Genomic DNA, 57671 nt, shown 5'->3' with positions numbered 1-57671 from the left:
CCCTTTCACGCGGATCACCCCGCGATTGGGCGTCTCCAAAAAGTTCAGGCATCGCAGCAGGGTGGTCTTACCGCTGCCGGAGGAGCCGATGATGGCCAGGACCTGTCCCTCCTCCAGGGAGAAGTTGATATCCTCCAGCACTCGGACCTGTCCAAAGTGCTTTTCAATGTGGTTGACTTCTAAGATTGCCATGGTCACACCGCCCCCTTATCTAAAGTAGCTCAGCTTCCGTTCAATGAAATTGAACAGGATGGTCAGGATGCCCACGAAGAGCAGGTAGAACACACCGGTGTATAACAGAGGCCATACCAGGCCGCTGCTCTTCATGAAGGAGTAACCAGTGAAGGTCAGCTCATAGACTGCGATCACCCGGGCCAGAGAGGTGTCCTTGACCAGGGTAATGATCTCGTTGGACATGGGCGGGACGATCCGCTTGATCATCTGGAGCAGGGTAACTTTAAAGAAGATCTGCCCTTTGGTCATGCCCAGCACCTGGGCCGCCTCCCGCTGTCCCACGGGAACGCCCTGGATGCCGCCCCGGTAGATAACGGAGAAGTAGCAGGCATAGTTAATGGAGAAAGCCACCACCGTCGCCATCATTCGTCCCGCATCTCCAGCAGGCCAGAGGTTCATCTTCAGAATACCAGGGACATACATAAAGGCGATGAGCTGGAGCATCAAGGGGGTGCCCCGGACGATCCAGACGATCAGGTTGCATAAAACGCTGATGGGCCGGAAGGCTGCCAGCGCTTTTGCCACTTTGGACGGCTTTTTTGGAGCATGAGCCGAAGGCGTCTCGGATTTATTCTTCCGCTTTTTCTTTAAAAGGAAGCGGAAGGGACGCCACTTGCTCATAGAGCCAAAGGCGACCACCAGGCCCAAAGGCAGGGAGATCAATAAAGTGAGAAAGAAAATTTGTACCGTTGTGCCCAATCCGCTGAGCAGGGTCAGTGTTACATTCCAAAGCATAGGTGAACCTCTTGTCTCTTTTGGTTTCTATAGGCCGCTCAAAGGCAGAGAGCCAAAGCTCTCTGCCTTTGGTGTTCCTTGTTTTATCGCAGGGGTGGGAGAACGATCACTCCGCAGGAACCACCACGACCTGTGCGTTCTTGCAGTAGGCGCGGGTGCAGTTCATGGCGTTGGTGACCTCGTCGGTCAGGGTCATGCCGTTCCAGAGAACGTCAACGTTGCCGGAGTCCAGCTCCATGATCTTGTTGTCCCAGTCAATGACAGTGAAGGTGATCTTCACGCCCAGCTTCTCTGCCACCAGCTTTGCCATGTCTGCGTCAAAGCCGATCCATTCGCCGTTCTTGTCCTTGTAGTCCATGGGAGCGAACTCGGTGATACCAACCACCAGGGTGCCCTTCTTCTGGATGGCGGCCACGTCGCCGTCAGCAGCGGGAGTATAGTCCTCGGCTGCGGGCTGCTCCAGGATGGCGTCCTGCACGCCGTAGGTCTCTGCCAGCTTCTGCATGGTGCCGTCTGCATAAGTCTCGGACAGCACGTTGTTGATGAAGTCGGTCAGGTCAGAGTCCTTGCGGCAGCCGATGCCGTACTCCTCGGTGGTGAGCTCTTCGGTGTGCTTCAGGTTGGGATAGCTGGTGCCCTCGCCGATCATAGCGCCGGCCATGAGCAGGTCGATGATGGCGGCGTCGGAGGTGCCGGAGGCCACTTCCATAAGGGTGTCAGCCTGCGCAGCCACAGAATTATAGGTCAGGCCCTTTTCCTTGGCGATCTTCTCGCCGGCGCTGCCAGCTTCCACAGCATAGGTCTTGGTGTCGGTGGTCTCAGTCTTGTCACCGGTGTCGGCGGCAGGCTTTTCCTGGCCGCAGGCGGCCAGCAGGGTGCAGCTCATGACGGCTGCCAGCAAGATTGCAAGTACTTTTTTCATTTTCAACTCTCCTGTCTCACTTTGTGTCGTTTAACACTCTGTCGTGATAAAGTACTAACATAATACCACACTGGCCAGGGAATGCAAGCCCCTTTTTCGATTTTTTTGTACTCTGTCCTCTTTTTGTCATTTTAAACAAAAAAAGAAGCCAGCTGCTCTGGTTTCCCGGCGGCTCCCTCTTAGGAAACCGCAGCCTGGCGGCCAGGCTGCGGTTTTACACAGGGGGATCTCTCCTTTTTAATACTTGGTCTCCTTCGGACGCAGGAAGGTATCTCCATCCTTTGCCAGCTGACGCAGGGTCCCCGTCAGGCTGGCAGAAGGGGTCTGTCCACTGAACAGTACACGGACAGGGTCTTTGACTGCCTGATCATCCGGCACGATGGCCTGGTACAAGGTAGTCGCATCCCTGGAGGCCGGAGCAGTCACCCCCGCCGTACAGCAAAGGTACCCCGCTTCGGAAAGGGCGGCATTCTCCCCCAGCACGAACCAGGTCTCCTGCCGAAGAATGGCCGCCAGCTGATGGCTGCCCTCCCGCACACTCTTTAACTGTTCCTCTGCCGTTTCTCCCTGGGGAATCAGCCCCACCTTGTGTCCCCGGCCCGCAGCCTGGCGCACCATATTCCCGCAGTCAGACACCTGATCAGCAGGAAAGAAAACCACTGCATAGGCCCCAACCTCTGCCAGAGCATCCAGCACAGAGGTAAGGTCAGTACCCTTCTGGGCGCTCACGCCCAGATACAGGGAAAACGTTGGGGCAGGTTCTGTGACCTCAGGAACCGTAGGATCGGTGGGAAGGTTAGGCACTCCAGGTTGGCTCTCTCCTCCCCCGTCTCCCGGGTCTACGGGTCGATTTGCCTCCTGCAAGCGGCTCTGCATCAGAGACGCTGCAGAGCTGATGAACACTGCGTCGCTCAGCCAGGCGTTGCTGTCTTTGATGCGAAGCAGTGGGCCATACTGGGTGGTATGGTAGGAATAGGTCATGCCAAAATAGTGGCAGACCGCATAGGCAGGCACATAGTAGATCCCGTTCCGGTACAGCACCTTTCCCGGGATGGGGGGCGAATCGCCCTCTGCCGTGGCGGTGCCGCTTTGCAGATCAAAGGTCATCATTTTCCCCGAAAGATTATACAGGACCAGGCGGGTGTTATTATCAGTAAAGCCATTATACACCCCGAAGTTGACCCCAGCGGCTCCACCGTTAAAGATATTGACGGGCGCATAGATCCAGCCATTGTACTGCACAGGTGTCGTCTGAGGCGTGTTCACCGGAAGGGTGTCATTCAATGAAAGAAAAAACAGACTGTTTGCCGCAGAAGCCGGAACGGCCAGCAGCGTGATGAACAGCGCAGCGGCGCAGAGAAAAGAGAGCATCTTCTTCCTCATTGCTTTCCCCTCCTTGTATCAAAATCTCGGTTTTAAAGCATACCTACTATATCACAGGATTTTCTCACTTTCAACGAAAAGAAAAAAGCAGCCCAATCGGGATTGCAATTCTCCCCGCCCTCCAGTATGATAACAGCAACGGATGAAAACAGGAGGTCCTCGTTATGCTCGTACTCTGCTATTCCCGCTGCTCCACCTGCAAAAAGGCCCTGAAATGGTTGGATGACCATCAGATCCCCTATACCCTCCGGGACATCAAAGAGGAGAATCCCACCCTGGAAGAGCTCCAGTCCTGGTACAAAAACAGCGGCCTGCCCCTGAAAAAATTCTTCAATACCAGCGGACAGCTTTACCGTTCTATGGAACTGTCCAAAAAACTCAAAGACATGCCCGAAGAAGCACAGCTTGCTCTGCTGGCCTCGGATGGTATGTTGGTCAAACGTCCTTTGGTGGTCACCGAAAACGAAATCCTGGTGGGCTTCAAAGAGGAACAGTGGCAAGCTGCGTTCTCCCCCAATAAGGAGGCGTAATCCCATGCGAATTCTGGTCAGCGCCTGCCTGATGGGGGTGGGCTGCCGATACGACGGCAACAGCAATCTCCTCCCTCAGCTGGAGGAACTCATGAAGAAACACACCTGTATCCCTGTCTGCGCCGAACTTTTCGGCGGGCTCCCCACCCCGAGGATCCCCGCTGAACGGCTGGGGAATCGGGTGGTCACCAAAGATGGTCGGGATGTCACCGATGCCTTCGTCCGGGGAACCGCCGAGGTCCTTCGGCTGGCCGACCTGTACGGCTGCAAAGCTGCCCTCTTAAAGGAACGCAGCCCTTCCTGCGGCAGCGGACAAATCTATGACGGCACCTTCTCCCACACCCTCACGGAAGGAGACGGCCTCACCGCACAGCTGTTAAAAAAGAAGGGCATCAAAGTATACGGAGAGTCCCAAATCGGGGAACTCATCGGAGAGCGGCCTTTCTTCTTCAGCATTTGATCCCTCTATAAAAAATCATCCCGTCCTTTTGGAGAGGACGGGATGGTTTTTTCTTCTGTATCTTCTGCGTTGTCTTTCTGCAACAGCGGGACTCTTTCACTCCCCCTTGCGAAGCAGGAAGATACCAACTGCAGCCCCAGCCAGAACCACAGGCGCTGCCCGGACAAAGAGCCACTCTGCCCCATGGACCAACGTTCCTAAAACGGCGGTCTCAGGGTCTTGGTAGTCCCAGGCCAAATAAGAGCCATCCATGACGATGAACACGGCAGAGAGGACCGCCACTATTACGCACACCGCCAGCAGGAATCCGCAAAGCAGGCGTCTTCTGGCGGTCTTTCTCCGGGCCAGCTGTAAATTGATGACCTCCAGCTTTTCCGAGATCGCCGTAATATCGTCGGCTTTTGGCATCGTCAGCGTCTCGCCCAACAGCGTGCTCACCGGGGTCTCCAAGACCTCTGACAGAGAGAGCAGCAGATCTGCGTCGGGAACCGACAACCCCTGCTCCCACTTGGAAACAGTCTGGCGCACCACGTGGAGCTTAACGGCAAGTTCTTCCTGAGAGAGTCCTTTGGCCCGCCTCAGGTTTTTAATGTTTTCCGATAACATGAAGGGAACCTCCTTTTTCTTTCCGGTGTCACCACCATGATAGGAAACAATCCCCGTTGCGGCAAGCAACGCGCCATAACATCCGGCATTTTCCAGGCGTAACCCAAAAAATCATTCCGATTTTAAGGAATACCCTTGGAGGAGTAAGTCCAGGGAAAATTGGCCTAAAAAACAGGCTGTTTCCTCGCTCTTGGCATTGTGTTAGAATGAAAAAGCAGAACGAAAAACAAAAATTGGGGAGTGCATACCAATATGGAAATCATAGAAATCAAAGAGAATAAAAAACAGTTTCTTCCCTTGCTTTTGTTCGCCGACGAGCAAGAAAATATGATAGACCGATACATTGATAGAGGAACGATGTACGTATTAGACGATAATGGGATTAAATGCGAGTGTGTAGTAACCGACGAGGGGAATGGGATTCTTGAAATTAAAAACATTGCAACGGAACCAGAATACCAGGGGAAAGGTTACGGTAAAGCGCTCATTGACTTTGTCGCTACGAAATATAAAGGGACGTATTCTATACTGCAAGTTGGTACAGGGGATAGTCCGTTGACCATTCCTTTTTATGAAAAATGCGGGTTTGCTCTCTCTCACAGCATAAAAGATTTTTTTATAGATAACTATGACCACCCTATTTATGAATGTGGCGTGCAGCTAATCGATATGATTTATTTGCAGAAAGAACTGTAACGCCCCATTGATCGAGCAGACAAGGCAATATAGTATGGAATGATCTATGCAAAAACACTTGAAAGACCTGACAATAAACCGCAGCTTGACGCTGGAGCAGCGGAAAGCATCCCAATTTTACGGCTGGGTGGAGAGCTCCTTCCCGTTGAGCACCGCCTGGACCAACGTATCCCCTTCATACGCCAGCTTGAGGGAAAAGAAAGGAATATCCTGGGTAAGTAAGTCCAGGAAAATTTTGTCGCCGGTCCAAATGGGCAGATCCTTGACCTGGTCCTTGGGCACCCACTCCAGGTCTCCCTCATCACAGGGTATCATGGTCCCAGTAAACCCGGTGGCTGTAAACAGGTGCATATACTCCGTTGTCCAGACATCTGACACAAAGGTCACCAGTCCCCGATAAGCATACTCTGTGAGGGTAAGGCCCGTCTCCTCTTTCACCTCCCGCAGCAGGCACTCCTCAGGGCTCTCTTTCTCCTCGAATTTTCCCCCGATGCCGATCCACTTGTCGTGGTTGATGTCGTTCTCCTTCTTGACCCGGTGAAGCATCAAATACTTTCCGTCCTGCTCAATATAGCATAGTGTCGTGTTCCACATGGCTCCTCCTTAATACTGTCGGATAAACCGGTCGAAAATGTTCCGCACTTCTCCGTCGATGAAGGGCATTGCCTCGTCCCGAATCGCCTTGGGCACCCCGTAAAACGCAGCCGCCACCGCACCGGCCATGGCCGCAATGGTGTCGCTGTCCCCTCCGATGGAAACAGCATTCCGGATGGTATCTTCAAAGTCCTCCCCTTCCAGGAAGGCTTCCATGGCCTGGGGCACACTTCCTGCGCAGGACACATCAAATTGATACCCCTCCCTGATCTCATCCAGGGTGAAATCAAGGGGATAGTACCGGGTCACGTAGGCGCGGATCTCCTCCTTGCTCTTCCCCTCCCGGGCCAGGTAAACAGCGCCCGCCACCGTCAGCGCCCCGGCGATGCCATCCGGGTGGTCGTGAGTCACCTCTGCGGACACCTTCGCCAAAGCCAGGCACTCTTCCATGGTATCTGCCGCCCACGCCACGGGAGAAACCCGCATCCCGCTGCCGTTGCCCAAACTGTGATAGGGCACAGGCTCCTCCGATGCGATCCACTTCTCAAACCGAAGACCATACCCCACGTTGGGATACATCCGTCCCAACCGCTGCATCTCTCCGATCAGGTTTTTCCGAAATCCTTCCAGATCCTTGCCCTCTTCCATCAGCAGCGCTGAAGCCACCGCAGCGGTCATGACGCTGTCATCGGTCATACGACAGTTGGGCTGGAAGAAGGGAAAGCCCTTGTCCTTCCGGTTTTTCCACTCGTAAACCGAACCCACGATATCTCCAATCAATGCTCCCAGCATAGCCGGTCACTCCTCTCCTTTTGAAACGTATTCCTATCATACCACACCGCAAAGCCCCTGTCACCCATGCATCAAAAGTGCGAGGATCCCCTGTCCGGAGGGAAATACGGACAGGGGATCCTCTATTTTGTAAGTCAAGATAAAGACAAGGTGTCACGGTTCTTTTTTCCCGCCAAGAACCCCACCGCCATCACAACAAAGCACACCGCCATGCCAAGGAAGAGGGGATCGAACGGAAGGGAGAGGAGACTGCCCGCCAGCACGGCAACAGGTCCGGCAATGATGGCGGCCAGAGCATACCGTCCCGCAATCTTTCCTTTGAACCAGAGTCCGCCGCACATAGGAAAGAACACCACAGCCCCGCGCAGGCCCATGGAAAGGAAGCCAAGGTCATTGATCATGGCACCAGGTACCAGGATCGCTACCACGACCGCCAGCACCAAAATCACCATAATGGTTCCTCTGGTCACGATCAAGTTGGTATGTGAGTCCTTCATCCGGGGATTCTTCCGAGCGAAAATGTCCGTTACAAGGATGGAGGACATGCCAAGGGCCAGGCCGGAACCACCGCCTACCACGGTAATAAACAGGGTGCCCAGGACCACGCCGCCCAGCAGCTTCGGCATAAAGTCTACCACAAACACCGGAAATACCTGTGCGGAACTCTCGATCTGAATGAGACCAGCGGGGATGGACTGCCCCATGGCCTGAAGAGCAGAGACCTCATCGGCCGTGATGCAATGTCCCCGCATGTACAGGCCGATCAGGATACACGCCACACCAATGGGCGGGATCAGCAGGGCGCTGAGCAGCGCTCCCTTTCTCGCTGCGCTGTCACTCTTGCCCGACCAGATCGCCTGGGCGTAGGTCTGGGTGGCCAGCACACCGAGAACAAGGGACAGACCAGACCCAATATCTTTGGAGGGGCCGCGGGCCACCAGAGAGGTAAAGTGCTGAGATACGGTCCCTGCATCTGCCAAGTCATTGACCCCACCCAGAGGGGTGTTTGCCAAGAGGCTTTGGAGGGTCTCCATAAGGCCCCCAAATCCGTTGGCCAAACCATAGACCAGGATGCCGCCCACGATGGAGGAAACATAAAGCAGGATGAGTTTGGCAACACCGCCCATCCCAGCGCCCCAAACGCCGCCGAAGATGACGTAGAATGCCATAAGGACAATCGAAATCAGCGCCGCTGTCAAGTGATTTAACGGGAAAATGGTGCTGAGCAATGCCGTGGCTGACAAAATCTGCGCCACCACACTAATGAAAATACCAATGGAGCAGAAAATACTGCCTAGGGACTCGGCTCTGGGTCCATATTCTCTGGAAACCACCTGGAGCAGGGTGGAACATCCACTGCGGCGCAGAGGGGCCACAAACCCAATGGCCAAAATCAGACATCCAATGCCCGAACCCAGGGTGAACCACCAGGCCGACATACCATAGGAAAACGCCAGCTGGGCCGTACCGATGGTGGCCTGGCCACTGACCAGCGTCCCCATAATGGCCCCGGCCACGATCCAGGCACCCGCCCGGCTGCCGCCGCTGGAAAAGTCATCCGCTGACTTGACGTGTCGACCGGAGTAAACACCGATCCCGATGATGAGCGCAATGGTGGCCAGAAGGCCTACCACATGGAGTGGAGTTAAGTGCAGCATACCATCCCTCTTTTCTCTCTCAAGACGCAAAAAAGCCGGCAAGAAGAGTATAAGAAACCTAACTCTCCATTGGCCGGCTTTCAAACAGATCACAAGGGCAAGGGTCATTGCCCTCCTCCGCTTAAAACAGCGTAATCTTTTGCAATTTTTCTTTCATATTACTCTCCCACTCCTTGTTTGTCAAGAGGGATTCCGGGATTTCTCTGTCATTCCATTTTTCCCTTCCCCGCCGACTTTTCCTTGCCTTTTTTCCAAAAGTATGATGAAATAAAACAAAAAAGATGAACAGCAACAGGAGGGTCCCAACCATGAGATTCTGGAAGATGAATGGTGCCGGAAATGACTTTATCATACTCAACAACCTGGAGGAACAGTTCCCCGCCTCTGTGTTCCCCGGACTGGCAAAAACCCTGTGCACGCCCCACCTCTCTCTGGGCGCAGACGGCTTCATGGTCGTAGACAAAGCGGATGACCCGAAGGCCGACTTTAAAATGCTCTTCTATAACAGCGACGGCTCTGTGGGAGAAATGTGCGGAAACGGTGCCCGGTGCATCTGCCGCTACGGCTATGAGACCGGCCTCTCCAAAGAGACACAGGTAGTGGAGACCACCGCCGGTCTGGTCACCGGGAAGAGGATCACCAAACGGGAGTATCAGGTCCGCTTAAACGACCCCACCGTGATCCGGCTGGAGGAATCCGTCACCGTAGAGGGAACCCCCTATCCCTGCGCCTATGTGGAGCTGGGCAACCCCGGTCTGCCCCACGCCGTGGTCCCCTATCCTGGTCTGGCCCAGGCCGACCCCGATCAGCTCCGCTTACTGGGCCGGGCCCTGCGGTTTCACCCCCAGTTCCCCAAGGGTGCCAACGTAAACTTCTATGAGATCACCGGGCCCGATCAGGTGCTGGAAAAAACCTATGAGCGCGGCGTGGAGGACTTTACCCTGGCCTGCGGGACCGGGACCGGAAGTCTGGTCACCGTCCTGACCCTTTTGGGAAAAGTCAGCGGCAAAGGCGTGAAGGTCACCATGGGAGGCGGTGTGCTCACCATTGACGTAGACCGGGATGAGGACCGGGTCACCGACCTCTGGCTCACCGGCCCCACCAACATCGTGGCCAAAGGCGAGATCTTCGACGAAGAACTCACCCTGTAACCCTCCCCGTTCCCGTCAGCAAAAAACGGCTTTTCGGGATCTCCGAAAAGCCGTTTTTCTGGTATTTTTTTAGCCTTACAGTTCCCGCAGAGCATCCACCAGAGCGGTCTTCTCCGCTGCCTTGCCGTCCTTGTCCTTCAGGACCTTGGCGGGCACCCCGGCTACCACAGTATTGGGAGCTACGTCGCTGACCACCACAGCGCCAGCGGCCACCACGGCACCCTTGCCGATCCGGCAGCCTTCCAGGACCACGGCATTGGCGCCGATCATCACATCGTCCTCCACCACAACGGGGATTGCGCTGGCAGGCTCGATGACCCCAGCCAGCACGGCGCCGGCACCCACATGGCAGTTCTTACCCACGGTAGCCCGGCCGCCCAGCACAGCGCCCATGTCGATCATGGTCCCTGCGCCAATGACCGCACCGATGTTGATCACTGCACCCATCATGATGACTGCATTGTCCCCGATCTCCACTTTTTCCCGGATGATCGCACCGGGCTCGATCCGGGCGTTGATCTCCCGTTTGTCCAAAAGAGGAATGGCAGAGTTCCGGCTGTCGTTCTCCACGACCACCTCTGCAATGTCATCCTTATGTGCCTCTAAAACAGGACCGATGGCTTTCCAGTCGCCAAAAACGATCTTGGTCTCCCCGCAGGGAAACACGGTGGCTTCGGGGAACTCAATGGGGGTCTTCTCCTTGAGAAAAACCCGAACCGGGGTTTTCTTTTCCGCTGTGCGGATGCGCTCAATAATCTCCTGTGCATTCATCAGCAATTCCTCCTCTGGAGCATAATAATGGAACAGTATACCACTTATCACATCTTAATGCAAGGAAGTTGAAGTTTTATGCAAATTATTGAATATCGCCGGGCCCTGCACCGCATTCCCGAGCTGGACCGGGACCTCCCCGAGACCATGGCCTACCTCCGCTCCGTGCTGGAGCCTCTGGGCTGCGCCCTCTCCTCCCCCATCCCCGGGTCGCTCTGCGCTTTCTTTGACTTTGGGCAGGACAGCGCCATTGCCTTTCGCAGCGACGCCGACGCCCTTCCCATCCAGGAAAAAACCGACGCCCCCTATGCCTCCATCCATCCTGGGAACATGCACGCCTGCGGCCACGACGGCCACATGGCCATGCTGCTGGACCTGGCGGTCTGGCTGAGCCAACAGAAGGCCCTGGGGCACAACGTCCTGCTTGTCTTTCAGCCGGCAGAGGAGACCACCGGGGGTGCCCGAGACCTGTGCGAAAGCGGGGTTTTTTCCCAGTACAAGGTCCAGTGTATCTTCGGTATGCATCTGTGGCCCGACCTGCCCTCCGGCGTCATCGCCTCTCGAAAGAACGAAATGATGAGCCGCTCCTGTGAGGTCACCGTTGAGATCACTGGCCGTTCCAGTCACATCGCCAAGGCAGACGAGGGGATCGACGCCATGGCGGCGGGGGTGGAGTTCTACCGCCGGGCAGCAGCCATGGAGCAGGCCCTTCCCCCTCACCTCTTCCGCCTTCTGAAGTTCGGGCGGATGGAAAGCGGCACCGTCCGAAATGCCGTCAGCGGCAAGACTACCCTTCTGGGCAGTCTGCGTGCTTTCCAGGACGATGTCTTCTTTTCTCTTCGAGACGGGTTATCTGCCATCGCCAGAGAGATCGAGGCAGAGACCGGCTGCACCGTTTCGGTCCACACCAACGACGGCTATCCCCCTGTGTGGAATCCTCCCGCCCTCTTTGAGGCCGTGGAGGCTTGCGGTCTCTCCTTCCATGTTCTGGAGAAACCCGTGATGATCACCGAGGACTTTTCCTGGTATCAGAAAAGCCTGCCTGGTCTCTTCTTCTTCCTGGGGACCGGTCCCTCCCCTGCCCTTCACGCCGATACCTTCCACTTTGATGAGTCCATCCTCCAAAAAGGTGCAGACTTCTGGAAGGCTCTGGCGCAAGCCTTTTAACCTTATATTACACAGAAAACCGGGAGATGCACGTTGCATCTCCCGGTTTTTCTCATATGTGTTTGCCCGGTTCTCAGCCGTAGCAGAAGTAGCTGGTGCTTGCAAACCAGCCGCTGTTGAAGTACACGGACTGCCACACGCCCTTACCCTGAGAAAAGTTTGCCTGATAAAGGACGTTGGAGGGCATATCCACGTTGCCCATCATGGCCTGTTTGACAGAGGCTTCACACACAGCATAGTAGCTGTCGGGAATCGCCTGGGTCGCAGACACGGTAGCATATCTGGTGGAATACTGACCGCGCTGGGTGATCACACCCTTCACCGTATCGGGGAAGCGGCTGTCTGCCACCCGGTTCAGCGCCACCTGCGCCACATACTGCCGCAGCTGCTCGGTAGTCTGACCGGACTCATAGTAAACCATGGTGGTCAGGATGCGGATGTCTTCATCGGTATACTGGGCCAGATTCCAATGGTCCTCGATCACATCCTGGGCGCCATGCCAGATCTTCTTCTCGGCCTGGATGCCGGCGCTGCTGTCCTGGTATCCCTGGGCACGCAGTGCCTCTGCCCGCTGATGGGCTTGGTCCTGAAGAACTTTCTGGTACTGGATCGCAGCCATACAGGCATCATAGTTCGTGCCTGCGGCGAAGGCCATGGGGACCATGGTCACCGTCATCACAGCACAGAGTAAGGTTGCGACTAAAAATTTCTTCATCATAAACTCCTATTATCTCGTCATGGAAGGCCTGCCCCTCTCTCCCCAAGCGCCCCAGGACAGCGGAACCGGAACCCCTTCCAAGGCGGTTTCCTTGCTTCTGGTATCTCTCTCAAAGATCCGTTGCGCTTGCAGGGCGGATTATACACGAAAAGTAATTTGATTTCAAATCGGTAACAAATCGTAAAATTTGGTATCAAGTTCAATTTCTTCAGCAATTATCCACAGGCATTCTGCGGTGCTCCGTAAGAAATTTGTTAGATTTGTATTCCTTTTGTACGTGTTTGTTTCCAATTTGTTAGCTTTGAGACATTTTTTCGTTACCATCCACAAAAATACAGGCCGGTCCACCTGGGACCGGCCTGTTAACACCGAGATTTTCCTTGATCCTCAAGGATTTTTCTGTTGGGCAACCTTACAAAAGAGGGTTCAAAAATCTTTAAATTCAGGCTTCCGACGGGCCAAAAAGGCCTCCATCCCCTCCTGTTTATCATGGGTCGCAAAGACCAGACCCAGCAGATTCCTCTCTCGAAGGCATCCATTGGGCAGGTCTGTACTCTGGCTGGTGTAGATCGCACTCTTGGCCAAAGACACGGCATAGCTGGCCTTGGACCCGATTTTCTCCGCCATGGCCAGGGCATAGGGCATCAGCTCTTTTGCGTCCTCCAGGCAGGCAATGATCTCTTCATATACACCATTGTTCAGCGCATTCATGCAATGAGGCCGGTTGATGGTGAGGATCAACGTACTTCCCTGCTGTTCTGCCTTGATATACTCCATGAAATCCCCCTCCTGTCGTCTATCTCTCTTATCCCCGGAACGCCTGATAGACTTCCCGTCGGGTAAGAGACCGAACCGGATCAAAATACCCTTCCGGCAAACTCTTCGAGGCTTCATCGGGATTCATTGCGTACTTCAAAATCCCCTGCTCGGCACACCAGTCCATGGCGCCCCAGTGGATATGCTGATAGGCTCCTGTGGCCTTCATCTGTTTCACCCGACGCTGGACCGCCTCCTTGCGGGGTGCAAGGAGCATGGCGATCTCGCCCCAGGTAATGGGCTGATCCAGGCGCAAACGGTTGTCAGAGTATACGATCCCCCGGCTCTTCTGCAGGCGAACCAGCTTCTCAAAGCCGGGCTCCTCCCGGCCCACATCGGCGAAGGGGCTCTCTGCCATCAGTTCTTCCACCGTTACCACCCGGTATCCATATTTCCGCAGCAGCTCCAGCTGCTTGGCCAGGCCGAAGGCCACCGGGGTCCGCCGGGCCATGTTGTACCCGTCCTTCTGGAAGATGATCTGGCCGCACAGGGCATTCGGATCCTCCTCCAGAGCCTTTCGCATGGGCTCCACCATGGCACCGATCTCCGCGTTCATGGTCTCCCGGGCAGAGCCATGGGTGATGGGGAGCCATCCCGCGCCGTCAAAGGAAGCCGCCAGATACAGATATTCCATCTGATCGTAGACATCGTAGCTGCTGAATCCCCCCGCCATCTTGTCCACATAATGAGGCGGCCGGCCCATGGTCATCTCATAGCCATACTTCTCCCGCAGCAGCCGGTGCAGGCGGGTGAGATCCTCCACGGCCTCATCCACGCTTTTGAGATACTCCCGCTTCCCATAGACGAAGGGCTTCTTACCAAAAATGATATGACGGTATCCATGGTTGGTGACCTGGTGCCCTTCGTCGATGATCCGGTGCATGAGCCGCTCGTTATGAACGACGCCGCCCCGCTCATCCTGGTTAATGTCCGGGTAATGGTCGTACCGGACCCCACCCCAATCGGCCTGCCCGCTTCTGCCTGCGGTGTCCGGATAATTTTCTCCGGTATCACCAATCACGTCAAAGGTGCCCTTGGCGTCATACTCCTGTAAGGTATCCAGCAAGATATCGGTCAAAGAACGTCCGCTGAACTTATCCGGGACCGCCGGAAGATCCATCGGGCCATCATCAAAGGTCATGGCGACCACCCGCTGAGACGTCTTCACGCACTCGATTCGACGGGTATAACTCACGTGGCGGGGCTGTTCCGGCATGAACTTCTTCAACACGCGCTTCCCCGCTTTTCCTGCTTTCACGATCAGCGACATAGTTTTTCTCCTCTTATTGATGATCCACGCTTACTTCTTCTTATGGCGCGCACGCCACTCCGCAACAAATGCCTTAACCGCAGAATAATGCAGCAATACGATGCCCACAAAATACACAGCACAGCCGGCAAACAGTTTGCAGGCCGTACGAACGAGCACGCTGGAGATCCTCAACTCTGCCACCGCCAGTACTGCCCCTACCGCCAGGGCGGTACTTACGGCACACTTCCCATAGCTCTTCCACTGGGCAAGGAGACGGAACTGAGGCAGCAGCTTTTTTACGTCCCTGTTCAGAAGGATCACGGACAGCACCGCAGAAAGGCTGGTGGCCAGCGTGACCCCCAGCACCCCCATGAACAGGCTGAGCACAATGCTCATGACAATATTAAACACCACCGACACCATGCTGATCACCATGGGCCCCCGGGTCCTCTGATAGGCAAAGTGCACCCGGATCAGAAGCTCCCGCAGCGCAATGACCGGGAACCCAAGAGCAAATCCCACCAGCGCCAGGGTGGTGCTGTGCACACTCTCCAGGGTAAACTCCCCTCGATAGTACACAAGAGACACAATATCTCCTGCGCTGAACACCGTGATGATCGCCACCGGCGCCAAAATCAGCACCATCAGCGTCGCAGCCCTGGTAAGGGTCCGATTCATCTTCTCCTGATCGCCCTCCGTGGCGATCTCCGCAAACCGGCTGAGCAGGATCAGGTTGATGGTGGCGGTGAAGGTCCCTGTGACAAACTGCTCCAGCGTATTGGCATAGGTATAGGAAGAAGCCATTCCTGCGCCAAGATAGGAGCAGATGGCTTTATCCACCACACCATTGAGCTGGATGACCACATTGCTCAGCAGGACAGGCAGCGCCAGGCGCCAGACCTGCCGCACCCGCTCATCCCGGAAATTCAGCGCAGGGGTAAAGGTATACAGTCCCCGGCAGCGCACATGGAGCAGCACGACCTGGATGACATTGGCCACATAGTAGGCGTAAACCAGAGCCGACAGCCCCAGCTTTTCCCCAAAGGCCAGCATGAAAAAGATGGTGATGGGGTTATAGATCACCCCATATAACTTCCCAGGAATAAAGATGTCATTGGCGTTTTGCACCGCAGCATAAATAGACTGGAAGGCAGAAAACAAAAACGCCGCAGAAAACAACCGCAGGTAATGGGCCAGCACCTGGATCTCCTGGGCCGTATAGGCCGGGGCCAGAATACGCCCCACCTCGGCAGAAAAGACATCCAGTAAGATCACCAGCACGGCTGCGCCCAGCAGGAACAGGCTGAGCACCCGGGAGGCTACCTTGCCTGCGGCCTGCTTGCTCTCCCGCATGGCAATGGAAATATATACCGTCACCAGCGCCGTGGTCAGCGCCGTGGTAAAGGCTGCCGACAGGTTGATCATGAATTCGCTGGAAATAAAATAGGTGTCCGTGGCAATGTTGGAGCCATAGACATTGGCAATGATGCTCTGTCTGAAAAAGCCGAGCACCTTGGACAGCAGCATCACAGCCGCCACTGCGGAGGTCGATTTCAGTAGATTCCTGCCCATCATGACCCTCCAAGCAGGTTGCGCAGATGCCGCCGCCCTGGCGCCTTATCCCCCAGCAGGTTCCCGTCCTGGGGGACCGCCGGGTTCAAGATCACCTTCATATCGCGGCAAAAGTCACGGACCCTTCCCCTGGCCAGTGCTTTCCCCGCCGCCAGCACACAGTGGGGAAAGACCTTCATGGCCTGCCCTACCTGATAGCGGGGTTCACAGCTGGAAAGGTCCAGTGGGTCCGCCTGGCCCAGAGTAGCCTTGACCCAGCTCTCATAAAGGGTAGAACCGGCCGCCGTCGCCAGGCAGGCGCTGCCCCAAAGCCGGGGATTCACTTCCAACAGGAAGGGCTGGTCCGGTGTGCCTTTAAAGTCCAGCATGGCAAGGCCGCGGAATCCCAACGCCCCCAGCAGCCGGGCACCATACTCCACCAAAGGACGGCTGAAGACCGTCCGGCACAGACAGGTGGGCCCCCCGGACAGAGGATACTCCCGTTGGCTCACATAACAAAAAAAATCCACCGGACGGCTCTGTTCGTCCATTATCATGGCCAGGCCCACGTCCTGTCCGGACAAATAGTCCTGGACGACCGGAGCGTTCTGGACTTCCTCCATGGCCCGATACTGGGTCTGAAACCGGGAGGGGCCTTCCGCGATCCGGTACCGCTCCCAGGATTTCAAGCCCAAAGACTCGCCGTCACGGTACTTTAAAATAACAGGATATCTCACCCGAAGGGAGAGTTCCTCCACCGTCTCTTCCCGACGGCGCACGTAGGTCTCCGGGGTGGGGATCCCCAGAGAAGCAGCCAACCGCTGTACCTCAGCTTTGTCATCCGCCCGGTCCAAAACCTCCGGCGGAGAGACCAGCACCTTGACCTGGTCCCTCCACCCGGCGCTCCGGGAGAAGGAACGGAGGGTCTCCCGTCCCACCGGCAAAACCACGCTCCCGGTTGGGCTGGCCCCGGCGATCGCCAGGGCCGGCTCTTCCTGCGGGGACCAGCGAATGGTTTGCTGACAATACTTGCTGTAAAATCCCAGGCACTTTTCCCGGGAAACTCCATCTGCCTCTCCACAAACCACCTGATATCCCGCCTGGGACAGGCTCCACAGCGGTGCCAGCGCCATTTTATATCGAATATCCGTAATTACTATATTCATTGTGTTGCTCTAATGATCCTTTTTCCTTTATCGAAATCCACGGGTATACTTCTCAAAGGACTCCTTGAGCCGGTATCCATAGGTGGCGACCAAATCGCCCGGAACCTCTTCGCCTCCCATCGGCAGCATTGCGCTGCGGGACGGCGCAGCCAACAGCCGGTCCAGAAGTTCATCAAAGAACTCTCCGTCGCACAGATGCGCCACACCCCCGGCAATGTTCTCCAGCCAGAACAGGTCGGTCACATCCAGTCCTGTCTGATCTTCGAATCGACTTAAAATATAGACGCCACGGCGCAGCTCTCTGCTGGGGGCCTCATAGAATACCGTAAAGTATACATCCCCCTGCCACCGGTGAAAGACATCCCATGCGACCGCAGGCGCGCACTGGTGGTACAGCTTCCGCAGCAGTTTTTGCCCGGTCCTCCCCCCCAGACGCAGCCAGCGGACCTGGCCTCGCTCGGTTTGCTCTGCAAGCCACCGTCCGGTGTTCCGGCTCAGGAAGGGGGTCTTCGCAGGTTCAAAGCAGAAACTCTCTGCCAGCTGGCGGAAGAGCAGGGCCAGCTCTCCCATCCTGTCTTCGTCGATGCGATCCAGCATCCGGTTCAAGATCCGCAAGAATTCATCTGTATGCAGGTAATGGACTGCGTTTTCTCCGCCGTCCCGCTCCACCATACTGTAGATGAGCTCTTTCATATACTGGATGCCGCAGAAATAGGAGGCGACGGTGGCGCACTGCGCCCGCTTCTCCCCGTCACACCGAAGCCCCAGATACCCGTCAAAGGTCTCCAGCTCCCGCCGACGGCTATCCTGCAAAACCATCAGGATCCGTTCAATGCTGCTGCATTCAAAGTTGTTATCGCCGAAAAAATACACGGCGTTGTCGCTGACTTTATTCCCGAAACTCTGACACCAGAGCTGTCCCTGCCGGCTCAGCTTTTTCTGAAAATCTGTGTTGAAAAAACGGACCCGAACTTCTCCCTCCGCGCCGTAGTCTCGCTCAACAAAGTAGAGGTCACTGCGCTCCGGGGGACCATAAAAGTCCTCATACCACTTAAACAGCAGATAAAAGCTGTTTTCCTGCTGGCCCGAAGCCACCCAGGCCATGGTTGTCCAGGCTTCGCAAGCGGGTGTCCCTTTTCCGGCATATTTGTCAAACATCCGCGCGATTTGCGGATCGGACAGTATGTCGTGGTACATCCAACATATTTTGTGCTGTTCTGTATCTTCCATGAGCTGCTCAAAGGCCTCACGGTGCAAATATATGGGTTCGTCGAAGCACATAGCGCAGACCTCATCCTTCATCCATTCTATCGGGTATATTCGTTATTATAACAGCCCTCTCCCCCCACTTCAATCAGCAAGATGCCCATTCTTGCAAAAAACTTCTCCCTGCAACGAACAAAGGGAGACAGCCCATGCTGTCTCCCTTTGGTTGCTTCGTTTGCCAAAGCCTCACAGGGGATCCCGTTCCTGAGGGATGGGATCAAAGGTGAGGATCTCTTCCTCCACAGGAGGCGGCGCTCCCTGCAAGGGTGCCTCCCCCGTTTCCGTTCCTCCCTGCTGCATCTGGAGCCACTGCTCCTTGGTGATCAGCAGCTGGCGGGGCTTCGATCCCTCAAAGGGTCCCACGATGCCCCGCTCCTCCATCTGATCCACCAGACGGGCCGCACGGGCATAGCCCAGCTTCAGTCTGCGCTGCAGCATGGAGACCGAGGCCTGTCCCAGTTCCAGGATCACATCCACCGCCGCCGGGAACACCTCGTCCAGATCATCATCGGTCCCCTCTCCGGCTGCAAAGGACCCGCCATGGGTTTTTCCTTTCTTCTCCGCTTCGGTCACGTGCTGCTCGATCTGCTCCATGACATCATCGTCATACTCTGCCGTGCTGTTCTGCTTGACGCAGTCCACCACCGCTGCCACTTCTTCATCCGAAATGAAGCAGCCCTGGACACGCAGAGGCTTCCCAGAACCCAGAGGGAACCAGAGCATATCGCCCTTACCCACCAGCTTCTCTGCCCCCGTGTTGTCCAAAATAATGCGGGACTCCAGGGAAGAGGCCACAGCAAAGGCGATCCGGGAGGGAATGTTGGCCTTCATAAGGCCGGTGATCACATCCGCAGAAGGACGCTGGGTGGCAATCACCAGATGCATCCCCGCTGCACGGCCCATCTGTGCCACCCGGCAAATGGATTCCTCCACTTCCTTGGCGGCCACCAGCATCAGGTCGGCCAGCTCATCGATCACAATTACGATTTTTGGCATGGGCGTCGCGTTTTCCTGTCCCTTGGCCCATACATTATAGGAGGACAACTCCCGGACCCCTGCCTCGGCAAAGAGGCGATACCGCTTCATCATCTCGGTCACCGCCCACTGCAGAGCGCCGGCGGCCTTCTTGGGATCGGTCACCACCGGGATGAGAAGATGGGGAATCCCGTTATACCCTCCCAACTCTACCATCTTGGGGTCCACCATGATAAGCCGCAGCTCTTCCGGCGTGGACTTATAGAGCATACTGACAATAAGAGAGTTAATACACACAGATTTACCGGAACCCGTGGTACCTGCAATGAGCATATGGGGCAGTTTGGCACAGTCGCCCACAATATAGTTGCCCCCAATGTCTTTGCCCACGGAAAACGCTGCGCTGGACTTATGACGGCGGAACGCCGGAGAATCCAGCACTTCACGGATGGGTACCGGGATCACCACGCTGTTGGGGACCTCAATACCCACTACGGAGATCTTTCCGGGGACCGGTGCGATCCGGACGCTGGACACACCCAGTGCCAGTGCCACATCGTCAGAGAGATTGGTAAGCTTATTGAGCCGTACCCCCTGTTCCAAAGCCACCTCATACCGCGTCACCGAAGGGCCCTGTACTGCGCCGGTGACGTGTCCGTCGATCCCGAAGGAGGCCAGCACACTGGAGAGCCGGCTCAGGGTCCCTTCCAGCTCCTCGTGGGCGGCTTTGGCACTCTCGCCGCTGGGTTCCGTCAGAAGGGTCAGGGGTGGGTACACATACGACTTTCGTTCCTCTTCCAGGGACTGTTCAATGGTGCGGCTCACCGCCTCCGCCTCCCGGCGGATGGCGTCCCGCTGCTGGGCCCGGGTGGGTTCTGCCGGTTCCGGCGGGGCGATGGGCTCCTCCGGCCACGGGGGAGCAGGTTCTTCCTTACGGGGTTCCGGTTCTATCCCTGCGGTTTCCTGCCGCTGCTGTTCCTGCAGCACCTCATCCGGTCGTTTTACTTTGGGATTCCGGTCGAAAAAGGACGGTTTCTTCTCTCGGGGTCCCTCAGCGCCGTCCCGTGGGGTGTGCCCATGGGGTTGAGACGGCCCCTCATCCAGAGGAATGTCCGCCGGACGGCGGTGGCCCAATCCCCATTTCCGCCGGAGGGGCCAGAAGGGCTCAGCGGAACGAGGGGGAGGCGGCAGTTCCTCCTCCGGATAGGGCGCCTCATAGCCCCCCTCCTCATAGGGTTCATCATAGCCGTCATATCCCTCGTATCCATCGTCCTCCGGGCGCATCACTTTTCTGATATAAGCAAGCACCCGAGCAGGTGTAATACGGAAGGCCACCCCAAGCAGAAGCAGGATCCCCACGCAAAACAGCAGACCCGCTCCGATCTTGCTGAACAGAGTAACGAAACCGATGCTCAGCAGACCACTCAACACGCCGCCGCTGTGCAATGCCGTTCCGCTGCTCCATAGCCCGGCCACGTCCAGGCCCTGTTCCGGCACCGGACCCATGGCCAAAATCATATGGAACAGCGCACCAAACAGCACCGGCAACAGGCCCATGCACCACAGTCGGAGGCAGACCGACCGCTCCCGCTGAAGAAAGAGCAGGAGCGCTGCGCCCACCAGGACCGCTGCTACGGTCCAAAAACCGTATCCCACCAGTCCCTTGATCCCTCTGCAAAGCAGATCCGGGACCAGCGCATGTATGCCGCACATGCCCAAAAGAACCAGCAGCGCGAAAAACAGACACACGATGCCCCCAACGGTACGGGCCAGGAGGTTGGGCATATAGACCGGCGCCCGCTTTTTCCGGGTATTCCCGGTTTTTTTCTGCCCGGACTTCTGTTTTCCTTTTGTGGTTTTCTTCTGCGTAGACGCCATATCCTCGCTCCTTGCTATGGGTTAAATCATCAGTGGAAAATAAGGGTTGCCACAATGGCGGCTGCGCCGATGCCCCAGCAGTAGTAGGCAAAGTTCCCGAACTTCCCCTTGTCTGCCAGGAGATTGACCAGACGAATGGCAAAATAACCGGAAACCGCAGCCACAATGGTGCCAACGATGTAAGCCGGTAAGAGAGAGACATCGATCCCCTCTTTCACGGCGTCGCCAATGCTCACAATGTTTGCGCCCAGCACCGCAGGGATGGAGAGCAGGAAAGAAAAGCGAACCGCAAACTTCCGCTTCAGTCCCCGCATCATACCCACAGAAATACTGGTACCGGACCGGGAGAGGCCGGGGACCACCGCCACTGCCTGACCCACGCCGATGAGAAGGGCGTCCACCATGGTGGTGGAACGGGCCGCCTTCTTTCCCTTGGCGATCCGGTCGGAAAAGAAGAGCAGGGTACCGGTCACCAGCAGGGCAAAGCCCACAAAGACAGTGTTGCCATAAAGCTTTTCTACCTGATCCTTAATGGGATACACGACGAACAAAGGCAGGGTCGCCACGATGATCATCACGATCATCCGCCCCCTGGGAGACAGCCGCTGGGGCTTCTCCCCCTTTTCCTTCTTGGAGAAGAGGTTCTTGATGATCAGGATGAGTTCCTTGAACAGGGCTACAATGTCCTTCCAGTAATACACAAAAATCGCGATCAAGGTACCCAGGTGGAGCAGCACGTTAAAAAACATACTGCTCTCAGGATCACTCATACCAAAAAAATGCTGGAAGAGGGATAAGTGGCCAGAACTGGAAATGGGAAGAAACTCCGCAATTCCCTGGACCAGGCCAAGAAAAATAGATGATAAGAAATTCAAGGTAATCTAACTCTCCTCAGGCAGTGTACAAGGCCTTCATAGCCTTATAGGTCATATAACAATCCAGTTTTGCCGTGGTCTCAAAGGGAGCGTGCATAGAGAGCACCGGCACCCCGGCATCGATGGTGTCGATGTTCCGGTTTGCCATGTAGCAGGCCACCGTGCCGCCGCCGCCCTGGTCGGTCTTTCCCAGCTCTGCCAGCTGCCAGACGACCTGGTTCTCCGCAAAGATACGGCGAACCTTGCCCACCAGCTCCGCAGACGCATCCGAAGCCCCGGATTTTCCCCGGACGCCGGTGTACTTGCTGATGCATACGCCATAGTTAAAGAAGGCGCTGTTGCGCACCTCATAGGCTTCTGCAAAATTGGGATCGTAGGCAGCGGTCACGTCAGCCGACAGGCAGAAGGAGGTCTCATAGCAGGACTTGAGGGGAACTCCCTGTCCCTGGCACAGGTCACTCATAAAGGTGTCGAAGGCAGCGGACTGCATTCCCGTCACACCCAGAGAACCGATCTCTTCCTTGTCTGCCAGCACGCAGACGCCCGTGGTCTCCGGGGTCTCCAGCTCCAGCAGGGCCTTCAGGCAGGCATAGCTGCACACCCGGTCATCCTGACCATAGGCGCCAATCACAGATCGGTCCAGGCCAATGTCCACCGCTTTTACTGCGGGGACCGCCATGAGCTCTGCAGACAGGAAGTCTTCCTCCACCATGCCATACTTCTCATGGAGAAGGTCCAAAATCGCCAGCTTCACCCGGTCGCTTTCCTTCTCCTCCCCAAAGGGGCGGCTGCCCAGGAACACATTCAGCTGCTCAGCCGTTACAATGGCGCCCATGGTCTTTTTGGCCTGATCCCCTGCCAGGTGGGGCAGCAGATCACCCACCGTAAACTGCGGATCACCAGGGTCTTCCCCGATCCGCACGGAAACGGTCTTGCCGTCCTGCAGGACCACCACACCATGGAGGGCCAGAGGAATGGTGGTCCACTGGTATTTCTTGATGCCGCCGTAGTAATGGGTCTTGGCGTAAGCCAGTTCCCGCTCCTCATAGAGAGGGTTCTGCTTTAAGTCCAGGCGGGGGGAATCAATATGGGCTGCACCGATGACGGTACCCTCGCTCAGAGGCTTCTTGCCGATGACCGCCAGCATGAGGGCTTTTCCCCGGTTGTTCCGGTATACCTTGTCCCCCGGGCGGAGGGTTTCTCCCCGGACCAGAGGCCGGAAGCCGGCTGCTTCCGCCAGCTTCACCGCGTAGTCCACGCACTCCCGCTCGGTCTTTCCTTCGTCCAGAAAGGTTTTATACCCCTCACAATAGGTATGCATGGCCTCCAGGTCTCCCTGGGCCAGGCGGTCATACCCATTGGTCCGGTTCAAAAACAATGCTTTCTTCTTCTGCTGTGCCAGCGTCAGTTCCTTGTTCTCTTCCATGGTTCATTCCACCTCCAAAATCTCGCGGAACAGCGCCTGCGCCCGCTGGGCAAAGATCTCAACTGTATCCTGCTCGGTGCTCTCCAGCGTATAGTCACAGTGCTCCTGAAACCAGGCGCTGCTCTTCTGGGCAGAAACCCGCAGCCGGGCGTACGCCTCGGAGATCCCCTCCCGGGCCATGATCCGCTTGACCCGCAGGTCCTCCGGAGCTGTGACTGCTACAGTGCAGTCACAGTACCGCAGCAGGCTGCTCTCCAGCAGCGCAATGGCATCAATGGCCGCCGCGGGATACTCCTCTGCCTTCGCCTGGGCAATGCGCTTTCCGGTCTCTTCATCTACGTATTTATGAGTGATCTCATTTAACTCTGCCAGGGCCGCTTTGTCCTGAAAGACAATGGCCCCCAGCTTTTTCCGGTCTAACACCGTTCCCTCATACACATCGCCAAAGCGGGCGATCAGTTCCTCCCGCATGGATGCACTGCTCACCGTCAGATCATGGTACACCGCATCTGCATCGATGACGAGCCCGCCCAGAGAAACCAGTGCATTGAGCGCCGTGGTTTTCCCCGCGCCGGTGGGGCCGGTAATTCCAATCACTTTCATCGTTCTGTCGTCTCCTTTATCCATGCCAGAATCTCCTGGGCCGGGATGCCACCCTCCCGGAGGATCTTCGGCGCAGGGCCCGTCAGATCCACAATGGTAGACTCCACACCCACTTCGCAGGGGCCGCCATCCACGATCCCTTCGATCTCCCCGTCAAAGTAGGCCCACACCTCTTCCGCGCGCTTGGGACTGGGCAGATCCGAAGGATTGGCAGACGGGGCAGCCAGGGGCGTCTCCGCTTTCTCGATGAGTTCCAATGTCAAAGGATGGTCCGGGCAGCGTACACCAAGGGTATCTCCCCCTGCCGTCACTACGGAAGGCACCACACCCCCATCTTTTAACACCATTGTCAGGGGCCCGGGCCAGTATTTCTCCGCCAGCTCATAGGCCACCGGAGGAATTTCCCGGCAATAGCTCTCTGCCATCTTCATCCCTGTCACCAAAATACTCAGGGGCTTCCCGGGATTTCGTTTCTTCACGGTGAAAATGGTTTCCACCGCTTCTTCCTTCTCTGCGCTGGCCGCCAGGCCATACACCGTCTCTGTGGGCACCGCCACCAATCCTCCCTGCTTCAGCAGTTCTGCCGCCTGGGAAAGATTCTGCGCCGTAAACCCAAGGGTTTTTTCCCCCGGTCTCATGGATCATTCGCTTCCTTTCTGTCTCTCTGCCTGCTCATGGAGCACAAGACCGTCAATAATTTCATCCAGGTCTCCGTTCATGATACCATCCAACTTATACAGGGTCAGCCCGATCCGGTGATCCGTCACCCGACCCTGGGGAAAATTATAGGTCCGGATCCGTTCGTTTCGCATTCCTGTCCCCACCTGGCTGCGCCGCTGACCGGCGATCTCCGCCTCCCGCTCCTGCACAGCTCGTTCATACAGCCGCGCCCGGAGGATGGACATGGCTCGATCCTTGTTCTTATACTGGCTGCGCTGGTCCTGGCACTCCACCACGGTTCCTGTGGGCAGATGGGTGATCCGAATGGCGGATTCCGTCTTATTGATGTGCTGTCCCCCGGCTCCCGAAGAACGGAAGGTATCGATCCGCAGGTCATTGGGGTCCAGGTGAAACTCTACTTCGTCCACCTGGGGAAGCACCGCTACCGTACAAGTGGAGGTATGGATCCGTCCGCCGGACTCGGTTTCCGGAACCCGCTGCACCCGGTGCACACCACTCTCGTGTTTCAGGCGGGCGTAAGCGTTCTCCCCGGCCACCAGGCAGGATACTTCTTTCATCCCGCCCAGTTCGGTCTCGCTGACGCTGGCGATCTCCCAGCGCCATCCCTGCTTCTCCCCGTACATGGTATACATCCGGTAGAGATTGGCGGCAAACAGCGCCGCTTCCTCTCCGCCTACCCCGGCACGGATCTCTAAAATCACATCTTTTCCGTCCATGGGGTCCTTGGGGATCAGCATCTGACGCAACGCCTCCTCCTGGCGAACCAGGTCCACCTTGAGGCCGTCATATTCGCCCCGGGCCAAGTCCCGATACTCCGGGTCGGACAGCAGCTCCGTGAGCCCCTGCAGTTCCCGTTCCGTGGCCTCATACCGGCAGAAGGCCTCCACCAGAGGGGCGAGTTCCTTCTGTTCCCGGTTCAGCTTCGCCAGCTTCTCCGGGTCCCCGTAGGTCTCCGGCTGGGCCAGCTCCGCCTCGATCTCTTCCAGGCGAAGGGCAAGAGCGCGCAGCTGTTCCCGCATTATCCCTCTTCCTTCTCTTTCTCTTTTTCCTTCTTGGCAGCCCGTCTCTCCTCGGCCTCCCGGCGCTGATAGTCCAGCAGCATAGCCTCGTACTGGCTCATCATCATGGAGTACTCATAGGCTGCCGCTTCGGACTCAGACATGGGAGAAGTGTCCTCCTCTGCCTTGTCCCCGTCCTTCTTCTCCTGCTCTTCCTCGATCTCGATGAGTTCACCGGCCTCTGCCTTCTCATCCATGAGGTCAAACAGTTCCTGCATCTTTTCTTCCAGAGAGTTCTCTTCAAAAACCTTCTTTTCCTGCTCAGACATATTCTTTTTCTCCTTTTGCTTTTTTGATGTTCTGCTTCTCCATCCCACAGTGATTATGGGTTGTTTTCTGCTTCAATGGCCTCCGAGAGGCTCTCCCAGGTCTCCATCAGGCGGTCATACTCCTCCCGATAAGCACCTTCCTGCTCCAGCAGTTCCTGGAGCTTCTGATAGTCGGTCGCTGCCGCTTCCTTTTCTGCTTCCAGTTCCTCCAACAGCTCGTCCAGCTTTTCCATCCGCTTTTCCGCGGCAGCCAGCTCTTTCTTTAACTGCTTGGTTCCTCCAGAGCGTTTCGGCTTTTCTTTCTTGGGCTTTTCCTCTTTCTTCGGCGGCGGGGTCAGGCTCTTCTGCCGCTCCCGCATGGCCTGGTAGGCCGTATAATCCCCTCGGAAGTCCGAAATTTTCCCGTTCTCCAGGGTCCAGACCCGGGTGGCAAAGCGATCGATAAAGTACCGGTCATGGGAGACAAAGAGGAGCGTGCCCTCGTAGTCCTCCACCGCGCTCTCGATCCACTCACGGGAGTCCAGATCCAGGTGGTTGGTGGGCTCGTCCAGGATAAGAAGATTCACCTTCTCATCCATGAGCATACACAGCCGCAGGCGGCTCTGCTCGCCGCCCGACAGAACGGAGACCGGTTTAAACACGTCCTCCCCCTGGAACAGGAACCGGGCCAAGCGGTCCCGGGCCTGCTGGGGCGTGCAGTTGGCCTCGTAAATCATGGTATCATACAGGGTCCGCTCAGGATGGGAAAAGCGAATTTGCTGGGGCAGGTACCCCACCTTCACCGTGATTCCCTGCTTCACCGATCCCTGGTCCTGGGATTCTTCCCCCAGAATAATTTTCAGGAGGGTGGACTTTCCCGTTCCGTTATCCCCCAAAAGGGCAATACGGTCTCCATCCTCCACCCGGGCAGTCACCCCTGTAAAAAGGGTCTGCTCTCCAAAGGCTTTCCCCAGGTCGTTGAGGCTGAGCAGATCGTCTGCATGGAACTCCGCCTGACCAAACCGGGCCTGCAGTTTCCGCTCCTTCACCGGGCGGGCGGTCCCGTTGAGCTTGGCCATGCGCTTTTCAATGGAAAAGGCACGCTTGTGGAGATGCTCGGTGTTGTGTTCGTGCATCATACGCACAGTATCCGACAGCCGCTGGAGCTCTGCCTGCTCTTTCTTATACTGCCGCAGCTGCTCCAGGTATCGCCGCTCCTTCTCCACAGCGTAGAAGGAATAGTTCCCTGTGTAAAACTCCGCTTTCCCGTTCTTCAATTCAATGACACGGGAAATGGTTTTATCCAGAAAATAACGGTCGTGAGAGATGATCAGGACCGTCCCCTTATAATGGCTGATGTAATCTTCCAGCCAAACGGTGGCGTTCAGATCCAGGTGGTTCGTGGGCTCGTCCAACAGTAAAATCTCGGTATCCACCAGAATGAGGCGAGCCAGGTTGATCCGGGTCTTTTCCCCGCCGGACAGGTCGGCAAACTGTTTCTCTCGAAAGGCTTTTTCGATCCCAAGACCCGCACAGATCTTTTCCATTCGGGTCTCGATCTCGTAGCCGCCGCCGGACTCAAAGGCCACTTGGAGGCGGTCATACCGGGACAGCAGTTCCTTGTCCCCGCCGGCCAGCTGATCAGACAGCTGGTGTAACTCTTCTTCCATGGCCTTCAGGTCATCAAAAGCGGTCCGTAACACATCCTCCACGGTAAAACCCTGGGGATAGACCGGGATCTGGGAGATGAGGCCCAGCCGCTTGCCGGGGGCGATCTGTACCTGCCCTCCGTCCGCCTCTTCCTGGCCGGTCAGGATCCGAAACAACGTGGTCTTTCCCGCTCCGTTGCGGCCTAAGATGCCCACCCGTTCTCCGGTGTCCACCTGAAAGGTCAGCCCATCAAGGATCGGCTGTCCGATCTCATATTCTTTCTCTAATTCTCGTACTGCAATATCAATCATGAACGATTTCCTCTGCCGTCCGATGACAAAAAACCGCCTGCCCTCTCTTTTGGGAGTGGCGCTGTCACCCAAACTATGATATGATAACTCCATTCAACAGGTGAAGTCCCGGCAAACCGGTCGACCCACCTATCAACAGGAGGCATAACACTATGATCGCACTTCAGTGGCAAGACAAAGTCCTGTCTCTTCTGGACCAGTCCAAGTATCCCGGAGAAGAATCCTGGATCACCTGCACCGACGTGGAGTCCACCGCCAGAGTTCTCTCCTCCGGCGCCATTCTGGACGAAAAAATCGCCGCAGTCGCCGGTGTCTACGGATACTGCCTGGCTGCGCTGGCCCACCAGGACCTGCAGCAGACCCCCGCCTTTGACGAAGCACTGGCCCAGGCAAAGGCCCTTCTGCTGGCCAGCCGTCCCGGCTCCCGGGATATGGCCGCCGCCATGGACTATATGGAGAACCCCCCGGAGGCGTACACGAAAAACGTGGACCGTCTCACCACCCTGCTGGCAACCGCCGTCACCTTTGACCGCCAGCAAGTAGTGGCAGACCGCAACATCTGCCGCAACGGCACCGATATCATGGGAGAAGGCACCCGTCTGCTCCTGCTGGCCAGAGGGGGTGCGTTCCACTCTGCTTCTCCCAGCGGCGCTCTGGGCATCGCCCGTCGGGGCTGGAAGCGGGAGATCCTGGAGCAGCTGACCCTCTGCGAAGGCCGCCCCGCCGCTCCCTCTTCCCTGCTGGCTTATGAGCTCACGGAAAAGGAGCAGATCCCCTGCACCATCCTTCCTGACCACGCAGCCGCCACCTTCCTGGCACGGCAGGGGGCCCATCTGGTCCTCACCGACGGCATCCTGGCCGCCAAGAACGGCGACCTCATGGCACCTGTTGGTGCGTATGAGCTGGCCATCAGCTGCTATTTCCACTCCATCCCCTTCTACGCCGTGCTCAACGCCAATGACATTGAGCTCACCGCAGAGAACGGCACCGCTTTTGGCCAGGAAGAGGGCGACCCCAACACCGTGACCGCTCCCCTCTCCTGCGGACAGGCAAAGGGCTGGACCCCCGCTTACGATGTGATCCCCGCCTTCCTGGTCACCGGTGTCATCACCGACCGGGGCATCGCCTGCGCCCCCTATGAAGAAACTCTGGACGAACTGGTCAAGAATGCCCCCAAAAAGATGATCGTGAATTTCGACGCCTGAGTAGTTTCTCTCTGGCATCGCAGCTCCGTTTCTACAGAATCCATCCTTTCCCGAGCACACCCGGGAAAGGATGGATTTTTTTTCTTTCTCAGCCTTCCGGCGCCAGCCGGCGGATCTCCCGGACCAGTTCCTCAAAGGCCATGCCCCGGGAGGCTTTGAGCAGGATCACACCGCCGGGACGGATGAGCTTCTCCAGATGCTTTTTGGCTTCCTCTTTGTTGGGGGCATAGATCACATCGGACACATGGCCGTGGCAGGCTGCGTCATAAATATTCCAGGCCAGTTCGCCCACCGCCAGGACTGCATCAATGTTTCCCAAGCGTCCGGCATATTCTCCCACGTTGCGGTGAAGCTCCGGGCCCAGCTCACCCAGTTCAAACATATCGCCCAGGATGGCCGCGCGGTAGGACCCGCCGCTCTGAGACAGCACCTCCAGCGCAGCCTGCATGGACTGTGGATTGGCGTTATAGGCGTCATCCAGAATGGTCAGGTCTCCCTGCTTCACCACATTCATTCGCATCTTCGTGGGGACAAAGCGGGCAATACCCCGCATCATTTCTTCCGTCGTCATCCCGAAGTGCTCCCCAATGGCACACGCCATCAGCACCGGGTAGATCATATGATTGCCCAGGGCAGGGACCTCAACCGCAGCAGTGGCTACCGGTGTCTTAACGGTGCACTGAAGCCCCTTAGCGCCCATCTGCTGGATCTCTCTGGCCTCGTAGGGCAGACGGGGGTCTACGCCGCAAAATACAGTCTTGGGGCCAATTTTTCCCTCCAGCGTCCGCAGCAGGGGATCGTCCCCGTTAAGGACCGCCAGACTGTCCGGTTTCATGTAGTTGAAAATCTCTGTTTTGGCCTTCAGGATGTTTTCCCGGCTGCCCAGATTTTCAATGTGTGCGTCCCCAATGTTGGTGATGACCGCAACGTCCGGGCAGACGATCTGCGTGAGATAGTCGATTTCCCCAAAGTGGTTCATCCCCATCTCCAGCACGCAGATCTCATCCTTCCGGCTCAGGCGGAACAGGGTCAGAGGGAGGCCTAACTCATTGTTGAAATTCCCCTCGGTTTTCAGGACCTGATACTTCTCTCCCAAAACCGAAGCGATCATATCTTTTGTGGTGGTTTTTCCCACGCTGCCAGTGATCCCGATGACCGGAATGGGAAACTTTGCCTTATAGGCCTTGGCCACCTGGCCGATGGCCAGTATGGTATCGGGCACCTGAATGTAGAACTTTCCGGGAACCAGCGTCTCCGGCGTCTCCTGGGTGAGGCAGCCGGCCGCCCCACTGGCCAGGGCGCTGCCAATATACCGGTGGCCGTCCGTCTGCTCTCCCCGCAGCGCCACAAACAAAGCGCCGTTGTGAATCATCCGGCTGTCGGTCTCCACAGCGGTAATGGCGGCATCCAACTCTTCCCAGTCCCCCAGGAGCGTGCCGCCGGTGGCGGACAAAAGTTCCCTGACTGTCATAGGTTCCATTGGGCTCTCTCCTTCTCTCCTCGATTCTTATGCCTTTCTTGCCTCCAGAGACCGGTCAATGATCTCCTGACAAAGGCTCTTATAGTCTATCCCCACCGCTGCGGCCTCCTGGGGCACCAGGCTGGTGGGGGTCATGCCGGGCAGGGTGTTGATCTCCAGGAACCACGCCGTTCCCGCTTCATCCACAATAAAATCCGCCCGGGAATACACCGTGAGGCCCAGGGCATGGTATACCTTCAAAGCAGCCTCTCCCAGCGCCGTTTCCCATTCCTGGGGAATGGGAGAGGGACAAACTTCCTCCGCTGCGCCGGGCTGATACTTGTTCGCATAGTCATAGAATCCCGTCTTGGGAATGATCTCAATGGACGGCAGGGCACGGTCTCCCAGAATGCCCACCTGGATCTCCCGGCCGGAGACATACTGCTCCAAAACGCAGCGTCCCCCAAACCGCAGGCCGTCCAGCAGGGCACTGTGCAGCTCTTTCTTGGTATGGGCAATGGCGACCCCGATGGAGGAACCGCTGTCCACCGGCTTTACCACGCAGGGCACCGGTGTCGTGCTGGTCAGACTGTCCACGTCCTTGGCCGTGTAGTTCACCCGCCGCCATTTGGGCGTATGGACCCCAAGGCCTGCAATGAGCCGCTTGGTCAGATCCTTATCCATGGCCAGCGCAGAGCCCAGGTAGCCCGCCCCGGTGTAGGGGATCCCCAGAAGGTCAAAGGCAGCCTGCACCCGGCCATCCTCGCCGCAGGCCCCATGCAGAGCCAGAAACACAATGTCCGCCTTCTGGCACAGCTCCAGCACGCCAAGGCCAAACTTGCTTCCACTCTTCCATTTCCGCTGGTTCTGGATCGCCTCCAGGTCCGGGGCGGTGGGATCGATCTTCTTCCATTTTTCCGTAAGAGGCTGGTCAAAATAGTCCTCCACCGGCCCGGCATAGTCCTCCAGGCCAAAGTACATATCCACCAGCGCTGCCTGATGTCCCAGCTCCCGCAGCGCAAAGGCGATCATGGTTCCGGAGGAAAGGGATACATTCCTCTCCGGGCTGAGGCCACCGGCCAACACAACAATCTTCATAGGCTCTCCTTTCTGATAAAGGAAACGCAGGATTCTCCCTCTTCAGAGGAAAGATCTCCGCTCATTGCAATCCATGGTACATTCTTTGCAGTATAGCATATGTATGAAAAAATCTCAACCAAAACCCGATCTGCTTCTTCTCTTCTCTGTCGCATCTCCCGGCAAGATGAAAAAAACAGACGCACCGGAATTTCTTCGGTACGTCTGTCTCTCTTTTTATCCCTATAGGGTAAAATTAGTCCTTGTAGCCCAGAGCCTTGGGATCGGTCTCGCAAGCGTCTTCGCAGCCGCCGCAGTCGATGCACTCAGAGGTCACAACGCAGACTTCCTTATCGCCGTCCTTGCCCTCAACAATAGCGCCGGTGGGACATTCTTCCATGCACTTTTTGCAGAAGGTGCACAGTTCGGGATTAATAGCATACATAGTTCAGGTACCTCCAATAAATTTTTCTTGGCAGGAAACATTGTACCACATCTTTTGAAAAATGCAATTCAAAAATCATAAAAATTTTGAGGTTATTTTCACCGTTTTCGGGCATGATTTTTATAGAATTTGTCTATAAATTCCACCAGGAAAGTAGGTGCTCTATGCAAAACATATTGAAACCGCCGGAGCTTTTCGGCAATATTACCTCAAATTTGGAGGGCGCTCCCTGTTCGCAGTGCCACGAAAGCCGAAATAATCCCGTCATTTTTACCCAAAAGCCAAAGAAAAGCTCCGCAAAGGAGGGATCCCCATCCAAACCGTAATGTTCACCCCATACGCCCAGGCCAGTCTGGGCGCCGCCGGCACCGCCGCGCAAAAACAAGGATGCAGTTACGTAGTCAGCGAACACCTGCTCCTGGGGCTTCTTCAGGCGCCCTGCAGCAACGCCGCCCGGCTCCTGTTCTCTCTGGGTCTCACCCGATCCAAAGTCCAGCGTCAGCTCCCCGGCGCCCGGGATGCCCTTCCCCTCTTCCCCTGTACGTTCAGCCTCCATCTGGAACGATGCATCCAGACGGCCGTGAAGGAGGCCCGGCGGCTGCACCACACCAAAGTCGGCAGCCGGCATCTCCTTCTGGGCCTTCTCCAGCAAACCGACAGCAGCGCCGCCAGGCTTCTCACCAACGCCGGACTGCCTCCCCGCCTGCTCTCCCGTCAGCTGGCCCAGGCTCTGGGCAGCAGCGGCTCCTACTCTCCCCGGGCAAAGGGCGACGGGGAGTATGTTCCCCCTGCCTCCCCCTCCACCCGGCTGCTGGACCAGCATACCAAAGATATGGTACAGATCGCCTATCAGGGCGGCTACGACCCGGTCACCGGACGAGACGAGGAGCTCCGTCGTCTCGTCCAGATCCTGATCCGCCGCAGCAAAAACAACCCTGTTCTGCTGGGGCAGCCTGGTGTGGGAAAAACCGCCGTGGCAGAAGGTCTGGCCCAGCAGATGGCTCTGGGACAGGTCCCGGAAGAGCTGCGCCGGAAACGGCTGCTCTCTCTGGACCTCTCCTCCGTCATCGCCGGGACCAAATACCGGGGTGAATTCGAAGAGCGGATGAAAAACATTTTGAAAGAGATCAGCCGGGCCGGAAACATCATCCTTTTCCTGGACGAACTGCACACCATCATCGGCGCCGGCAGCGCAGAAGGCGCCATTGATGCTGCCAATATCATAAAGCCCGCCCTGGCCCGTGGGGAGCTCCAGCTCATCGGCGCCACCACCACCGAAGAATACCGGAAGTTCATAGAAAAGGACGCCGCGCTGGAGCGGCGGTTCCAGCCGGTCCGCGTGGAGGAACCCAGCCAGGAAACCACCCTGGAGATCCTGCGTGCACTTCTTCCCCGGTACAGCCGCCACCACGGCCTCGCCTTTTCTCCCCAGGCCCTGCAAGCCGCCGTCACCCTCTCAGCACGGTATCTTCCCGACCGCTGCCTTCCTGACAAAGCCATTGATCTGCTGGATGAAGCGGCATCCCGCACCCGCCTCCAGGCCATGGAGCCCCCAGACGCCCTGAAACAGTTGGAAGCCAGGGTCCGGCAGGCCGCACAGGAACGGGACGATGCCATCCTCCAGCAGGACTACGAGCAGGCCGCCCTCTGCCGCGACGCCGAATCCGACTTCCGTCGAGAGTTGGAAGAGGCGCAAGTGCGTTGGCAGGCAGACCGGAAAGAACCCATAGTAACCGATCAAGATGTCGCTGGGGTCATTGCCCAGTGGACCGGCATCCCCCTGACCAGCCTCACCCAGCCGGAAAAAATACGGCTCCTGAACTTGGAGCAGGAATTACACCAGCGGGTCAAGGGCCAGGACGCCGCTGTGGCCGCCCTCGCCTGCGCCATCCGCAGAGGCCGGGCCGGACTGAAAGAGCCCCACCGGCCGGTGGGTTCCTTTCTCTTCCTGGGCCCCACTGGCGTGGGCAAAACCGAGCTCTGCAAGGCACTGGCACTGGCTCTCTTCCACCGGGAGGACGCTCTGCTCCGCTTTGACATGACCGAGTTTTCAGAAAAGCACACCATGAGCCGCCTCACCGGGTCTCCTCCAGGCTATGTGGGCCACGAAGAGGGTGGACAGCTTACCGATGCCGTCCGGCAGCATCCCTACTCTGTCCTTCTCTTTGACGAACTGGAAAAAGCCCACCCGGACGTCTGGGGACTCCTGCTGCAGATCATGGAGGACGGCGTGCTCACCGACGCCCACGGGAAGTCTACCGATTTCCGCAACACCGTGATCGTCATGACCTCCAACGTGGGAGGAGAACGGCTCTCTTGTGGCACACCCCTGGGCTTTGCCCAGGAGAGGCAGGAACCCGATCGGCGGAAAGAAGGTCTCCAGCGGGAGCTGCGCCAGGTGTTCCGCCCGGAATTTCTCAACCGACTGGACGACATCGTCGTGTTCCATCCTCTGGGAAAGGAAGAGATGACCGCCATCACCCGGAAACTCCTCTCTGGATTCTCCCAGAGGCTGGAAGAAAATCAGGTCCATTTTCTCCCCACCGACCGGGCCATCTGCTTTTTGGCACAGGAAGGGTTGGACCCCCGATACGGCGCCCGCCCCCTGCGCCGCCTCATCCGGAACCAGGTGGAAAATCCCGCTGCCGACCTGCTTCTCGCCGGGAAGCTTCTCCCCGGAGACACCCTCTGCCTGGACGAAGAGAACGGCGCTCTCATGGTCACGCCGCTGCCCTCTCCCGGCTCCTCAGGTCGAATTTGTTAAATTTTGCCATATCTTATCCTCTCCTCCTCTCCAAGTTTTCTGTTGTCTTTCCCAACTCTCTACGTTATAATAGGAGTCAAAAGATTGAAATGGTCCACTTGTGAGGTAAAATCATGGCATTGCGTATTGGAATTGACATCGGTTCCACCACTGTGAAAGTCGTGGTTCTGGATGAAAAGAATAAACTCCTCTTCCGCTCCTATGAGCGGCATTACTCCAAAGCCCGGGAACGCACCTGCGAAACCCTCTATGGTCTTCGCGGCCTTCTCGGCGGTCAAACTGTACAGCTCCTCATCACAGGTTCCGCAGGTTTGGGTGTTGCCAAAGCTGCGGGCCTGGATTTTGTCCAGGAAGTTTACGCCACCGCTGCCGCAGTTCGGGAATTCATCCCCGATACAGACGCTGTCATTGAGCTGGGGGGCGAGGACGCAAAGATCATCTTCTTCGGCAACACCCTGGAAGAACGGATGAACGGCTCCTGCGCCGGAGGGACCGGCGCCTTCATCGATCAGATGGCCACCCTGCTGAACGTCTCCGTCAACGAATTGGATGCCTTGTCTCTCCAGCACGAAAAGATCTATCCCATCGCCTCCCGCTGCGGCGTATTCGCCAAGAGCGACATCCAGCCCATCCTGAACCAGGGCGGCCGGAAAGAAGACGTGGCCGCCTCCATCTTTCAGGCTGTGGTGGACCAGACCGTGGCCGGTCTGACCCAGGGCCGGGAACTCACCGGAAAGATCGTCTTCTTGGGCGGTCCTCTCCACTTCCTCATGGGTCTGAGAGAACGGTTCGTAGACACCCTGAACCTGGATGAAGCCCACGCTGTCTTCCCCGAGGACGGCGACTGCTTCGCCGCCATCGGCGCAGCCCTCTGCACCAATGACCAGACGCCGCAGCCCTTTGAGCATCTGTTGGAACTGCTGGAAAAGGCCGCCAGCACTGCCGCCCCAGTAGATACCATGCCCCCCCTCTTCACCTCTCAGGATGAGTACGACGCCTTCGCCGCCCGGCACAACGCCATGACAGTCCCCACCCTGGATCTGTCTGCCTACACCGGACCGGCTTACCTGGGCATTGACGCCGGGTCCACCACCACCAAGATGGTGCTCATTGACCCGGAGGGAAACATCCTCTTCTCCTATTACCACTCCAACCAGGGTAACCCCGTGAGCATCGTGCTGCCCCAGCTCCAGGAGATCTACCGCCAGTGCGGCGACCGGGTCACCATCTGTGGCGCTGCTGTCACCGGGTACGGAGAAGACCTCATCAAAAACGCCTTCTCCTGTGATCTGGGTCTGGTGGAAACTGTGGCGCATCTGAACGCCGCCCGGCACTTCTCCCCCGATGTGGACTTTATCATCGACATTGGCGGACAGGATATGAAGTGCTTCAAGATCCGAAACGGCGCAGTGGACTCCATCCTACTGAACGAAGCCTGCTCCTCCGGCTGTGGTTCCTTCATCGAGACCTTTGCCAAAGCCCTGGGATACACCATTGCCGACTTCTCCAAGCTGGGTCTCTTTGCCCAGCATCCGGTGAACCTTGGCTCCCGCTGCACCGTGTTCATGAACTCCTCCGTGAAGCAGGCCCAGAAAGACGGGGCTTCCGTGGAGGATATCTCTGCCGGCCTGTCCATCTCGGTGGTGAAGAACGCCATCTACAAGGTGATCCGGGCCGCCAACGCCGACGACCTGGGCAAACACATCGTGGTGCAGGGGGGGACCTTCCTCAACGACGCCGTCCTCCGCTCCTTCGAGATGGAGATCGGACGGGAGGTCACCCGCCCCACCATCTCGGGCATGATGGGGGCATACGGCGCCGCTCTGGCCGCCAAGGCCCAGGGACTGGAGCACTCTGCTCTTCTCTCTCAGGAGGCCCTCTCTCACTTCACCCACGAGGCACGGCCTGCCACCTGCAAGCTGTGCACCAACCATTGCTCCCTGACCATCAACCGGTTTGACGGGGGCCGGAGATTCATCTCCGGCAACCGCTGCTCCCGCCCTCTGGGCCAGGAGCGGGTGGATATCCCGGATCTGCTGAAGTTCAAATATGAATATCTGCGCTCCTTGCAGGGCAAGGGGGACGGAGATGGCTCCCGGGGGAAGATCGGTCTTCCTTTCGGGCTGAACATGTACGAAAACCTTCCCTTCTGGTTCTCCTTCTTCACCTCTCTGAACTTCGAAGTGGTCCTCTCTCCGGAATCCACCCGGAGCCTCTACATCAAGGGCCAGAGAACCATCCCCTCGGACACCGTCTGTTACCCGGCCAAGCTTCTCCACGGCCATGTGATGGCCCTGCTGGAGGAGGGGATCGACACCATTTTCTACCCCTGCATGTCCTATAACTTTGACGAGCACCTGTCTGACAACCACTACAACTGTCCTGTGGTGGCCTACTACCCCGACCTGCTGAGCGTCAACATCCCCGCCCTGGCAAACATCCACTACATCCACCCCAACCTGGGCCTCCACCGCCCCAAAGACTTTGAGAAAAAGGGCGCTGCCCTCATGGCCCAGGAATTCGGGATTCCCAAGCGGGAAACCGTGAAAGCCGTGCGGAACGCTTACGCCGCCTACGATGCCTTCCGGCAGATGGTCCAGGACAAAGGCGAGGAGTACATCCGCTACGCCCGGGAGAACGGACGAAAGATCCTGGTGGTGGCTGGCCGGCCCTACCACATGGACCCGGAGATCAACCACGGCATCAACGACCTGATCACCTCCTTCGGGTTCGTCCTGATCACCGAAGACGCCGTGTTCCAGCACATGGACAAGCAACCCCGGAAGGTCCTGAACCAGTGGACCTACCACGCCCGGATGTACAACGCCGCCCGGTACGTCTGCACCCAGCCTGACATGGCCTTCATCCAGTTGGTCTCCTTCGGCTGCGGCGTGGACGCCATCACCACCGACGAGCTCCGCTCCATCCTGGAAGAGGGCGGAGACCTGTATACTCAGCTGAAAATCGACGATATCTCCAACCTGGGCGCAGTGAAGATCCGCATCCGCAGCCTCATCGCCGCCCTGGATGCCAGAACCAAGGAAGGAGGCCAATGACCCATGGCAAAATTAGAATATGATAACACCGGCCGACTCCTCTTCACCCAGGAGATGCGCAAGGAATACACCATTCTGATCCCGCAGATGCTCCCCGTTCACTTCGGCTTTTTCGCCAAACTTCTGGAGCGCACAGGATACAAGGTAGCCATTCTGAACAATGACAGCCGCTCCGTGGTGGACAGCGGCCTGAAATACGTACACAACGACGCCTGCTACCCCGCCCTGCTGGTCATCGGCCAGATGATCGACGCCATCCAGAACGGCGGCTATGACCCCCATAAAGTCGCCCTGCTCATCACCCAGACCGGGGGCGGCTGCCGGGCCTCCAACTACATCCCTATGCTCCGGAAAGCCCTGGAAAAGGCTGGCCTGGACTATATCCCTGTGATCTCCCTCTCCTTCGGCATGGAGAAAAATCCCGGATTCCACTGGTCGGTCTCCCTCATCCGAAAGCTGATCTACGGCATGATGTACGGCGATCTCATCATGAACGTGGCCAACCAGGTCCGTCCCTATGAGGTCAACCCAGGCGATACCGCCGCCAAGGTGGAGTTCTGGACCAGCGAACTGCTCAACCGCTTTGACCAGGGCAAGGGCATGAGCCGAAAGCAGATGCGGGGCATCCTGGACGAGATCTGCACAGACTTCAAATCCATCCCTGTAGCCGGAGAGGAAAAGGTCCGCGTAGGCGTGGTGGGAGAGATCTACATCAAGTTCTCCTCTCTCGGCAACAACCAGCTGGAACAGTTCCTGCTGGACGAAGGGGCAGAGCCTGTGGTCCCCGGCCTCACCGACTTCCTGATCTTCAAGATCTATAACCGCATCTCCGACGTGGATATGTTCGGCGGCAGCCTGGCCAAACGTGCCCTGTGCAAGTTCTTCATGGGATACGTGGAGAAGTGCCAGCTGGACATGATCGCCGCTTTGAAAAAATCCGGATTCCGGGCGCCGGGGACCTTCTCCCAGCTTCACGAACTGGTCCACGGCTACCTGAACGACGGGTGTAAAATGGGGGAGGGCTGGCTCCTCACCGCCGAGATGCTGGAACTCATCCACACCGGCACCCCCAACATCGTCTGCGCCCAGCCCTTCGGGTGCCTCCCCAACCATATCGTGGGCAAAGGCATGATCCGGGTCCTGAAGGACGACTACCCCGACTCCAATATCGTCGCCATCGACTACGACCCCGGGGCTACCAAGATCAACCAGGAGAACCGGATCAAGCTGATGCTGGCCAACGCCAAGCGCATCGCAGCAGCCGAAAAAGAGGCCGGACAGACCGAACCCGCCCAGGCACATACGCTTTCATAATCCCAGGATTCCTTTGTTAAGGCAGCAGCTGTTAGACAACAGCTGCTGCCTTTCTGCCTTTTTTCTTGCGATTTCTTTCTGATTTTATTTCTTATTTTATTTTTAAGGAACGTTTCTGTTGATTCTTTTGACAGATGGTATATAATAAGTTTATACCAAGAAAAGGAGGGTTTTTCAATGCCGAGAAAACCAAAGGGTTTTACAAAGCCCATCGCTAAGACCGCGGCCCGGATGTCCCGGAAACCTGCACTCACTCCCTCTCAACTGGAAAAACTGGACGCCTACTGGCGTGCGTCCAACTATCTGTCTGCCTGCCAGCTGTATCTTTTGGACAATCCTCTGCTGAAGGAGCCCCTTCAGCCCGAGCATATTAAAAAGAAAATCGTCGGCCACTGGGGCACCGTCCCCGGTCAAAACTTCGTCTATACACACCTGAACCGGGTGATCAACAAGTACGACCTCAATATGATCTACCTCTCCGGTCCCGGCCACGGCGGCAACGCCATGGTCTCCCACACCTATATGGAGGGCACCTACAGCGAGGTCTACCCCAACATCAGCCAGGACCTGGAGGGCCTGCAAAAGCTCTTTAAGCAGTTCTCCTTCCCCGGCGGCATCCCCAGCCACGTGGCCCCGGAAACCCCCGGTTCCATCAATGAGGGCGGCGAGCTGGGCTACTCCCTGGCCCACGCCTTTGGCGCTGTCTTTGACAACCCTGACCTGATCGCCGCCTGTGTGGTGGGTGACGGCGAAGCCGAAACCGGTCCTCTGGCCACCGCCTGGCACTCTAACAAGTTCCTGAACCCCGTGGGGGACGGCGCTGTTCTGCCCATCCTTCACCTGAACGGCTTCAAGATCCATAACCCCACCATCTTCTCCCGCATTTCCCGCAGCGAAGCAGAATCTTTCTTCCGGGGCTGCGGCTGGGAACCCCGGTTCGTAGAGGGAGATGACCCCAAGGATATGCACCAGAAGATGGCCTCTGCTCTGGATTGGGCCATTCGGGAGATCAAGCGCATCCAGGCCAACGCCCGCACCACCGGAGATGATTCCCGCCCCGTCTGGCCCATGATCATCCTCCGCTCCCCCAAAGGGTGGACCGGCCCCAAGGAAGTGGACGGCAACATCACCGAAGGGTCCTTCCGCGCCCATCAGGTCCCCATTGACATGTCCCGTCCGGAACACCTGGGCCTGCTGGAGCAGTGGCTCAGAAGCTACCGACCTGAAGAACTCTTCACCGACGACGGCAAGCTCCTCCCCGAGCTTCAGGAGCTGGCTCCCAAGGGAGACCGCCGCATGGGCGCCAACCCCCATGCCAACGGCGGCAAGCTTCTGCGTGACCTGAAGCTGCCGGACTTCCGCGACTACGGCATCGAGATCCCCACCCCCGGCGGCGTCGAGGCCCAGGATATGCTGGTGCTGGGCGACTTTGTCCGGGACGTGATCAAAGAAAACGAAAGTGCGAAAAACTTCCGGGTCTTCGGCCCCGACGAGAGCAAATCCAACCGTCTGACCCCCATGTTCGAGGCCACCAACCGGGTCTGGAACCTGGAGACCGGCCCCAACGACGAGTACCTGGGCCGCAGCGGCCGCGTGATGGACTCCATGCTCTCAGAGCATATGTGCGAAGGCTGGCTGGAAGGCTACCTGCTCACCGGCCGCCACGGCTTCTTCAACAGCTATGAGGCCTTTATCCGTATCGTGGACTCCATGTTTGCGCAGCACGCCAAGTGGCTGAAAACCTGCAACGAGCTGCCCTGGCGCCAGGATATCGCCTCTCTGAACTATATCCTCTCCTCCAATGTCTGGCAGCAGGACCACAATGGCTTTACCCATCAGGACCCCGGCTTCCTGGATCATGTCACCAACAAAAAGGCCGACGTGGTGCGCATCTACCTGCCCCCCGATGCCAACTGCCTGCTCTCCTGTTTCAACCATTGCATCTCCAGCCGGAACTATGTGAACGTTATGGTGACCTCCAAGCATCCCCGGCCCCAGTGGCTGACCATGGAGCAGGCCGTGAAACACTGCACCCAGGGCATCGGCATCTGGCAGTGGGCTTCCAACGACCAGGGGACAGAGCCCGACATCGTGCTGTCCTGCTGCGGCGATACGCCCACCCTGGAGACCCTGGCTACCGTTACCATCATGCGCCACTACTTCCCCGACATCAAGATCCGGGTCATCAACGTAGTGGACCTGATGCGTCTGCAGTCCAACACCCAGCATCCCCATGGCCTGTCTGACCAGCAGTATGACATGCTCTTCACCACGGACAAGCCCATCCTCTTCACCTTCCACGGGTATCCCTCCCTGATCCACGAGCTCACCTACCGCCGGAAGAATAAGAATCTTCACGTCCGCGGATATATCGAAGAAGGCACCATCACCACCCCCTTCGATATGCGCGTGCTGAACAATCTGGACCGGTATCACCTGACCCAGGATATCATCAACCTCCTGCCCGAAAAGCTGGGCACCAGAGGTGCCTTCCTCATCCAGCAGCTGGAGGACAAACTGGTGGAACACAAGCAGTATATCGCCGAATATGGCCAGGATCTGCCCGAAATCCGGGATTGGAAGTGGAACAACGGCAAGGGAATTTTTTAAGACTGACCTTGCGTCTTTTCCTTCTGATTTACTGCGGCCCCTCTGTGAAAATCCACAGAGGGGCCACTTTTATTCTTTTCCTCAACAAAAATTCTACCTTTGCAGGAAATTTGTCACTTTGTACGATTCTCATTTTCCCCCGCCGATGCGGTTGCTTTTTCGTTCTCTCCGTGCTATCCTATCTCTCGCAGTGCTCCACAGCGCTGCACAATCGAATAGAGCCCGATGAAGCCTTAAGAATCTCTCGAGAAACTGAAGGTGGAGGGACCTCTGGAGAATCTCATTCAGTTGAGCGCCGAAGGTGCAAGGTTCTTATGAACCGAATCTCTCAGGCAAAAGGACAGAGCAGACCATCGTTTTCCGACGATGGCTGTGTTGTTCGTCTCCAGAGCCGCCGAATCACTTTCGGCAGCTCTTTTTATTTTTTTATTGGGAGGGCTTATGCCATGGAAACGCTGCAAAACATTGTGCAAACCATTAACTTCTACCTATCCGACTACATCCTTGTGATTCTTCTGGTGGGTACCGGTGTCTTCTTCTCGATCCGAACCCGATTCGTTCAGGTCCGCTGCTTCGGTGAAGGTATGCGTCGGGTCTTCGGTGGATTCTCTATGCGCGGCGGTAAACAGAAAGGTGGATTGAGTTCCTTCCAAGCCTTAACCACCGCCATCGCCGCTCAGGTGGGTACCGGCAACATCATCGGTTCCTGCAGCGCCATCCTGGTGGGTGGCCCCGGCGCCATCTTCTGGATGTGGATCATCGCTTTCTTCGGCATGGCTACCATCTATGCCGAGGCCGTTCTGGCCCAGGAGACCCGGGTGGTCCATGAAGACGGCTCCGTAGACGGCGGCCCCGTTTACTACATCAAGAGAGCCTTCAACAACAAGTTCGGCTCCTTCCTGGCTGGCTTCTTCGCCATCGCCATCACTCTGGCTCTGGGCTTCATCGGCTGCATGGTGCAGTCCAACTCCATCGGAGAGACCTGCAGCAACGCCTTCGGGATCCCCGCCTGGACCATCGGCATCGTGGTCGCTATTGCCTCTGCCTTCGTCTTCCTGGGCGGTGTGCAGAGAGTGGCTTCGGTCACGGAAAAGCTGGTTCCCATCATGGCAGTGCTTTACCTTCTGGGCGGCCTGGTCCTGCTCCTCATGCGTCTGCCCTACCTGCCCGAGACCTTCGGTATGATCTTTAAGTACGCCTTCTTCCCCAACGCTATCATCGGCGGCGGGATCGGATATGCTCTGAAAACTGCCATCAGCCAGGGCGTAAAGCGGGGCCTCTTCTCCAACGAGGCCGGTATGGGTTCCACCCCTCACGCCCACGCCATGGCTAAGGTAGCCAAGCCCCATGACCAGGGTGTGGTCGCTATGGTGGGTGTGTTCATCGACACCTTCCTGGTCCTCACCATGACCGCCCTGGTGGTCATCTCCACCCTGTACGCAGGCAACGGTCCTCTGGCCTCCGGCGCAGCCGATGGCATCAGCCAGACCAACATGGCCCAGCTGGCTTTCTCCAGCGTGTTTGGCAACGGGATCGGCAGCATCTTCGTGGCAGTCTGCCTGCTCTTCTTTGCCTTCTCCACCATCCTCAGCTGGAACTTCTTCGGCAAAGTCAACGTTGCCTATCTCTTTGGTAAAAAGGCAACCGCCGTCTACTCCGTCATCGCTGTGATCATGATCTTCCTGGGCTCCTGCCTCTCCAACGACTTCGTGTGGCAGCTGTCCGACCTCTTTAACCAGCTGATGGTTATCCCCAACGCTCTGGCCCTGCTGGCCCTGGCTCCCCTTGTCATCGCCGCAGCAAAAGGCCGTTCTCACCCCAAGGCATAACATATATCCTTTGGGACTTCTCTTCGCAAAAACGCCCGGCTGTTCTGGCCCCTTCCAGAACAGCCGGGCGCTTTTTTCAAAAAATGCGGCCCCCATTCTCCACTTTTTCCATGAGCGTCAGCCCGGGATCGCCATGGCGAACTGCTCCTCTTCTGCGACTTGATGTGCAAATAAAAAAGCGACCTGGAACTATGTCCAAGTCGCTTTTGGCAGCGGGAGAAGGATTCGAACCCTCACAAACAGAGTCAGAGTCTGTCGTGCTACCCTTACACAATCCCGCTATATTCACTTTATTGTGGCTGGTTCGTTTGTTTCTCACTCACACCAGTAAAATTTATTATATCATCCTTTTTCCATTTGTCAAGAATAATTTCGAAGTTTTTTTGATTTTTTTGCCTTTTCTTTTGGGGCGTGGGGACAGGCTTTTCTGCCCCCACGCCCCAGGCTTCGGCACACACAGGTCACGCCTTCACACGCTCACAGAATCGCTGCAACATGGCCGCTCCGCCAGCCCCTGCGGCGTGATCCGGTTTCCATCCATGCCATTGATCAGTCCCGCACCACAGGCCCAGGAAAGAGCCTCCCAGGAATAGGGCTGTACGTTTTGATAATCTGCAAAGGAGAGGAGGTTCCCCCTCTGGCGGGTGTCATACTGCATATGCTGGGTGTACCGATAGAAGATCACTGCCAGTTCCTCCCGCGTGACCGCTCTGTCCGGAAGAAACCGATTGCCCTCATAGCCGTTCACAATGCCATACCACGCTGCCCACGCCACGGGCTTCCCGTAGTACTGATCCTGAGAAACATCTTCAAAGGGCGTGCCCACCGGGGCCTCCGGGCTGTCCGACATACGATACAGGACCGTGACCACCATGCCGCGGGTCATAGGATACTCCGGACGGAAAAGATCTCCCTCCATTCCCTCCATGAGGCCACGGGACGAAACATAGTTGACTGACTCATAAAACCAGTCCGTCTCCTGTACATCCGGGAACGGGATCACCGGGCCAACCACTTCACTCTCTTCAAAGGCTCCGTACACCCGCACCGAGCTCTCCGGCATCAGGAAGGTGTAAACACCGCCGCCCTTTTCCGTAACGGCAATCGACTGTCCCTTCTCATCCTTTACCGAGAGTTCTTTCAATTCGTACCCTCTGTCCGGTATGGCGGTAATGACCACCTTGCTTCCCTCCGCTCCCGTCTCCTGGTCTGCTGAGATCACACCGTTCGCTGTCGTTTCCACCACGATCCTGTATCCAGAACAGGCCTCTATGATGAGTTCTCCCTCTTCATACTGAATCTCTTCCAGATAGTTTCCATTCTCCGGTGCTGCTGCGCCGGAGACATGGATGCCCACTGTTCCCGGCTGGCTCAGATCAGGAAGGGATACATAGGAGAGAACGGGCTCTTTCTGCAATCGGTCATCTCCTACAAGACCTTTGACCGTATAGTCTTTTTCCGTAAAATCCGGGACCTCATCTCCTACGGTTGCTCTCTTCTCATTTGCCACAATGGTGATCTGTGCTTTTTGGATGGTTATCTCTGTTTCGTTGCTCTCCACCCCGCGATAGGTGTCATCTCCGGCTTTGACCGCCTTGACATACACCGTTCCCGCCTGGACCGGTGTCAGGACCCCATGGGCATCCACTGCAGCGGCCCCTGTGCCCGGCCGAACTGCATAGGTCACCTTCCCTTTTCCCGCACCGCCTTCCGCTTTGAGAGCCAGTGTCTGTCCATAGGTGACCGACGTCTCTCCCACGATCGTGAGCACCGGCTGAGGCAGTTTATCCATCACCCGGATCGTAATCTGGCGGCTGTCTCTGGTATACTCCGGCTGCCCGTCTCCGTCGGCATCATACGCCGCATCCAGCGCAGCGTTTACCATCACCGTTCCCGCCTGATGACCGGAGGTAAAGGATGTTCCGCTGATAGAACTTCCCAGGCCCTCCCCGTCAATCGTAAAGACAAAGCTGCCCTCCCTGGGCGCCTCCACCAGATCCATTAAGTCCAACGTCGCTCCGCCCACCGGCACATCCCCGGACGCAGCAATCTCCGGCGGCCTGGATGTAATCACACCATTGTCAACCACGATGCCCCCTTCCGGCAGGGCATAATTCTTATGGTTTCCCGTCTCGATCTCGATTGCAGGAATGGTGACTTTGATTCCCTGCCCCACATACGGCGTCTCATAGGCAGCGGAAACCGCCCGAAGTGAGAGCGGTCCTCCCGGAACGGCATCCTCTACCCGGATCAGAGGATCTGCGTTCGTCGTGCCATCGTATGCTTTCTGGCAGTCGATCACAAGATCGTCTCCCTGAATGGGATAAGGTGAAATGGGGAAGACCGTTTCTGCGATACCTGTGTATCCATCCCCAGTTGCCACTACTTTAATTTTTCCTTTTCCCGCTTCCACGTTTTTATCATATTCTACCATATACTCTGTTCCCTTTGACAGGATCTTGCCATTCAGCGTCACCCTGACCTCTGGTTCAATCGCAGCGCCGCAATAAACAAAAGGTCCTCCGAATACTTCAATGTCTGCCGATTCCAAGTTGATCAGTTCTTTCTCAAACAGTTTTACCCCTTGATTGGACGCTGCGGCAGAGGTCACTGTCAGCACAGACAACAGGAAGCCGGCGGCGATGATCCCCATGTTCTTCATATCTCTTCTCCTTTCTATGCAACAATTCGAAAGCGTTCGTCTTTTTATAGTATATCAAATTTCAATATAGCAGTCCATAAAAAAGTACATATTTTATGAAGAGATATCAATAAACAAAAATAGGATATGGACACGCCAGTCCATATCCTCTGTCTTTCCATCCCGCATCTTTTCAAGAGGGCGGGACACGATCGTATATAGGAAAGAAAAAAGGCTTCCTGAAATCATAGATTTCAGGAAGCCTGGTACGGCAGGAGGGACTCGAACCCCCGACCTACTGGTTCGTAGCCAGTTACTCTATCCAACTGAGCTACTGCCGCATGTCGTTCTCGCTGACGACTTTTAGATAATACCACATCTATTGAGGAAATGCAAGCATTATTTTTATTTTTTTTGACTTTTTTACGGTGACAGCCCCGGAGCAAAATCCGGGGCTGTCAGAGCGTGCTACTTCATCGGTATTCGCGCTATGGTACTCGGTTTAGCACCCGCAGTCACAACCGCAGTTGCAATTGTTATTGCAGCCACAGTTATTGTTGCAGCCGCAGTTGCCGCCGCAGGGGTTCCCGCAGACGCAGCAGCCGCCGGAACCGGAGCCACAGCAGAACAGGACGATCAGAATGAGGATGATCCACAGACCATTGTTGCCACCCCAGCTGTTGTTACCACACATAAATCAGAACCTCCTATGAGAGATGGAGACCGTCTCGCGATCTCAGTCCATCTTATGCGGCAGGTTCCTGAATGTGCTTACTCCGGACGGTTTCCCCGAATGGTCAGCACAGGCTTGCAGCAGAGGTCCTCAATGTCCGACAGGGTCGCCGCAGGGATCTTCAGCGCCCCTCCGCAGTCGGCGCAGAAGATCTCCACCGAGCTGTAGTTGATCTTCATCTTCCAACGGTGGCTGCCGCAGGTGCAGGAGATCCCATCCCGCTGGCCAATGTCCCGCAGCTCGCCCAGGATCTCCTCCATGACCATGGTGTTCAGAAAGGTCCCCTGTGCTCCAGCCTCTGCCTCCAGCGCATCCACCGTCTCCTCCAGGCGCCGCATGGCCGCAAAGACCGGTTCCTCTTCTCCCACATAGCAGCAGTCCAGCCCAGAGTTGGCGCAGGAAAAGGCCAGGGTCTTTTCCTGAAGAAAGGCCGTCGTGGAACAGGTCACCGTGTGCTCGTGCTCACAAAACAAACACGGCACCGTAAGCCGCACACGATCTCCCGTAAACGCAATCTCAATGGAGGATTTGCCGCAGGGACAGGGGATCCGTCCGTTGGACGCAGCCAGCTGGAACACCGTCCGCTCGGCAATCACCGCCTGACGGCAAACCGGACAAATAAACGCAACGGAGCGCTTTGCATCTTCTATCATACTATCACCTCGAAACAGAGAAACATTCGTCTTTTCCTTTATTATACCACACCTTTTCTCCATGGAACAGGGAATTTCCTGAAAAGAACCGCCTTTTCCCTCCCTCACCTTGCCCCCTCCTGCCAAATCCGCTATACTGTCACCACGAGGTGATGTCTCCATGAAACGTATGATTGCTTCTGATCTCCATGGCTCCGCCTACTATTGCCGTCAGCTTCTGGATCTCTATTGCAGAGAGGGTGCGAGACAGCTGGTCCTGTTGGGCGACCTGGTCTTTTCCGGGTCCTATGACCCTCGCTACGACTATGATCCTCTGGCGGTTATAGATTTACTTAACCCCTTCGCCCAGGAGATCCTCTACGTCGAAGGGAACTGCGACTTTGGCATTCAGGAGCTGAACCCACAGTTTTCCATCACTCCAAACTACCGGGTGGAGGACTGGGAAGGCACTGCCGTCTTTCTTACCCACGGCCACCGGTTCTCTCCCCTCAAGCCCCCTCCCCTGGGGCTGGCCCAGGTCATGCTCTCTGGACACACCCACGTGCCATCCTTTCAGCAAATGGGAGACCTGGTGTGTCTCAACCCCGGCTCCGTCTCTCTTCCCCGGAGCCGCTCCCCTCACAGCTGCCTGCTCTGGGAGGATGGGCTCCTGCGCTGGCTCACGCTGGAAGGAACCGAGTTTGCCCGGAAGCCCCTTCCTTAAGTCCCCTTGCGCAGCTGTCCCTGCCGAAGGGCTACCGACAGGGAAAAGCGCTTCTCCTCTCCGCTGTCAAAGCAGATCGACACAATGTCCCCTTGCTTGCTGACCACTTCTCCAACACCAAACCTTTTGTGGGTTACTCCCACGCCGGGAAGAAATTCCTCCGGGTTTCCCCCCGTCGTCTTTACCACCTTCTTTGTTGGTACGGACGGCGGTTTTTTTCTCTTTTCCTGTTTCTTCTCCGGGAAAATCTCCCGGGCAAAGGTACTGGCAAGATCGCCCCTGCGGAAGCGGACAATGGTGAGCTCCTCTTTCGCTCGGGTCATCCCCACGTAAAACAAGCGGCGCTCTTCTTCGTAGCACGCCCATTCTTCCGGGTCAGGATGCTCCCCCTCCGGGGGCGGTACACTGGGAAGAATCCCATCCGCCACGTCCGCCAAAATCACCCGGTCATACTCCAGGCCCTTGCTGGAATGAATGGTGGACAGCAGGAAAGGACTTTCCTCATCGCTGCTGCCGGCCTTCACCAGGCCGGAGAGTTCATCCAGCCGGTCCAGCAGTTCCAGGGGTGATGCCGTTTCCCGGCCCAGGGCTTCCAGAATTTCAAGCTTTCCCCAGTCGCCTCCCCGCTCCTTCACATAGTCGCCGTACCCCATAAAGTGGGCGATCCGGTAGATGGCCCGGTCCCCGCGTTCTTCCAGCAAACGGGAAAAATGGGTGGCCAGGCCCTGACAGGTCCGTTGGGTCCAGGGGGACACCCCTGGTGCCTGGGTCACCAAAGCCAGGATGGGGGTCACACCGTCACTCTCCTGCACCGCCCACTGGGCGGCCAATTTCGAGATCCCTGCCCGCAGCTTATAATAAATTTGCAGAAAGATCTCGCCGTCCGCCGGGTCCTGGGCAAAGCGGATCAGGGCAGAAACGTCCCGCACGATCCGATAGCTGAAAAAACTTCCCTCCACCTGACGGCAGCGGTACCCGATCCCTTTTCGGTTCAGGCGATCCAGCAAAGGTAAAGCGCTGTCATTGTTCCGGTACAGCACCGCTGTCTCCCGGCGGCAGGATGCCGCTTCTTTGACTAGTTGATCGTACTGCTCACTTCGGTCGTATACCCACCATTCCCGAACCGCAGGTCCCTCCCCTCGAAAGGCACGCATATGCTTCTCCCGGCGGTTCTGGTTCTTCCCAATGAATCGATCCGCCGCCGTTACGATGGGCGCACAGGAGCGGTAGTTGGTCTCCATCAGCAGCACCCGTCCCCGGGGATATCTCTGCTCGAACTGCATAAGGGCAGAAGGGTCTGCGGCCCGAAATCCATAGATGCTCTGGTCCTCATCCCCTACCATAAAGAGGTTCTGGTCCTTGCCTGCCAGCAGGGCAATGATCCGGTGCTGAATGGTAGAGGTATCCTGGGCCTCGTCCACACAGAGATACCGATACTGCCGCTGAAAATCCACTAAGATATCTGGATACTGCCGCAGGATCTGCGCAGCGTAGACCATCTGGTCGTCGTAATCCATCCAACCGTTCTGCCGCAAGCAGGCACAGTACTTCCGGTAGATCTCTGCCGCCGGAAGGTCATCCGGCTGGAGCGCTTCGATCTCCTGGGCAGATAACTGCCGATTCTTAATATAGGTAATGGCGGTGCGGACCGCTTTGATGGTGCTCTCCGACGCAAACTCTCCCGTGGCCTCCCGGCAGAGTTCTCCCACCAGAGCGGACAGCTTCCGCTCATCGGTCACCAGCTGAAAGGCGCGTCTTCCCTTCACCTGTTCATAGCGGCGGATGATCCGGGCGGACAGCCCGTTGATGGTACGAAACTCCAACCGGGCTGCCATTTCCTGCCCAAAAAAGGAGGCAAACCGGGCTGCCATATCCCGGGTGGCAGAAACGGTATAGGTCACCGTCAGAATTTCCTCCGGCGGAATCTGCCGGCAAAAGATCATATATCCCAGCCGAAGGATGAGCACGGTGGTCTTGCCGCTGCCCGGCACCGCCAGCAGGAGGACAGGGCCCTCTGCCGCCTGGACCGCCGCCTCCTGCTGCGGGTTGAGCGCCACCGGCCAACGCTGTTTCCACGCTTCATAGGTCACTGGGTCCTCCTCCTTTTCCTCGCGTTTTCCCCGGTAAGGGGTTTCTTGCGTTCTGCGTATTATAGCAGGTTTTCTCCCCAAGAGAAAGCGTAAGGGCTGCCTGTCCCTCATACAGGACAGGCAGCCAATGGTTTCCATGTCACTTTTACAGGCGCTCACCTGGGCCTGGCTCCAGTTCGCCCCGGTACCCTCGCAGGCCACCGATATTATAGACCGCAGTATATCCCATCTTCTTCAGATAGGACAAGGCGCTGCCCGCTCGGGCTCCGCTGCGGCAATAGAGAAACAGCGGGGTGCTCCGGTCGGTGATCTGTTCAGGAAGACGAGAGATCTCCTGCAGGGGCAGATGCTTGCTCCCGCTGAGGTGGCCCATTCTGTACTCTTCGTCTGTCCTGACATCCAGCAGGATCGCCCCCGGCGTCTCCCGCCAGCGCGAGATCCCCGCCTGAAGCGCTTTTTTTGAAAACAAGTGAAAGAATCCCATCCTGTCCTCCTTTCTCCGGATGATTCCCATTGTACCAGAACCCTCTCCGAAGTGCCAGGATTATCTGGGAGCTCCCACAAAAAATCCCCTTCTTCCGAAGGGGATCTTTCTCAGCAAAGCGCACGTAATCCTTTTAAATCCAGCAGGCGGATAGACCCCCGGCGGACCTCCACCAGGCCGTCGGTGGAAAAGCGCTTGAGCATCCGCGCCACCACCTCCCGGGCAGAGCTGATCTGCTGGGCGATCTGTTCGTGGGTCATTTTAATGACCGGCGTCCCCGTTCTGGCGTACTCATCGATCAGAAAAGTAGCCAGACGACTGTCCACCCGCATAAACAGGATCTGCTGCATGGACCACATCACCGCAGAAAACCGCTCCGTGGCCAGCTCATAGACAAAGCATCGGGCATAAATATTATGTTCCGAGAGATAACTCACCGCGCCCGCGGTCACCACCAGCAGCTCACAGTCATCCTCTGCCACCATCTGGGTGTCAAAGGCCAGCTGCTCCACCACACAGGCAGCGGACAGGACGCAGGGGTCCCCCTCCCGCAGGTGAAACAAGGTAACCTCCCGGCCTTCCTCAGAGAGGAGATAGACCCGTATGGTTCCCTTCAGCATCAAAATCATGCCAAGACAGTCGTTGCCCCGGCTGTGGACAATACTCCCCTTGGGAAATCTCTGGGCCATGGTATTGCGCACCACATACCCTTTCTCTTCCTCTGTCAGCTGCTTCCAGAAAGGCAGCATCTGCATGTGGGTCTCGATGTGTTCCATTCTGTCCTCTCCTTTTCCTCTGACGGAAGGATGGTATTCCATCAGTGCTCGTGACAGCCGTGGCTTCCGCAGCCGTGATCTCCGCACTGATGGCCTTCCCCATGGTGATGGCCGTGGTGGTCACAGCGAACCTCTGCGTTGTACTGGAGATTTCCCCCCAGAAGGGCCTGGACGGCCTGGTCTGCGCTGCCTTTCACCCCGCCGTACAGCTGAATTCCAGCCTGGCTCAATGCCGCCTGGGCGCCGCCGCAGATGAGCACATCCACCTGGTTGCCCAGGAGGAAGCCGGCCAGGGCGCCGTGGCCGCTGCCCATGGTGTCTACCACCTGCTGGCCAACCACTTTGCCATTCTCTGCGTCATACACCTTAAACTGTTCCGTCCGTCCAAAATGCTGGAAAATCTCTCCGTTGTCGTAGGTCACTGCAATACGCATGATTGCGCCTTCTTTCCTTTTTAAAATATGATCGGTCCCACCGGCATAGGCCATGGCTTTCTCACACACCTTGCCGCAGCACCGCACCGCAGAACCATCGCACAGGCGATAGGTCCCTCCGGCAATCAGCAACCGGTTTCCGTTTACCAAAGCGTCGGACACCTTGTATCGCGCACTCTCATAGATCTCCGTCACAGTCGTCCGGGATATGTCCATCTGCTCGGCACACTGGCCATGGGTCATTTTTTCATGATCCACCAGCCGCAGCACCTCAAACTCATCCACGGACAGCAGCACCGTTTCGGCGTTGCGCTTCCCTTCCGGAGAAAATCCTACACAGTCCGGCTCTTTGCAAACCCGCCGGCAACGCTGAGGTCTTGGCAAGGCTCCACACCTCCCTTTCCGGTATATGTCGATTATAACCCAAAGTACGTCTCCTGTTTGTGACCAGGTCACATTTCTTTCGTTAGCAAAAGTCCCGGAAATTCCACGCAAATTTGTTGTGTTTTTGCAAAACAGTTTCCCTTCATCTCCCGGTTATTTTCTTCTATTTTTGCTAAATTAATTCCCATTCTCACAATTTCTCTTGACATCGTCCCTCTGCCGGAGTAACGTACTATGCAGAATTGAACAGCAATCTTCAGGGCAGGGTGCAAGTCCCTACCGGCGGTATAGCCCGCGAGCCGAAAGGCAGGATTCGGTGAAACTCCGAGGCCGACAGTAACAGTCTGGATGGAAGAAGATGACATGAATTCGCAGGATTTTCTGCGTCTGTTTGCGTTGCTCTGGAATCATTGGTTCCAGAGCTTTTTTGCAGGCAGGCCAGGAGACCCCCTGTGGTGTTTTCTGTGCGCTCTGAAGGTTTTCAGAGCGCTTTTTTCATTCCCGGAGGTGGGTTTCCATGACAGATGAAACGTATATGCAGATGGCCTTGGACCTGGCCAAACAGGGCATGGGCTGGACCAGCCCCAACCCTATGGTGGGTGCCGTCATCGTAAAAGACGGTCAGATCATCGGCAGGGGCTACCACGCCAGATACGGCGATCTCCACGCAGAACGGGCCGCCCTGGCCGCCTGCACCGGAGACCCCACAGGGGCCACCATGTACGTCACGCTGGAGCCCTGCTGCCACCATGGACGGCAGCCCCCCTGCACCGACGCCATCTTAGAGAGCGGCATCGCAAGGGTGGTGGTAGGTTCCGGCGACCCGAACCCTCTGGTGGCAGGCCAGGGCCTGCGCCTGCTCCGCCAGGCAGGAGTCCAGGCCACGGAGCACGTGCTGGAAGAAGAATGCCGGGCTTTGAACCAGGTATTCTTCCACTTCATCCAGACCAGGCGGCCCTATGTGGTGCTCAAATATGCCATGACCCTGGACGGAAAGATGGCCGCGTACACCGGCGCCTCCCAATGGATCACCGGGGAAGAAGCCCGCAGGCATGTCCACACCCAGCGCCACCGTTTCCGGGCCATCATGGTGGGAGTGGGAACCGTTCTGGCAGACGACCCTCAACTCACCTGTCGGATCGAAGGGGGCCGCAGCCCGCTGCGGATCATCTGCGACACCCACTTACGTACGCCCCTCTCCGCCCAGGTGGTACAGACCGCCAAAGAGGTCCCCACCCTTCTGGCCACCTGCGTCACGGACCCCGCTCTCATCGAACCGTATGAGGCGCTGGGGTGCCAGGTGCTCTCCCTTCCGGACCACCAGGGACACGTCGACCTGCACGCCCTGATGGATGCCCTGGGACAGCAGAACATTGACAGCGTGCTGCTGGAAGGCGGAGCCGCCCTTCACTGGTCCGCCTTACAGGCTGGATTGGTGCAAAAGGTCCAAGCTTACCTTGCCCCCATGCTGCTGGGAGGAAGCCAGGCCAAATCCCCCATCGGCGGACAGGGTTTCCCCTCCCCCAACGAGGCAGTCACCCTGACGCCCCCCACTCTGCTCCCTCTGGGCAAGGATTTTCTCCTGGAAAGTGAGGTCATTTTCTGATGTTTACCGGTATTGTTGAAGAAGTCGGTGTGCTGAAAAGCATCCGACGGGGTACCCACAGCGCCGTGCTGGAGATCCAAGCCAGCGTCGTGCTGGAAGACATCCACCTGGGCGACAGCATCGCCGTCAACGGTGTCTGCCTCACTGCCACCTCCTTTTCCTCCACCCACTTTACCGCCGACGTGATGCACGAAACCCTGAACCGGTCCTCCCTGGCCTCCCTTCGTCCCGGCTCCCGGGTCAATCTGGAACGGGCCATGGCCGCCAACGGACGTTTCGGCGGCCACATCGTAGCCGGCCACGTAGACGGCGTGGGACAGGTTCGGAAGATCCAGCAGGACGACAACGCCATCTGGTACACCATTGGCGCGGACCCCCAAGTCCTCCGCTATGTGGTGGAGAAAGGCTCCATCACCATTGATGGCATCAGCCTCACCGTGGCCGCCGTCACTAAGGATTCCTTCTCCATCTCCGCCATCCCCCACACGGTGGCGGTCACCGTTCTGAAGGACCGAAAGGTGGGCGACGCCGTCAACCTGGAGACTGATATCATCGGAAAATATGTAGAAAAACTCTTAACCCCGGCAGAAGAACCTGCCGCCGCCCCCACTCGTATCACCAAAGAATTTTTGACCCGCTGCGGTTTTTGAAAGGAGATCCCCTATTATGTTTCAGTACAGCACCATTGAAGAAGCATTGGAAGAGCTGCGCCAGGGCCGCATGATCCTGTGCACCGACGACCCTGACCGGGAGAACGAAGGCGACCTGATCTGCGCCGCCCAGTTCGCCACCACCGAGAACGTAAACTTCATGGCGACCCACGCCAAGGGCCTCATCTGCATGCCCATGTCGCTGGAATACGTCCAGAAGCTCCAGTTCCCCCAGATGGTCACCCGGAACACAGACAACCACGAAACCGCTTTTACGGTCTCCATCGACCACGTGGACACCACCACAGGCATCTCCGCCGCAGAACGTTCCCTCACCGCTATGAAGTGCGTGGACGACGACGCCAAGCCTGAAGACTTCCGCCGCCCTGGCCACATGTTCCCCCTGCTGGCCAAAAAGAACGGTGTACTGGAGCGCAACGGCCACACCGAAGCCACCGTGGACCTGCTCCGTCTGGCCGGCCTGAAAGAGTGCGGCCTGTGCTGCGAGATCATGCGGGAAGACGGCACCATGATGCGGGCCTCCGAACTGCAGGAAAAAGCCAAGGAATGGAACATGAAGTTCATCACCATTCGGGACCTGCAGGCCTATCGGAAGCGCCATGAACTCCTGGTGGAGCGGGTCACCGTCACCAAGATGCCCACCCGCTACGGTGACTTCACCGCCTACGGCTATGTGAACAAGCTCAACGGCCAGCACCACGTAGCCCTGGTAAAAGGCGACGTGGGCGACGGCCAGGACCTGCTGTGCCGGGTCCACTCCGAGTGCCTCACCGGCGACACCTTCGGCTCCCTGCGCTGCGACTGCGGCCAGCAGTTCGCCGCCGCCATGACCCAGATCGAAAAGGAAGGCCGGGGTATCATGCTCTACATGCGCCAGGAAGGCAGAGGTATCGGCCTCATCAACAAGCTGCGGGCTTACGCCCTCCAGGACGAGGGTATGGACACCCTGGAAGCCAACCTGGCTCTGGGCTTTGCCGGCGATCTGAGAGAGTATTACATTGGCGCACAGATCCTCCGGGACCTGGGTGCAAAGACCCTGCGGCTGCTCACCAACAACCCCGACAAGGTCTATCAACTCTCTGACTTCGGTATGGAGATCAAAGAGCGGGTCCCCATCCAGGTAGCCGCTACCCCCCACGACCTGTTCTATCTGCAGACCAAGCAGAAGAAGATGGGCCACATCTTAGACTATTGATCCCACGCTCACGTCCCACAGAATTGATATAAGGAGGAACTTCACCATGAAAACTTACGAAGGCAGTCTCGTCGCAAAAAATATCAAGATCGGCATCGTCGCCGCTCGTTTCAATGAATTCATCACCTCTAAGCTCCTGGGCGGTGCCATGGACGGTCTGCTCCGCCACGACGTCCGGGAAGAGGATATTCAGGTAGCATGGGTGCCCGGTGCCTTTGAAATTCCCCTGATCGCCGCCAAAATGGCCAAGAGCGGAAAGTATGACGCCGTCATCTGCCTGGGCGCTGTGATCCGCGGCAGCACCAGCCACTACGACTACGTCTGCTCCGAAGTCTCCAAGGGCATCGCTTCCGTTTCCCTCCAGAGTGATATTCCTGTCATGTTCGGGGTGCTCACCACCGACACCATCGAGCAGGCCATCGAGCGGGCCGGAACCAAGGCAGGCAACAAGGGTTACGACTGTGCTCTGGGCGCTGTGGAAATGGTCAACCTGATCCGTGCCATCGAAGCATGATCTACCAACGATATTCCATATAAGATTTCTCTACCCCCTAACAAAAGGAGTCCGACAGGTGTCGGACTCCTTTTGTTCTGCTCAGAAAAAACGCCCCTTCCAACATTGAACTGCTCCAAATTGTGCGGACAGTACAAAAAAGCGCCCTGGTCGCTGTGGAGCTGCAACTCCGCAGCGACTCTCTTTTTCTCCTGCTTCATGGCCAGGCGGATGGTGTCCAGAACCAGATTTACCGTTTGCTGTGTTCCGGTTTTGTAAGCGACAATGGTATTGTCATAGAGATCCCGGATTATGGACAGGTACAGTACGCCCTGTTTGGTGTGAATGTAGAAAATGTCTGTTACCCATTTGCTGTTGGGTCTGTCTGCGTAAAACTCCCTATTGAGCAGATTTTTGTACTTGTGAACCTGCTGTCCCATCTGCTGCCATTTCCTGCGCCGGCGGATTTCAGACAGCAGATCATATTTCTTCATGATCCGCAGTACGGTTTTAGGATTGCAGAAAATATTCTGGCTTTTCAGCCACAACCACATCCGCCGGTATCCGTAGGTACGGTAGCTGCGTTCCTGCTGCTGTGCGATAGCTTTAGCAAGAGTTGCGTCCTTTTCCGGCTTGCCCAGACGATGGACAAAATCGTAGTAGCCGCTACGGGATACACCAAAAAATCTGCACATGACGGATACCGGATATTTTGCCTGATGCTTATATATAACATGGTATTTGACTTTTGGTCTCACCTCCCTTCGATAGATTGCAGAAAATCCCGCAACAGTTCGTTCTCCATTTTTAGCCTTTTGTTCTCATATTTGTACTCTGCCAATGTCTTGGCAGGCTTTCTTCCTCGCTGTTTGGGAA

At 56.9% G+C, this 57671-nt stretch carries 50 protein-coding genes, 2 tRNA genes and 2 riboswitches (1 of these 54 running past the window's edge); of the genes, 16 read left to right on the top strand and 36 right to left on the bottom strand.

Annotated elements, in window-relative coordinates; translation table 11 throughout:
* The 4 genes from SOR61_RS02790 to SOR61_RS02775 all read right to left on the bottom strand — a co-directional run.
* Positions 1 to 192, bottom strand: the 5' end (the start) of a protein-coding gene (locus SOR61_RS02790; protein ID WP_320611173.1) for an amino acid ABC transporter ATP-binding protein. The gene continues 585 nt to the left of window position 1, outside the view; only the first 192 of its 777 coding nucleotides appear in the window; it begins with the start codon at positions 190 to 192; the stop codon falls past the left edge of the window.
* A 15-nt stretch (positions 193 to 207) separates the two neighbouring features.
* A complete protein-coding gene (locus SOR61_RS02785; protein WP_320611172.1) occupies positions 208 to 969 on the bottom strand; it encodes an amino acid ABC transporter permease in 762 nt (253 codons plus the stop codon).
* 106 nt (positions 970 to 1075) lie between these two features.
* Positions 1076 to 1891 (bottom strand): transporter substrate-binding domain-containing protein, encoded by an 816-nt coding sequence (locus SOR61_RS02780; protein WP_320611171.1) that lies wholly within the window; start codon positions 1889 to 1891, stop codon positions 1076 to 1078.
* A gap of 237 nt (positions 1892 to 2128) precedes the next feature.
* Positions 2129 to 3274: a hypothetical protein gene (locus SOR61_RS02775; protein ID WP_320611170.1), complete on the bottom strand. Its 1146-nt coding sequence runs from the start codon at positions 3272 to 3274 to the stop codon at positions 2129 to 2131.
* Between the two features lie 164 nt (positions 3275 to 3438).
* Between SOR61_RS02775 and SOR61_RS02770 the strand changes: the two genes are divergently transcribed.
* Positions 3439 to 3804 (top strand): arsenate reductase family protein, encoded by a 366-nt coding sequence (locus tag SOR61_RS02770; protein ID WP_320611169.1) that lies wholly within the window; start codon positions 3439 to 3441, stop codon positions 3802 to 3804.
* Between the two features lie 4 nt (positions 3805 to 3808).
* Positions 3809 to 4264: a DUF523 domain-containing protein gene (locus SOR61_RS02765; protein ID WP_320611168.1), complete on the top strand. Its 456-nt coding sequence runs from the start codon at positions 3809 to 3811 to the stop codon at positions 4262 to 4264.
* 96 nt (positions 4265 to 4360) lie between these two features.
* On the opposite strand, the gene SOR61_RS02760 is transcribed toward SOR61_RS02765, so the two are convergent.
* On the bottom strand, positions 4361 to 4870 hold the full coding sequence (locus tag SOR61_RS02760) for a helix-turn-helix transcriptional regulator (protein WP_320611167.1): 510 nt from the start codon (positions 4868 to 4870) through the stop codon (positions 4361 to 4363).
* A gap of 252 nt (positions 4871 to 5122) precedes the next feature.
* Here SOR61_RS02760 and SOR61_RS02755 point away from each other — a divergent pair, with 252 nt between their 5' ends.
* Positions 5123 to 5566 carry a GNAT family N-acetyltransferase gene (locus SOR61_RS02755; protein WP_320611166.1) on the top strand — a complete coding sequence of 148 codons (444 nt, stop codon included), beginning with the start codon at positions 5123 to 5125 and terminating at the stop codon, positions 5564 to 5566.
* Positions 5567 to 5683: 117 nt separating this feature from the next.
* Here the strand turns inward: SOR61_RS02755 and SOR61_RS02750 are convergent, their stop codons facing one another.
* The 3 genes from SOR61_RS02750 to SOR61_RS02740 form a co-directional block, all read right to left on the bottom strand.
* Positions 5684 to 6160 (bottom strand): 8-oxo-dGTP diphosphatase, encoded by a 477-nt coding sequence (locus SOR61_RS02750; protein ID WP_320611165.1) that lies wholly within the window; start codon positions 6158 to 6160, stop codon positions 5684 to 5686.
* A gap of 9 nt (positions 6161 to 6169) precedes the next feature.
* Positions 6170 to 6952: an ADP-ribosylglycohydrolase family protein gene (locus SOR61_RS02745; protein WP_320611164.1), complete on the bottom strand. Its 783-nt coding sequence runs from the start codon at positions 6950 to 6952 to the stop codon at positions 6170 to 6172.
* 134 nt (positions 6953 to 7086) lie between these two features.
* Positions 7087 to 8610: a sodium:solute symporter family protein gene (locus SOR61_RS02740; RefSeq protein WP_320611163.1), complete on the bottom strand. Its 1524-nt coding sequence runs from the start codon at positions 8608 to 8610 to the stop codon at positions 7087 to 7089.
* Positions 8611 to 8918: 308 nt separating this feature from the next.
* Here SOR61_RS02740 and dapF point away from each other — a divergent pair, with 308 nt between their 5' ends.
* Complete coding sequence (dapF, locus tag SOR61_RS02735; protein ID WP_320611162.1) at positions 8919 to 9761, top strand: diaminopimelate epimerase; 843 nt, start codon at positions 8919 to 8921, stop codon at positions 9759 to 9761.
* Positions 9762 to 9836: 75 nt separating this feature from the next.
* On the opposite strand, the gene dapD is transcribed toward dapF, so the two are convergent.
* Entirely contained in the window at positions 9837 to 10532 is a 696-nt protein-coding gene (gene dapD / locus SOR61_RS02730; protein ID WP_320611161.1) for a 2,3,4,5-tetrahydropyridine-2,6-dicarboxylate N-acetyltransferase, read from the bottom strand.
* 78 nt (positions 10533 to 10610) lie between these two features.
* Here dapD and SOR61_RS02725 point away from each other — a divergent pair, with 78 nt between their 5' ends.
* Positions 10611 to 11699, top strand: coding sequence for an amidohydrolase (locus SOR61_RS02725; RefSeq protein WP_320611160.1), 1089 nt, complete (start codon positions 10611 to 10613; stop codon positions 11697 to 11699).
* A 73-nt stretch (positions 11700 to 11772) separates the two neighbouring features.
* Here SOR61_RS02725 and SOR61_RS02720 read toward each other — a convergent pair whose 3' ends face one another.
* The 14 genes from SOR61_RS02720 to SOR61_RS02655 all read right to left on the bottom strand — a co-directional run bounded on the left by SOR61_RS02720 (position 11773) and on the right by SOR61_RS02655 (position 28173).
* The gene (locus SOR61_RS02720) at positions 11773 to 12414 is read right to left on the bottom strand and encodes a cell wall hydrolase (protein WP_320611159.1); all 642 of its coding nucleotides are present in this window, start codon (positions 12412 to 12414) and stop codon (positions 11773 to 11775) included.
* A 429-nt stretch (positions 12415 to 12843) separates the two neighbouring features.
* Positions 12844 to 13194 (bottom strand): enoyl-CoA hydratase-related protein, encoded by a 351-nt coding sequence (locus tag SOR61_RS02715; RefSeq protein ID WP_320611158.1) that lies wholly within the window; start codon positions 13192 to 13194, stop codon positions 12844 to 12846.
* Between the two features lie 28 nt (positions 13195 to 13222).
* Positions 13223 to 14503: a polysaccharide deacetylase family protein gene (locus SOR61_RS02710; protein ID WP_320611157.1), complete on the bottom strand. Its 1281-nt coding sequence runs from the start codon at positions 14501 to 14503 to the stop codon at positions 13223 to 13225.
* A 30-nt stretch (positions 14504 to 14533) separates the two neighbouring features.
* Complete coding sequence (gene murJ / locus SOR61_RS02705) at positions 14534 to 16057, bottom strand: lipid II flippase MurJ (protein ID WP_320611156.1); 1524 nt, start codon at positions 16055 to 16057, stop codon at positions 14534 to 14536.
* Positions 16057 to 17202: an ATP-grasp domain-containing protein gene (locus SOR61_RS02700; RefSeq protein WP_320611155.1), complete on the bottom strand. Its 1146-nt coding sequence runs from the start codon at positions 17200 to 17202 to the stop codon at positions 16057 to 16059. Before SOR61_RS02700 ends, murJ begins: the two co-directional genes overlap by 1 nt.
* A gap of 27 nt (positions 17203 to 17229) precedes the next feature.
* The gene (locus SOR61_RS02695; RefSeq protein ID WP_320611154.1) at positions 17230 to 18306 is read right to left on the bottom strand and encodes a hypothetical protein; all 1077 of its coding nucleotides are present in this window, start codon (positions 18304 to 18306) and stop codon (positions 17230 to 17232) included.
* Between the two features lie 348 nt (positions 18307 to 18654).
* Positions 18655 to 21321 (bottom strand): DNA translocase FtsK, encoded by a 2667-nt coding sequence (locus SOR61_RS02690; RefSeq protein ID WP_320611153.1) that lies wholly within the window; start codon positions 21319 to 21321, stop codon positions 18655 to 18657.
* A 29-nt stretch (positions 21322 to 21350) separates the two neighbouring features.
* Positions 21351 to 22196 (bottom strand): undecaprenyl-diphosphate phosphatase, encoded by an 846-nt coding sequence (locus SOR61_RS02685; RefSeq protein ID WP_320611152.1) that lies wholly within the window; start codon positions 22194 to 22196, stop codon positions 21351 to 21353.
* A gap of 16 nt (positions 22197 to 22212) precedes the next feature.
* Positions 22213 to 23622: an aminopeptidase gene (locus SOR61_RS02680; RefSeq protein WP_320611151.1), complete on the bottom strand. Its 1410-nt coding sequence runs from the start codon at positions 23620 to 23622 to the stop codon at positions 22213 to 22215.
* 3 nt (positions 23623 to 23625) lie between these two features.
* Complete coding sequence (coaE, locus tag SOR61_RS02675; protein WP_320611150.1) at positions 23626 to 24225, bottom strand: dephospho-CoA kinase; 600 nt, start codon at positions 24223 to 24225, stop codon at positions 23626 to 23628.
* Positions 24222 to 24863, bottom strand: a complete 642-nt coding sequence (locus SOR61_RS02670; protein ID WP_320611149.1) for an L-threonylcarbamoyladenylate synthase — start codon at positions 24861 to 24863, stop codon at positions 24222 to 24224. Before SOR61_RS02670 ends, coaE begins: the two co-directional genes overlap by 4 nt.
* 3 nt (positions 24864 to 24866) lie before the next feature.
* On the bottom strand, positions 24867 to 25925 hold the full coding sequence (prfA, locus tag SOR61_RS02665) for a peptide chain release factor 1 (protein WP_320611148.1): 1059 nt from the start codon (positions 25923 to 25925) through the stop codon (positions 24867 to 24869).
* A complete protein-coding gene (locus SOR61_RS02660) occupies positions 25925 to 26233 on the bottom strand; it encodes a hypothetical protein (RefSeq protein ID WP_320611147.1) in 309 nt (102 codons plus the stop codon). The genes prfA and SOR61_RS02660 overlap by 1 nt, the downstream gene beginning before the upstream one ends.
* A gap of 53 nt (positions 26234 to 26286) precedes the next feature.
* Positions 26287 to 28173, bottom strand: coding sequence for an ABC-F family ATP-binding cassette domain-containing protein (locus SOR61_RS02655; RefSeq protein WP_320611146.1), 1887 nt, complete (start codon positions 28171 to 28173; stop codon positions 26287 to 26289).
* A gap of 152 nt (positions 28174 to 28325) precedes the next feature.
* On the opposite strand from SOR61_RS02655, the gene SOR61_RS02650 reads away from it, so the two are divergent.
* Positions 28326 to 29378 (top strand): hypothetical protein, encoded by a 1053-nt coding sequence (locus SOR61_RS02650; RefSeq protein ID WP_320611145.1) that lies wholly within the window; start codon positions 28326 to 28328, stop codon positions 29376 to 29378.
* Between the two features lie 88 nt (positions 29379 to 29466).
* On the opposite strand, the gene murF is transcribed toward SOR61_RS02650, so the two are convergent.
* The 3 genes from murF to SOR61_RS02635 all read right to left on the bottom strand — a co-directional run bounded on the left by murF (position 29467) and on the right by SOR61_RS02635 (position 32359).
* Positions 29467 to 30858: a UDP-N-acetylmuramoyl-tripeptide--D-alanyl-D-alanine ligase gene (gene murF, locus SOR61_RS02645; RefSeq protein ID WP_320611144.1), complete on the bottom strand. Its 1392-nt coding sequence runs from the start codon at positions 30856 to 30858 to the stop codon at positions 29467 to 29469.
* 27 nt (positions 30859 to 30885) lie between these two features.
* Positions 30886 to 31935: a D-alanine--D-alanine ligase gene (locus SOR61_RS02640; RefSeq protein ID WP_320611143.1), complete on the bottom strand. Its 1050-nt coding sequence runs from the start codon at positions 31933 to 31935 to the stop codon at positions 30886 to 30888.
* 235 nt (positions 31936 to 32170) lie between these two features.
* A complete protein-coding gene (locus SOR61_RS02635; protein WP_320611142.1) occupies positions 32171 to 32359 on the bottom strand; it encodes a 4Fe-4S binding protein in 189 nt (62 codons plus the stop codon).
* A gap of 325 nt (positions 32360 to 32684) precedes the next feature.
* Between SOR61_RS02635 and SOR61_RS02630 the strand changes: the two genes are divergently transcribed.
* The 5 genes from SOR61_RS02630 to SOR61_RS02615 all read left to right on the top strand — a co-directional run bounded on the left by SOR61_RS02630 (position 32685) and on the right by SOR61_RS02615 (position 43932).
* On the top strand, positions 32685 to 35123 hold the full coding sequence (locus SOR61_RS02630) for an ATP-dependent Clp protease ATP-binding subunit (RefSeq protein WP_320611141.1): 2439 nt from the start codon (positions 32685 to 32687) through the stop codon (positions 35121 to 35123).
* 113 nt (positions 35124 to 35236) lie between these two features.
* On the top strand, positions 35237 to 38179 hold the full coding sequence (locus SOR61_RS02625; RefSeq protein WP_407066498.1) for an acyl-CoA dehydratase activase-related protein: 2943 nt from the start codon (positions 35237 to 35239) through the stop codon (positions 38177 to 38179).
* Between the two features lie 3 nt (positions 38180 to 38182).
* A complete protein-coding gene (locus SOR61_RS10220; RefSeq protein WP_407066497.1) occupies positions 38183 to 39493 on the top strand; it encodes a 2-hydroxyglutaryl-CoA dehydratase in 1311 nt (436 codons plus the stop codon).
* A 231-nt stretch (positions 39494 to 39724) separates the two neighbouring features.
* On the top strand, positions 39725 to 42103 hold the full coding sequence (locus SOR61_RS02620; protein WP_320611186.1) for a phosphoketolase family protein: 2379 nt from the start codon (positions 39725 to 39727) through the stop codon (positions 42101 to 42103).
* A 260-nt stretch (positions 42104 to 42363) separates the two neighbouring features.
* Positions 42364 to 42457, top strand: a riboswitch (glycine riboswitch).
* Positions 42458 to 42549: 92 nt separating this feature from the next.
* A complete protein-coding gene (locus SOR61_RS02615) occupies positions 42550 to 43932 on the top strand; it encodes a sodium:alanine symporter family protein (protein ID WP_320611140.1) in 1383 nt (460 codons plus the stop codon).
* Positions 43933 to 44139: 207 nt separating this feature from the next.
* On the opposite strand, the gene SOR61_RS02610 is transcribed toward SOR61_RS02615, so the two are convergent.
* From SOR61_RS02610 to SOR61_RS02590, 5 genes are all read right to left on the bottom strand, one after another.
* Positions 44140 to 44213 (bottom strand) — tRNA-Gln (locus SOR61_RS02610).
* A gap of 188 nt (positions 44214 to 44401) precedes the next feature.
* Complete coding sequence (locus SOR61_RS02605) at positions 44402 to 46594, bottom strand: S-layer homology domain-containing protein (protein WP_320611139.1); 2193 nt, start codon at positions 46592 to 46594, stop codon at positions 44402 to 44404.
* A 243-nt stretch (positions 46595 to 46837) separates the two neighbouring features.
* Positions 46838 to 46914: transfer RNA gene (locus tag SOR61_RS02600), tRNA-Arg, on the bottom strand.
* A gap of 161 nt (positions 46915 to 47075) precedes the next feature.
* Positions 47076 to 47267: a hypothetical protein gene (locus SOR61_RS02595; protein ID WP_320611138.1), complete on the bottom strand. Its 192-nt coding sequence runs from the start codon at positions 47265 to 47267 to the stop codon at positions 47076 to 47078.
* A 77-nt stretch (positions 47268 to 47344) separates the two neighbouring features.
* Positions 47345 to 47959, bottom strand: coding sequence for a hypothetical protein (locus SOR61_RS02590; protein WP_320611137.1), 615 nt, complete (start codon positions 47957 to 47959; stop codon positions 47345 to 47347).
* A gap of 160 nt (positions 47960 to 48119) precedes the next feature.
* Between SOR61_RS02590 and yfcE the strand changes: the two genes are divergently transcribed.
* A complete protein-coding gene (yfcE, locus tag SOR61_RS02585) occupies positions 48120 to 48662 on the top strand; it encodes a phosphodiesterase (RefSeq protein WP_320611136.1) in 543 nt (180 codons plus the stop codon).
* On the opposite strand, the gene SOR61_RS02580 is transcribed toward yfcE, so the two are convergent.
* The 4 genes from SOR61_RS02580 to SOR61_RS02565 form a co-directional block, all read right to left on the bottom strand.
* Positions 48659 to 50752 carry an ATP-dependent helicase gene (locus SOR61_RS02580; RefSeq protein ID WP_320611135.1) on the bottom strand — a complete coding sequence of 698 codons (2094 nt, stop codon included), beginning with the start codon at positions 50750 to 50752 and terminating at the stop codon, positions 48659 to 48661. The two genes, yfcE and SOR61_RS02580, sit on opposite strands and share 4 nt — an antisense overlap.
* 145 nt (positions 50753 to 50897) lie before the next feature.
* Positions 50898 to 51236: a rhodanese-like domain-containing protein gene (locus SOR61_RS02575; protein ID WP_320611134.1), complete on the bottom strand. Its 339-nt coding sequence runs from the start codon at positions 51234 to 51236 to the stop codon at positions 50898 to 50900.
* Between the two features lie 110 nt (positions 51237 to 51346).
* On the bottom strand, positions 51347 to 52012 hold the full coding sequence (locus tag SOR61_RS02570) for a Crp/Fnr family transcriptional regulator (RefSeq protein ID WP_320611133.1): 666 nt from the start codon (positions 52010 to 52012) through the stop codon (positions 51347 to 51349).
* Between the two features lie 41 nt (positions 52013 to 52053).
* On the bottom strand, positions 52054 to 52830 hold the full coding sequence (locus tag SOR61_RS02565) for a DUF134 domain-containing protein (protein ID WP_320611132.1): 777 nt from the start codon (positions 52828 to 52830) through the stop codon (positions 52054 to 52056).
* 248 nt (positions 52831 to 53078) lie between these two features.
* A riboswitch (FMN riboswitch) is annotated at positions 53079 to 53194 on the top strand.
* A gap of 153 nt (positions 53195 to 53347) precedes the next feature.
* On the opposite strand from SOR61_RS02565, the gene ribD reads away from it, so the two are divergent.
* Genes ribD through ribE (SOR61_RS02545) form a run of 4 tightly spaced genes read left to right on the top strand, consistent with a single transcriptional unit; the run spans position 53348 to position 56816 of the window.
* Complete coding sequence (ribD, locus tag SOR61_RS02560) at positions 53348 to 54436, top strand: bifunctional diaminohydroxyphosphoribosylaminopyrimidine deaminase/5-amino-6-(5-phosphoribosylamino)uracil reductase RibD (protein ID WP_320611131.1); 1089 nt, start codon at positions 53348 to 53350, stop codon at positions 54434 to 54436.
* On the top strand, positions 54436 to 55086 hold the full coding sequence (gene ribE, locus SOR61_RS02555; RefSeq protein WP_320611130.1) for a riboflavin synthase: 651 nt from the start codon (positions 54436 to 54438) through the stop codon (positions 55084 to 55086). Before ribD ends, ribE (SOR61_RS02555) begins: the two co-directional genes overlap by 1 nt.
* 16 nt (positions 55087 to 55102) lie before the next feature.
* A complete protein-coding gene (locus SOR61_RS02550) occupies positions 55103 to 56302 on the top strand; it encodes a bifunctional 3,4-dihydroxy-2-butanone-4-phosphate synthase/GTP cyclohydrolase II (RefSeq protein ID WP_320611129.1) in 1200 nt (399 codons plus the stop codon).
* A 46-nt stretch (positions 56303 to 56348) separates the two neighbouring features.
* Positions 56349 to 56816: a 6,7-dimethyl-8-ribityllumazine synthase gene (gene ribE, locus SOR61_RS02545; RefSeq protein ID WP_320611128.1), complete on the top strand. Its 468-nt coding sequence runs from the start codon at positions 56349 to 56351 to the stop codon at positions 56814 to 56816.
* On the opposite strand, the gene SOR61_RS10215 is transcribed toward ribE (SOR61_RS02545), so the two are convergent.
* Complete coding sequence (locus tag SOR61_RS10215) at positions 56756 to 57553, bottom strand: IS3 family transposase (protein WP_407066496.1); 798 nt, start codon at positions 57551 to 57553, stop codon at positions 56756 to 56758. The two genes, ribE (SOR61_RS02545) and SOR61_RS10215, sit on opposite strands and share 61 nt — an antisense overlap.
* Positions 57554 to 57671 lie beyond the last annotated feature (118 nt).

Origin of the sequence: Evtepia sp. (genome assembly GCF_034090835.1) — a bacterium.
Lineage (GTDB): Bacteria > Bacillota > Clostridia > Oscillospirales > Oscillospiraceae > Evtepia.
This window is presented reverse-complemented; position numbering and strand designations above follow the sequence as displayed.

Bases quoted from the DNA above. Each gene is read 5' to 3' on its own strand.
- murJ (WP_320611156.1), bottom strand. From the start codon at position 16,057: ATGGGCAGGAATCTACTGAAATCGACCTCCGCAGTGGCGGCTGTGATG.
- SOR61_RS02740 (WP_320611163.1), bottom strand. From the start codon at position 8,610: ATGCTGCACTTAACTCCACTCCATGTGGTAGGCCTTCTGGCCACCATT.
- SOR61_RS02635 (WP_320611142.1), bottom strand. From the start codon at position 32,359: ATGTATGCTATTAATCCCGAACTGTGCACCTTCTGCAAAAAGTGCATG.
- prfA (WP_320611148.1), bottom strand. From the start codon at position 25,925: ATGCGGGAACAGCTGCGCGCTCTTGCCCTTCGCCTGGAAGAGATCGAG.
- SOR61_RS02720 (WP_320611159.1), bottom strand. From the start codon at position 12,414: ATGAAGAAATTTTTAGTCGCAACCTTACTCTGTGCTGTGATGACGGTG.
- SOR61_RS02615 (WP_320611140.1), top strand. From the start codon at position 42,550: ATGGAAACGCTGCAAAACATTGTGCAAACCATTAACTTCTACCTATCC.
- yfcE (WP_320611136.1), top strand. From the start codon at position 48,120: ATGAAACGTATGATTGCTTCTGATCTCCATGGCTCCGCCTACTATTGC.
- SOR61_RS10220 (WP_407066497.1), top strand. From the start codon at position 38,183: ATGGCAAAATTAGAATATGATAACACCGGCCGACTCCTCTTCACCCAG.
- dapF (WP_320611162.1), top strand. From the start codon at position 8,919: ATGAGATTCTGGAAGATGAATGGTGCCGGAAATGACTTTATCATACTC.
- SOR61_RS02670 (WP_320611149.1), bottom strand. From the start codon at position 24,863: ATGAGACCGGGGGAAAAAACCCTTGGGTTTACGGCGCAGAATCTTTCC.
- SOR61_RS02760 (WP_320611167.1), bottom strand. From the start codon at position 4,870: ATGTTATCGGAAAACATTAAAAACCTGAGGCGGGCCAAAGGACTCTCT.
- SOR61_RS02695 (WP_320611154.1), bottom strand. From the start codon at position 18,306: ATGGCCTGGGTGGCTTCGGGCCAGCAGGAAAACAGCTTTTATCTGCTG.
- SOR61_RS02605 (WP_320611139.1), bottom strand. From the start codon at position 46,594: ATGAAGAACATGGGGATCATCGCCGCCGGCTTCCTGTTGTCTGTGCTG.
- murF (WP_320611144.1), bottom strand. From the start codon at position 30,858: ATGGAACCTATGACAGTCAGGGAACTTTTGTCCGCCACCGGCGGCACG.
- ribD (WP_320611131.1), top strand. From the start codon at position 53,348: ATGACAGATGAAACGTATATGCAGATGGCCTTGGACCTGGCCAAACAG.
- SOR61_RS02690 (WP_320611153.1), bottom strand. From the start codon at position 21,321: ATGGCGTCTACGCAGAAGAAAACCACAAAAGGAAAACAGAAGTCCGGG.
- SOR61_RS02630 (WP_320611141.1), top strand. From the start codon at position 32,685: ATGTTCACCCCATACGCCCAGGCCAGTCTGGGCGCCGCCGGCACCGCC.
- SOR61_RS02660 (WP_320611147.1), bottom strand. From the start codon at position 26,233: ATGTCTGAGCAGGAAAAGAAGGTTTTTGAAGAGAACTCTCTGGAAGAA.
- SOR61_RS02745 (WP_320611164.1), bottom strand. From the start codon at position 6,952: ATGCTGGGAGCATTGATTGGAGATATCGTGGGTTCGGTTTACGAGTGG.
- SOR61_RS02780 (WP_320611171.1), bottom strand. From the start codon at position 1,891: ATGAAAAAAGTACTTGCAATCTTGCTGGCAGCCGTCATGAGCTGCACC.
- SOR61_RS02715 (WP_320611158.1), bottom strand. From the start codon at position 13,194: ATGGAGTATATCAAGGCAGAACAGCAGGGAAGTACGTTGATCCTCACC.
- SOR61_RS02575 (WP_320611134.1), bottom strand. From the start codon at position 51,236: ATGGGATTCTTTCACTTGTTTTCAAAAAAAGCGCTTCAGGCGGGGATC.
- SOR61_RS02570 (WP_320611133.1), bottom strand. From the start codon at position 52,012: ATGGAACACATCGAGACCCACATGCAGATGCTGCCTTTCTGGAAGCAG.
- SOR61_RS02700 (WP_320611155.1), bottom strand. From the start codon at position 17,202: ATGAATATAGTAATTACGGATATTCGATATAAAATGGCGCTGGCACCG.
- SOR61_RS02620 (WP_320611186.1), top strand. From the start codon at position 39,725: ATGTCCCGGAAACCTGCACTCACTCCCTCTCAACTGGAAAAACTGGAC.
- SOR61_RS02655 (WP_320611146.1), bottom strand. From the start codon at position 28,173: ATGATTGATATTGCAGTACGAGAATTAGAGAAAGAATATGAGATCGGA.
- SOR61_RS02640 (WP_320611143.1), bottom strand. From the start codon at position 31,935: ATGAAGATTGTTGTGTTGGCCGGTGGCCTCAGCCCGGAGAGGAATGTA.
- ribE (WP_320611130.1), top strand. From the start codon at position 54,436: ATGTTTACCGGTATTGTTGAAGAAGTCGGTGTGCTGAAAAGCATCCGA.
- SOR61_RS02775 (WP_320611170.1), bottom strand. From the start codon at position 3,274: ATGAGGAAGAAGATGCTCTCTTTTCTCTGCGCCGCTGCGCTGTTCATC.
- SOR61_RS02725 (WP_320611160.1), top strand. From the start codon at position 10,611: ATGCAAATTATTGAATATCGCCGGGCCCTGCACCGCATTCCCGAGCTG.
- SOR61_RS02590 (WP_320611137.1), bottom strand. From the start codon at position 47,959: ATGATAGAAGATGCAAAGCGCTCCGTTGCGTTTATTTGTCCGGTTTGC.
- SOR61_RS02765 (WP_320611168.1), top strand. From the start codon at position 3,809: ATGCGAATTCTGGTCAGCGCCTGCCTGATGGGGGTGGGCTGCCGATAC.
- coaE (WP_320611150.1), bottom strand. From the start codon at position 24,225: ATGAAAGTGATTGGAATTACCGGCCCCACCGGCGCGGGGAAAACCACG.
- SOR61_RS02680 (WP_320611151.1), bottom strand. From the start codon at position 23,622: ATGGAAGAGAACAAGGAACTGACGCTGGCACAGCAGAAGAAGAAAGCA.
- SOR61_RS02755 (WP_320611166.1), top strand. From the start codon at position 5,123: ATGGAAATCATAGAAATCAAAGAGAATAAAAAACAGTTTCTTCCCTTG.
- dapD (WP_320611161.1), bottom strand. From the start codon at position 10,532: ATGAATGCACAGGAGATTATTGAGCGCATCCGCACAGCGGAAAAGAAA.
- ribE (WP_320611128.1), top strand. From the start codon at position 56,349: ATGAAAACTTACGAAGGCAGTCTCGTCGCAAAAAATATCAAGATCGGC.
- SOR61_RS02595 (WP_320611138.1), bottom strand. From the start codon at position 47,267: ATGTGTGGTAACAACAGCTGGGGTGGCAACAATGGTCTGTGGATCATC.
- SOR61_RS02650 (WP_320611145.1), top strand. From the start codon at position 28,326: ATGATCGCACTTCAGTGGCAAGACAAAGTCCTGTCTCTTCTGGACCAG.
- SOR61_RS02785 (WP_320611172.1), bottom strand. From the start codon at position 969: ATGCTTTGGAATGTAACACTGACCCTGCTCAGCGGATTGGGCACAACG.
- SOR61_RS02625 (WP_407066498.1), top strand. From the start codon at position 35,237: ATGGCATTGCGTATTGGAATTGACATCGGTTCCACCACTGTGAAAGTC.
- SOR61_RS02710 (WP_320611157.1), bottom strand. From the start codon at position 14,503: ATGTCGCTGATCGTGAAAGCAGGAAAAGCGGGGAAGCGCGTGTTGAAG.
- SOR61_RS02770 (WP_320611169.1), top strand. From the start codon at position 3,439: ATGCTCGTACTCTGCTATTCCCGCTGCTCCACCTGCAAAAAGGCCCTG.
- SOR61_RS02550 (WP_320611129.1), top strand. From the start codon at position 55,103: ATGTTTCAGTACAGCACCATTGAAGAAGCATTGGAAGAGCTGCGCCAG.
- SOR61_RS02750 (WP_320611165.1), bottom strand. From the start codon at position 6,160: ATGTGGAACACGACACTATGCTATATTGAGCAGGACGGAAAGTATTTG.